We start from the raw sequence: 57,671 nt of genomic DNA, 5'->3' as shown, positions 1-57,671 counted from the left end.
TCATTGGTTTATTTGATACTGGATCTCCAATTTTTATTCAACAGCGAGTTGGTCGCAATCAAAAGCCTTTTAATTTGATTAAGTTTCGGACTATGACTGTAGACACAGAGTCGGTGGCTAGTCACTTGGCAAGCAACGCTTCCATTACAAAGTTTGGTTCTTTGTTACGTAAAACGAAAATTGACGAATTGCCTCAGTTGATAAATGTACTCAAAGGGGAAATGAGTTTAGTTGGACCACGCCCTAATTTGTTTAATCAAGAAGAACTGATTACAGAGCGCCGAGCTTTAGGAATATACGATGTTCTTCCAGGTATTACGGGCCTAGCGCAAGTTCAGAATATTGACATGTCGACGCCTCAGTTACTCGCGAAAACTGACAAAAAAATGGTAGAAACGCTGACATTAAAAAGTTACTTCACGTATATTGTTCAAACTGCTACTGGGAGTGGTAGTGGTGATGCTGTAAAATGATGGTGAATTTTATAACTATTTTTACAGGGGCTTCGAGTGTTCAACCTTGACCTGGTTTGGGGGATGCCTCGACCGTTAAAGCGTTTTGTAAGTGTCGTCGTAGATATTGTTTTCATCTCTTTAGCGCTTTGGGGGGCATTCTATGCTCGTCTTGGTGAAGTAAGCAGCTACTTATCTAACCCTGAATACTGGCATGTACTCCTAGCTAGTTCCTTTATTACAATTGTTTTCTTTATACATTTAGGTTTGTACAGAGCTATCCTGCGTTATATGGGCATGAAAGCCATTGCTACCATTGTGTCTGGTGCTTTAGTTTCAGCGCTTTCGGTTGTACTCTTTTCATACTATTTTCAAGTATTTTTACCGCGTTCAGTACCTATTTTATACACTGCATTTCTTGTCTCGCTTTGTGGTGGTTCTCGCTTGCTTGTGCGATTTTTAGTTTCTGACTTATTGGGCAGTCATAAGATTCCAGTTATTATTTATGGTGCGGGTAAAGCAGGACGTCAGCTACAAAATATTTTGAAGCAGGGTGAAGAATACCGTGTAGTTGCATTCATCGACGACAACCGAAAGCTACACAGAACAATGATTCAGGGCGTCAGTGTGTTTCGACGTAAATATCTTGCGAGGACTATTGAGCAGCACAAAGTAGTAAAGGTTCTTATGGCAATGCCTACAGCCTCAAGCAAAGACAAAAAGTCGGTCATAGAAGCTCTGTCTAAGTTTTCGGTTGAAGTTCTGACCATTCCTAACTTCGCAGATATTGTAAATGGTCGATTGAAAATTGATCACTTAAAAGAAGTCGCCATTGAAGATCTGTTAGGTAGAGATCCCGTAGAGCCGAGCCAAGAATTATTAGATAAAAACATCAAAGATAAAGTTGTTATGGTAACTGGTGCTGGAGGTTCGATTGGCTCTGAGCTTTGTCGTCAGATCATTCAGCAGCAGCCACATAAACTGGTGTTGTTTGAGATCTCAGAGTTTAACTTGTATCAAATCGATAGAGAGTTGTCTGGATTAGTTTCTCAAGCAGGGTTGTCTGTAGAGATAATCCCATTGCTAGGATCAGTGCAAAGAATGAATCGCCTCACTAACGCGATGAAGAGTTTTAATGTTCAAACAGTTTATCACGCTGCGGCATACAAACATGTACCTTTGGTTGAATACAATGTTGTAGAAGGGGTCCGCAATAATATTTTTGGTACGTACTACACGGCTCAAGCCGCAATAAAAGCAGGTGTGGAATCCTTTGTTCTTATCTCGACCGATAAAGCTGTTAGGCCAACCAATGTGATGGGAACCACCAAACGCATGGCGGAATTGGGTTTGCAAGCATTGGCTGAACAAGAAAACCAGAAGGAAAACGGTACCCGCTTTTGTATGGTTCGTTTTGGTAATGTTTTAGGGTCATCTGGTTCAGTTATTCCACTATTTAAAAAGCAGATCGCTAAAGGGGGGCCAGTAACGGTCACGCATCCAGATATTATTCGCTACTTCATGACGATACCAGAAGCCGCTCAATTGGTGATTCAAGCTGGTGCAATGGGTAAAGGTGGGGATGTGTTTGTTTTGGATATGGGGGAGCCCGTAAAAATTGCGCAACTAGCAAAGAACCTGATTCACCTTTCTGGGCTAGAAGTAAAAGATGACTCTAATCCGGACGGAGATATTGAAATTCGATATTCAGGTCTTCGTCCTGGTGAGAAACTGTTTGAAGAGTTATTGATTGGTGACAATGTCAGCCAAACAGAGCACCAGCGTATATTGACGGCTAATGAGAGTTATTTATCAGTAGAAGACTATCAAGTGTTGTTGCAACAAATAGATGATGCTTGCCGCATTACTGCTCACGAGCAGATACGTCAGCTTCTCTTAGATGCCCCCACTGGTTTTGCGCCTACTGATGGCATTGGTGACTTAGTATGGAATGCGAGTCAAACGAGCTCAAAAGGAGCTGAGCATTCAAAAGTCTAGCTAAATAAGCTAGGCTTTTGGTTTGTCTAATTCGCATTGCCACGCAAAGAAATCTCCCCACCAATAAAACTCTCTACCCCATTTTCTGTCTCTAGCAGTACCGCGCCTTGCTCGTTGATGCCTCGGCAAACGCCTGTGATTTCTCGTGGCCCCATAATGAGTTTGATTGGGCGATCTAGAAAATTGTCCAGTCGGTTCCAGCGTTCAACAAAGCTGCGCATGCCTTTTAGTTCATAGTCGGATAGCGCTTGATTTAGAGTATTGATAAGTGATATTGCGAGCTCATTTCGGTTGATGCTATTGGTGTCAGCGACTTCCTTGAGGCTGGCCCAAGGCTGAGTAATCCCCTCTGTTTGCTCAGTCATCATTAAGTTCATACCCATACCAATGACTAAATGAGCTGCAGCGCCTGCTTGACCGGACATTTCCACTAAAATACCCGCCAGTTTTCGGTCTTGATAGTAGAGATCATTTGGCCATTTGAGTTTAACACCTTCAAGACCAAGGTTTTCCAAGGCTTCAACAATAGCGACGCCAACTACCAAGCTCAATCCCATAGCAGCTGCCATTCCTGCATCTAAACGCCAATACATCGACATGTACAAGTTAGCACCAAAAGGGGATACCCACTCGCGTCCGCGTCGTCCTCTACCTTTTTCTTGGTACTCTGCTAAGCAGACAGTGCCAGACTCTAAATTATCGACTTTATCCAATAGATATTGGTTGGTTGAATCAATGACGGGAATCACTTCAACCAGATCGCCAAACTGAGCTCTTAGTACGGTCTCATCAAGAAGCTGCATTGGCTCGGCGAGTTGATAGCCTTTTCCTTGAACTCGATATATGTCAACTCCCCATGCTTGGATTCCCTTTATGTGTTTACTGATTGCCGCGCGCGAGACGCCTAACAACTCCCCAAGCTCTTCACCCGAGTGGAAGCCACCTGTCGCAAGGGTTGATAAAATAGTTAACTTAGCTGAGTGTTCTTTCATGTTAGCCGCCTACAAGTTGAGCTAAATTGGTCTCATGTGTTGCGCCCATAAACCTAACTTCGTGTTCAAGCTCAACACCGAACTTATCAAATACAGAAGTTTTAACCTTCGCAGCGAGCTGTACCACGTCTTCTGCACTCGCGGAATCCGCATTAACTAAAACTAAAGCTTGCTGAGCGTGTACTTGTGCGCCGCCTATTTTAGTGCCTTTTAACCCGCATTGGTCGATAAGCCAGCCCGCGGCGAGCTTCATGCCATGTTCTGCTGGATAGGCAACCATATCTGGGAATCGGTGTTTTAGTAGCTGGTACTGTGCCTGAGAGATAACTGGATTTTTAAAGAAGCTGCCTGCATTTCCCGTAACATTTGGATCGGGCAGTTTTTCCATCCGGACCGCGCAAACAGTGTTATAGATTTGCTCAGCACTAACGTTATTAGCATCAAAGCTTTGCAGTGGCCCGTAACTGATATTAGGTTGCCACTGTTTAGCGAGTTTTAGACCAACAGCCACAATGATGGCTTTTTGGTAGAGTTGATGTTTGAAGATAGAGTCGCGATAGCCAAATTCACACTGCTCTGCAGATATTCGTTGCACTTTAAAGCTATCTAAACAGAGATAATCCACGTACTCGCAGACATCTTTCAGCTCGACGCCGTAAGCGCCAATGTTCTGTATAGGAGCGCTACCCGCACAGCCTGGGATGAGTGCCAAGTTCTCCAAACCGTTATAGCCTTGTTCCACTGTCCATTTCACCAGTGTTGGCCAATCCTCACCGGAGCTGATATGTAGGTGCCAGTGATGCTCACTTTCCTTGGCGCTTATGCCCATTAATTGGTTAACGATGACCACACCATGGAAAGGTTGGGTAAACAGCATATTGCTACCTTTCCCGAGCATGAGTTTGGGTAAGTCTTGCCACTTTTCACTTTGATAAGCGGTAATAATATCGTCAAGTGATTGAGCCTCAATCAAGTAGTCACAAGTCTGAGATATGGAAAAAGTATGGTAGGCCGAGAGATCGGCTTGGGTCTGAATTTGCATCACTATCATCGAGTCATCTAAACTGCGTCTATTCTACCCTAAAAAGACAACAGGCGATAATGAGCACCCTGAGTATAGAAGTGTTGGACCCAATTAAACTTCCGCTAGTGACGAGATTGTATAAACAGCATTATCCATCAGGTAAGGCGAAAAAAGATGAGTTAACGGTAGTTGGGTATCTAAATCAACAGATGGCTGCAGTCGTGCGTTTTAGAACAATTGAGCATTATCGCTTATTAACTGGGATGCTCGTGATTCCAGAGCAAAGAGGGGAAGGGTTTGGTCATCAATTAATGGCTTATTGTCGTGCGGATGTTTTAGGAGAGAACGATTACTGCTTTGCCTATCAACATCTTGAAGGCTTTTACTCTCAACATGGCTTTGTCTCGGTTGAACAAGACGCTTTGCCAAATTCGTTAAAGCAACTATACCTTCGTTACAGCAACAGTGGAAAAAAGCTGATAGCGATGCATTATCAAGCGTGATTTATAGAGCTTTGATGTTCATCAATGACGTCAGAGTTGTACAAAAATCTTTTATGATGCTGTGAGCTAAGGACAATTCTTACCCAGTTAAATCGTAAACTGTCGCGGCAATTCTAGGCAACTTCGACCATATTTTGCTAATATCGCTCTCCACTTTAAGTAAAGGTATTACATCCAACATGATGACCAATAGGAATATATTCGAAAAACTGCCCACTCTTGCGCAAGATCCGGCTCAATTTGAGACGCTCTATGCTGCGCGAGATTTCAGAACTCGTCTTATTGAGGCGATTCAAAAGGCAAGTAAGCGAATCTATCTTGTGGCTCTTTATCTTGAGGATGATGAAGCCGGTCGAGAAATCTTGACGGAGTTATATGAAGCTAAGCAGCGCAACCCTGGTTTAGATATAGCGGTATGTGTTGACTGGCACCGAGCGCAACGTGGTTTGATTGGCGCAGCACCAGGTGAAACCAACGCATCGATGTACAGAGCGTTTTCCGATAAATACGAGCATAAAGTTCCGATTTACGGGGTTCCGGTTCGAGGCCGAGAAGTGTTTGGTGTTCTGCATCTGAAAGGTTTCGTGATTGATGACCAAGTTATCTACAGTGGCGCAAGCCTTAATAACATTTACTTAAATTTCAAAGAGCGTTACCGCTTTGACCGTTACCATGTGTTAGGCAACAAATCGCTAGCAGATAGCATGGTGGAACTGGTGCAAAAAGAGATGATTGCCCACCCAGCTGTGAATGATCTCGCTTGCCCGACAAAACCAGAAACGAAAGAGATTAAAGCTCAGATTCGTCAACTTCGCGGCTCATTGGCGAAAGCGAATTATCAGTTTACGCCAGAGCCTGTATCGGCGGATCAAGTGGCGGTGACGCCGATTGTTGGAGTCGGGAAGAAGCGCAATAAGCTGAATCAAGGTATTAACCAGCTTCTCGCTTTAGCGAAAGATGAAATCTTTATCTGTACGCCTTATTTCAACTTCCCTCGCAGCGTAGCTAAGGAAGTTAAAAAAGCGATTAAACGTGGCGTGAAAGTGACGATTGTAGTTGGTGATAAAACGGCCAACGATTTCTATATCTCACCAGAAGAGGAGTTCAAAACCATTGGTGGTTTGCCTTATCTTTATGAGCGTAACTTACGCCAGTTTGCCAAAGTAAATGAAGCTAACATCGCGAGTAGAAAACTCTCTATTCACCTATGGAAGCATGAAGAAAACAGCTACCATCTAAAAGGTATTTGGGTAGATAAGCGTTATATGCTGATCACCGGCAACAACCTGAACCCGCGTGCATGGAAGTTAGATTTGGAAAATGCGATTCTTATTCAAGATAACTACCATCACCTAACTGAGCAATTTGAAAAGGAAGTAGAGAACATCCTTCAGCATACTCAGTTAATCTGTACCTATAAGCAGCTAGAGAAGTTTGAGAACTACCCTGAGCCGGTACAAAGGTTGATGCGTAAGATTACGCGAGTGAAAGCGGATAGAGTGCTAAAGCAGATTTTGTAGAAGAGACAAAAGTATAAAGCCAGATAGATAAAGGGCAGCGTGATAACGCTGCCCTTTAGTTTTTATAGTTTTATAGGTTGTGGCTAAAGAGCTTATATTCTTGATGCTTGAGTGCATTTTCAGCCGCATTACGCTGTTGGCTAGTCGATATGACTGAGATAGTGTCAGTAAATGTTTCGTTAACATAGTTATTGGTAACGACTGCGTGAGCGTCAAAGAAAGCAGAGATAAAAGTAGATTTAACCTCTTGGCTGTCTCCACTTGATAACAAAGATACTTCTAAATTATCTAGGGATGTTCCCCAAATAGAGTCAATAGTGTTATGAAACTCCATTAAGGGCTGGTTTTGACGTGATTTGGCATAAATGGTTTGGCTTACAGAATTGTTACCTGACGTTGCAACAACGAGAGTGCGCTGATAATCGAGAGTGGTTGGTGCTTGTGTGTTGTAACCGCTTATACAGTCAAGAGCAAAGCCATTACATCCGACGAGCGTTAAACCGGAATTGTTGATAGCAGGTATGCCAAGATCTGTGAGGGTAGTTGATTCATTTAGCTCTGTGCCAATGTCGTTCGGTTGCGTCGAGTAACTAAAGTCCCAGTTGTTATGTTCACCAGTTACGGTGAGGAAATATTCATTGCTGATACCTGAAGCGTAACTGTACTTGCCAGCCGCGCTGTTTGGTAATTCTTGCCACAGCAAAGCTCCGCTGCCTTCTCGATATACATTCAGCTCTGCAGAATCAACGGTAGCATCGCTATTAGGTGTCCAGTCTAATGACGGGTTATCAACATCATTGAGCTCAAGTGGAGCGGCGGCAGAGCCTAAATTGCGAGTTGAGGTAAATTGGTATTTAAGTAACTCCCCAGCGTTACAAGTGGAAGGTGTAATGTCAGAACGGCATAAACGAGCCGCGAGTACTTCTTGGTTTGCAATGCTTTTAAAAGTAATTGGACCATTAGATGCTCCACCTACTTCTTCTGATGTAGAATGGAAAGCAAACCAGCCGTCTTGAGCATCACCATCAGTCGAAATATAGCCACTAAATTCAACTGGTTGGCTAGAGGTAGACTCTTTTAGGCAAGTTCCTGTATAGGTCTCGCCTTTAGCGTTCACAGCGAATGAGGTCGGCAGAAGATCTTTCTCTATAGTTAAGACATCATAGCCAAAAAAAGCGCCTGCGGAATTGGTTGCCACAATACTCACATACCCATCATTAGGGACAAGGCTCTTGTTGAAGCTGAATTTATCCTGACTCCAATTAGTATTGTTATAGCTCTCTAGTAGGGCACCTGTCTGGCTATGAATACTGATCGTCATATTACTGCCAGTAGCGTTTGCTGCGATGATGAACTCAGATGGGCTGTCTAAACTATCTTGGCCATAGATGGCACAGCCGTTTGCTTCTGTTGCATTGGCGTTTTTTAGAGCGACGAAGTTGATTGTATATTTGGCTGGAGTTGAGGGTGAATTGCCACCACTGCTACCGCCACTTCCACCACCACAGCCTACCATGAGAGCTGGTAAGGTTAGTAATAGAGCATTCTTTGCTGCTTTCATCGTCAATTTTTTGTCCTAAGTCATCTAAGTCTGTCAGAATTTAAGCAATTAATGTGCCTGAAGTGCTCAAAAGTTTCATATGTTGAAGATCCTCTGGTAATCCAGTGTTCTATAAATAAAAAGGGTTGATGCCTAAACATCAACCCTTTGTCAGTCAATACTTGATTCTACTGCTCTACGCTACTTGGCCTTTGGCTCCACTGGGATCGTGCATCGGTACGATAGAATAAGTAGTACTGCTTACGAAGCATTTGCCCGCCGTCACGAGTGATTGGCTCCCATGCGATAGTGGCACGGCTAGTACTTGGTTTAATAGTCATTAGATCCATTGGGATTGAGACATAGAAACCTTTGTTGTAGCTACCTTCTCCGTATTCCTCTGCGGTCAAGTCAGTAAATGTGGCATAGGCACCAACTAGAACGCCCGACTTAAACTGTTTGGAAAAGTCGACACGCGCACCTATATCACCACCTAGAAACTTACCGGCACTGACTTTGAACAGAGTATTGTCTAAGAATTGCCACTGCGGCATATAATAGCCACTGACATGACCAGTTGTTCCTTGGCTAAGGACATAAGCTTGGCACTGTGGAATGGGATCATTACAAGTTGACTCGTCATAGAAGAAGTAATCTTCATCATATACGCCAAACCAGGAGTCTGGGTCGCGTTGGCTAATTAAGTTGGCGTCGGCACCCACTGCCCAATTTGCATTGAGCGGTCTATAGAGAACTTCACCACCCACACCTGCAAACATAGACTCTAAGTAACCGCCGTAAGCTTGGGTATAAACAGATTCAGTCGGTTGTTCAAACCAGGTTAACTGTAACCTGTTCAAACGAACTGGGTTGTCATGAACATAAGCTCGGAACATAGTACGCACACGTGGTGTTGCGTAGTTACGTACGTGTGGTGAATATTCGACGTAATTAAACTTATCGTAGTTATCGGTTAGGTTGAAATAGACAGAGCCAGCTAACTCAACGTTATCGGTTAGCCAAAAATTAGATTTAGCGTTAAGACCAATACTGTATAAGTAAAAACTCTCCGGTGCGCCAACACTTTGTTTTAGGACTGGATCTATACCGTAATCCCAGCGTTGTTTGGTAGTTGCTAACTGCACAGTTTCACCAGCGTTAGGTTCTTGAGTTACAAAGGTTTCTGTTACATCGCTATCAATCGATATATGGTTCGCTGCATCCACATATTCACGGCGATCAATCACTGTCTCAGTCAGTGGCATCCCGTTTTGAACTTCAATTACCTTGAAAGTATCAATGGATGCATCACTGCTGTTAGCTAAAATAGCCGCTGTGCGATCTAGTGCTTCGTCTCGATCGCGATATTTAGTTTGCTCGCCTGTTATAACAAGCGTGTCGCCTTGCCTTGCAATCGTATTTTGTTTGTAACCCGCATTGGCTTCGATTTGTGTTGCAACCTTCTGCCAATCGGAGCTCTCTTCTGACGGTCTTAATTGAGCCTTTGGTTTAGGGTTATCTCGCCAAATGGCTTTCATGTCGTTGAAATTAGTGTAGATATTGAACCCTAATGTCAGCGTATCTCCGCGTTGATAACTTAATTTTGCGTCTCCCCAGTCACCTAGGCGATAGTTTACGCCAAAGTTCCAAGGAGTATGCTGAGTCATCGACTTACCACCTCTGGTGACAGGGAAGTCTTGACTGTAGTCGTTGCTGTCGTATTCAATCTTTAAGCGCAGTGGCTCATAAGGTGTTTGGTACTCAATGCCACCAAATAAGGAAGCAGGGCCCTTAAACCAGCGCTCAAAGTCCACACTACCTCCAGTCCCCTTAAAATCACTAGGGCGAGTACAGTATTTATCACTGAATTTACAAAATGGATTAGTGGTATTGCCACTTTGGCCCAAATAACCCCATCCCAAACCAAGAGTGAAATCAAGATTGCCAAAGCGTTTAGTTGTGGCAAGGTATTCGGCGTCAAATAAGCCAGTGCCGCCAAAGTCACGCACACCGATTGAGGCTTCTGGAAGCCAGTAGCTCTCTTCCAGTAGACGCAATTTAAAGTCGATGCCCTTATCAGTATAGAGGTTGTCCCCACTGTACTCTGGGTCATTGCTAAAATAGAGGTCAGGAACGCGAGTGTAACGGATGGTCGTTTCAAACCAGCTCATTAGCTGTAATGACACCATATAATGGTGATAGTCGTCGTTAACGCTAGCGCCGATATTAAACTCCCCTTCTTCAGCCATTCGGGCCGTAGGGGTTTGCATAAGACCAGTGCCGCCGAAGTCAGTCTGGGAGACTTTCCAAGTTGCATCGTTAGCTATACTCGGCGCAGAAACAGCGCTCAAAGTAGAGAGGAGTAAAGTGAGTTTACGGATCTTCATTTTGTACTTCTTCTCATGGTAATCAGCTTAACGATACGTTCTTCTAGCTGTAGGACTGCTTTAGCTTCGGAGTTAAAACCGACGAATACGATTGTACCTGGAGCTAACTGAGTGCCTTGATTATTCCAATAAGCATACCCGGCGCGTACATAATCGCCGTTTGGATAGACCACCCATGCATAGCTAGGATGCGCACTGGAAAGTAGCTTGAGCTTACTGAGGTATGAGCTGAGCGGTGTCGAGGAATCAAACTCCACCCGCTGTGGTGAAAACAACAATCCTTCGAAAGATAAGACTTGGTTGCGCATTGGGCTCACAAACTCAAAGTGCCCTTGAAGCATTGGGTTAGATGGAACATGAGTACGAATCTGATCTAAATCTAACTCGATGAGCTCTCGATAAGCGATATTCCAGCTGTTAATTTGTTCTCTTATTATTCCCGCCGATTCCTTTGGGAGTACCCCTTCAGTAGCTAGAACTTGCAATTCTTTTAATGCGTCTTGTTTGATCTTTTCTGCTTGTTCTTGTTTATCTAAGTTAAACAGTTGGTTTGCAAGAGGATAACGACTAGGTACAGTTTCTGTGTCTTGTTGCGTGATATCGCTCAACACTTGTTCTAGCCTGACAGGCGATTGATATTCTAATGTAATTTGATCCGCAGGAAGATCTACTTTTAATGCAGTTGCGAAAGAGAAAGGCAAGAAAACGGTGCAACTCAAGTAAATAGTAGCGCGAATAAGTTGAGCTCGATTAGCTAACAGTAGTCTCATAGTCGTTTACTCAGCGTAGGGCTTTAAAATTTCGATGTCGATTTGCAAAAGCTCTGGAACCAACCATTGCTTGCTTTTGACTACGTTATCTAGAGAGTCAATCCAGTACTCGTTTTCCGTTGAAATATGGCTATCAGTAAAGGTCACTACCTCTTTGATATGACGAGTTTCTTTCTCCCATAACAAAGACTTTGTGGTTTCTAACCCTACAGGGGAGCTTTCTACCAGAGCTGATGTACCGTAATGGTATCCTGGTTGCCAATCATATTCACTTTGCCATGAGGTGGTTTCATCAGATGGAGAAGCTAAGCTTGTTGAGGAAGAGAGCCCTGCAAGGTTGGCCGTAGGTAAGTGATTCGTTTTTACAATGCGACCATTTTCGGTTGTTATCATGGCGCTGTCAGATGAAAGCCATTTGAGTTGGGTGTTGCCCGTAACTGGGCTGGTTTCCACGAAGGCAAGCACCATAAATATTTGTGGTCCCTGATTGATGCGGGCGTACATGCTCGCATAGGGTAAATTGGCGACATGCTCAGCATCAAGGGTTATGTCATCAAAACCAAAGAGCGCTTCTTGAATTGTAGAGTTTACATCTTGAAAGCGCTGAGAGCAGCCAGCAACCAAGCTGACAATAAGAATTAGAAGGGCATTACGAAAATGAATCATTGGTTCATCCTGACCATGACATAGGCAACAAGAATTAAAAAAACACCCTTAGCAAGGCTAAGGGTGTTTAATCTAACACACTAATGATTAGTTAGTGCCGTCAGTACCGTCAGTACCGTCAGTACCGTCGTTGTCAGATGCAGCTACCGCTACAACCGCAACTGCTACAGTAGCACCAACCGCTACAGCAGTCGTTGTTGCAACACCTGCAGCTGCCGTTGATGCTGCAGCACCGCCAGCAGCTGTACCGCCAGCAGCACCGCCGCTAGCAGCTGTTGCTGTCTCTGTCACTGCGAAAGCATTAGTAGATGCACCAAGTGCAACCAACATTGCTAGAGCAATATTTTTCATGGAATTATCCTTGTAAATTTACTTTTTAAACATCGATGTAAGTGCACGTTCATGCACAATATTTATTCTATTTAATAAATTCTAAAAAGTAAAAACTAAATGTGTGGAACCAAAACGCCAAGAGTCCGGTTTCATTACGGTTTGAAATGAAATACACTAAGACGTCGGGGAAAATAATGTTGATGTATCCATCAATAATAATACGATAAACCATAGATAGAATATTTATAAGTTCTATGGTTGCATAGTGTGGTTTGCGTTAATACCGATGGGCGGTAGCGTGTTTTCGTATGGACATTATAATGAATAAAGTGATCTTGATCGCAATAATTCTGCCAATGATATTGGCTGGTTGTACCACTAAGCCTCGTGAAGTTGAAGCTAGCCTACCTTTGGTTAACTCTCTTTTATTGCCAATAGGTGAAAAGATACCAGAGCAATATCAATCTGAGCTAAACAACCCAAACTTTTCAGACTTAGAGCATAATAAGTACACAATAAAAGTTGGTCCTATCTATTCTTCTGGGTTAGGAAATCAGTGCCGTCAGTTATTTATAGAGGGTGATGGGCAGCAAGGGGAACAAAGAGTGGTTTGTTCCTATACAACAAATGAAGACAATGTGAGCGCTTGGTATCTAGTCCCTAACATTGTTCAATCAGCAACGTCGATTCAGCTATAATTATGAAAAAATTAACTTTTAGGCTAGTGAGTCAAGTATTAGCTAGCTTAGTCGTGGTTATCACACTCCCTTCTCATGCTGTAGCTCTTCCTTCTGAATACCAAGCTGCTGCGTCTCAGTTTTCTACAACGACTTCAACTGACGTAAAAACAACAGCATTAGCGAGCTCGACTTCTCCAAATCAAGTATTGGAAAATGGCGGATATAGCGCAGAGAATCGTAATAATCTTCTTTTACCAGGTGAGACGGATGTAAGGCAACTTTTGCCGTCTAGTGGTGAGGATCTACCACCGCCTTATGGCGCAAATCTATTTGCTGGAGGCTATGAGACAGAGCGCAGTGATGGCCTAAATGATAATTACTTGATCGCAGCTGGCGATAAGATCAATATTTGGCTTTGGGGGGCAGTAAATTACTCAAATGTCGTTACCGTTGATAACCAGGGTAATATATTTATTCCAGAAGTAGGACCAGTAAAAGTTCAGAACCTTCGCGCGAGTGAAGTAAATAAATACGTTACTTCGCAAATTAGAAGAGTGTATACCGAAAATGTAAGTGTTTATGTAAATCTACTTACATCGACACCTATTAGTATATATCTCTCTGGTCCTGTTATTAGACCAGGGCAATATGCTGGTATGGCGTCTGATAGTGTACTTTATTTTCTAAAGCGAGCTGGCGGTATAGATCCTGTGCGTGGTAGTTACCGTGAAATTGTCGTACTTAGACAGAATAAAAAACTAGCGACAATAGATCTATACGACTTTATCCGCAGTGGTGAGATGCCAGATATTAGTTTTAAAGATGGTGATGTGATTCTCGTTAAGCCTCAGAAATCAGCTATTACTGTAGCTGGTGGTGTTAGAAATCCATTTCGATTTGAACTTGAAGAATTAAGTGCTTTAGGAAAAAAACTAACAGACTACTCACGTCCATTAGCCAAAGTTAGCCATGTAGGTGTGATCGGTAATAGAGACAGCGGCCCTTTCTCTCTATATATGCCTTACAGTGATTTCTTGAACTTTTCTCTTCAAGATGGTGATAAAGTAATCTTCAATGATGATTTACATGCTCAAGTTATCGACGTACAGATCAGTGGAAGTTATCTTGGCCCCTCTTATTTCGCTGTAAACAAGCGCACTCGCCTTCACGAGCTCTTGAGCTATATTCCCGTTGATTCCGAATTGGCTAATAATCGAGCTATCTATATTCTTCGTCAAAGTGTTGCTTTAAAGCAGAAAGAGATGATTGAAGAGTCTTTGAATCGTTTAGAAAGAAGTGTATTTACAGCTCCAGCATCATCAGACGGCGAAGCAGCGATCCGTGCTAAAGAAGCGCAAATGGTGATGCAGTTCACTGACCGAGCGCGTAAAGTAGAGCCGCTTGGTAAAGTGATTGTCGCTGATAATGGCAGCATTGCAAACATTCTACTTGAGCAAGGCGATAAAATTGTTATTCCGCATAAGACCGATTTAATCCAAATTGGAGGAGAGGTCTTGATGCCACAAGCTGTGGTGTTTAACCCTAATGCAACGATTGATGATTACATTGCTTGGGCTGGTGGTTTTACCGATAGAGCGGAAGATAGCCGAATTGCGATTGTCCGAGCAAACGGATTGGTAGAGTTTGATAGCAAGCGACCTATTGAGAGCGGCGATCAAATTTTGGTACTGCCGAAAGTTGATAGTAAAACTATGCAAGCAGTTAAAGATATTACCCAAATTATCTACCAAATTGCTGTGGCAGCTAACGTAGTAATCAAGTAGTTATGGCTAAGGTAGAAAGGCGCACTACGTTACAAATATGGGGAGATGTCATTTTTGCCATCTTCCTTCGTGAAATAAGAGGGAAGTTTAACGACAAGTTTGGACTGAGTTGGGCACTAATTAGCCCAATGATAATGATTGTTGTCATGGTGGCAATTCGGGGAGCGCTTAGCGGTACAGAAACGCACGGTATGCCTACCATATTCTTTGTCCTATTTGGTGTGGTATTAGTACAATTCTTCTTGGGTATTGTTGAGAAGTCTTCAAGTTCAATTCAGAAAAACAAACCGTTATATGCATTTAGGCAAGTTCAACCAATAAGTTCATTGATTGCCATATCAGGTTTTGAGTTATTGACTAAATGCTTCTTAGTCGCTTTACTCGGATTGATCGGATATTTTATTCAGATCGAAATTAGTATTGATGACCCACTTGAGATTATTCTCATCTCTATGCGAGTTTGGCTAATAGCAACATCATTGGGTTTGTTGTTCTCTCTTGCGAAATGTTATGTACAAGAAGTAGCAAAGATCCAGCAACTTATAACACGACCGATTTTTTTTATCTCAGGGATTTTTTTTAGCCTTCAAGATATTCCGATGGAGTATTGGAAATATTTGACCTGGAATCCACTGTTACATGCAGTAGAGTTGGCACGTTTCGCGGCATATCCGCAATACGGAAGTGCTGGGGTTAGCTATTTTTACCTAGATATTTGTACTCTGGTTATAACCTTTTTTGCACTGGCTTGCTATCAGATAAGCTGGAAGCAGGCGATAAGTCGTTAAAATATAAAAGCTGCACTGTGCAGCTTGATTTTGGCAGATATTATAGGTTTTATTGAGTGATCCTATTAAGAATATAAGCAATGACAGCACAAACAACAGAACAAAAGTTTCATGCCTTTAAGCGTGAGATAACGCCAGAAGAATTTAATAGTATTGAGTTCCTATGTGCGAAGGCAGAGCAGGTTGAGGCACAAGACCCGGCACTTGCAAAGCGTATTTTGGTTAGGGTTACCAATTTGAGAAATGCCCAAGAAAAGGTAGTACTGGAAAATAAAGGCACTTCTCAATTAGATAACCAGGCTGTTGGTTCTACAGAAAAACAAAAATGCCCTAATGCTATCTCTTGGCTACTGGAGCGTTTAAACCCTTTGTCAGAAATCATAAAAAAACATACATTCGTTTTCTTTGTGGTCCTTCCAACTTTGTTATTCGCCTTTTATCAGTTTTTGTGGGCGACAGAACGCTTTGAAAGCCAAGCTCAAGTCATCGTTCAGCAGCCAGATGGTATGGCCACCATGGATGCATCCATGGCGGTCTTGACAGGGCTTGGTGTTTCCAATACTGGAATTTTGGATACTGAGCTAGTCAAGGCTTACATCTTGTCTAATGATATGCTTAATTACCTTGATGAAACGCTTAAATTGCGAGAGCACTACACCCAAAATAACATTGATTACTTTAGCCGATTGGATCGCGACGCTTCTAAAGAAGATTTTTTAGAATACTATCAAACTCACTTAAACGTTTATATTGATTCCAATTCCAGTATTGTTCATGTATTTAGCCAAGCGTTTGACTCAGATTTTGCTTTTAGGTTGACTCAGACGATAGTCGATCGTGCGGAGTGGTATATTAACTCTATTGGACATCAATTGGCTGAAGCTCAGCTGAGTTTTATTAGAGGGGAACACCAAAATGTTGAGCAGCAACTAGAGCAAGCTCAATCTGCTTTACTCACTTTCCAGCAGCGCTATAACTTACTCGATCCAACTGCAGAAGGCATCGCAATGCAGCAAATAACCTATGGGATTGAAGGCCAAATTTCGGCTAAGGAGGCGGAGCTAAAAGGACTTAAAGGAATCATGACGCTCAAAGCTCCTCAGGTGAAGGCGTTGCAGAACGAGTTAGATGCGTTAAAAGATCAGTTAACCAAGGAGCGGTCTAAACTTTCTGATGAGAGTAACCAACAAATCCCAGTGAGCGAAATACTTGCGAAATATACTGATTTGAAGGTAAAGATGGAGCTAGCTCTCCAAGCCTACACTTCTTCACAAGTTTCATTAGAAAAGTCACGTATTGAAGCGTACCGCCAACTTAAGTACTTAGTAGTCGTAGAGTCTGCTACTAAGCCGGAAGATAGTAAATATCCAGATGTCTACTATAATCTTGCACTTTTTGCTGTGTTAAGTGCGATGATTTACGCTATATCTAGAATTATTCTTTCCACTATCCGAGAGTTGAAGTAACGAATAACTGTGTAGGAACCTGTATATGAGTTTATCTGTTGAGTCGCCAATTAACCCATATGGTCGCAAAGGCATTATTTTGGCTGGAGGTACAGGTACTAGACTATACCCCCTTACTCAAGTTGTAAGTAAACAGTTGATGCCAGTTTATGATAAACCGATGATTTATTATCCTCTGGCTAACTTGATTATGGCTGGGATTCGAGAAATTTGTATTATTACCACTCAAGAAGAGCAGCATCGTTTCAAACGTTTACTCGGTGATGGTTCTCAATGGGGAATCTCGTTAGAGTACGTTACACAGCCATCTCCAGACGGTTTGGCGCAAGCTTTCATTTTAGCAGAAGAGTTTTTGGGTTCATCTCCGGCAGCGCTAATTCTAGGTGATAACTTATTCTACGGGCATGATCTCGTAAAATCTTTCCGTAATGCGAATAGTCAATCAGTGGGTGCTACTGTATTTGGCTATCATGTTGCTAAACCTGCAGCGTATGGGGTTGTGGAATTTGATAGAAGCGGGAAAGTGCTTTCTATTGAAGAGAAGCCCTCGCAGCCTAAGTCTAATTATGCAGTGCCAGGTGTCTATTTTTTTGATAACAAAGTGATTCAGTTTGCAAAAAATGTTAAGCCATCACACCGTGGAGAACTCGAAATTACAGATGTTATTGATCAGTACTTAAAGTCTGGTCAATTAAATGTCGAAGTTATGGGGCGAGGCACGGCTTGGTTAGATACAGGTACATTAGATGATTTGCTAGATGCCGCTATTTTTATCCGTGCGATTGAGCAACGACAAGGCTTAAAAGTGAATAGTCCGGCAGAAGTGGCTTATCGAATGGGATTTATTGGTGAAGAAGAAATTCGTAAGATCGCTGAACCACTGAAAAAATCCGGTTATGGGGGATACCTACTTGGTTTGTTGGATCAACAAGTATTCTAGGAGATAGTTGTTGCCTTTCTCCCTTGTCCCTTGGAGCTTGATGTTATGAAATTTATTGAAACTAAAATCCCGGACGTGAAAATTATTAAACCAACGGTATTTGGTGATGAACGCGGTTTTTTTATGGAGACATTCCGGACTTCACTGTTTAACGAAAACTGTGGTAAGCGCGAGTTTGTACAAGAGAATCACAGTAAATCGAGCCACGGTATTCTTCGTGGTTTGCATTATCAAACCGAGAACACTCAAGGAAAGCTTGTTCGTGTTGTATCGGGTGAAGTATTTGATGTTGCCGTTGATATGCGCCAAAGCTCGGCAACCTTTGGGCAATGGGTAGGAGTTCTACTTTCTGCGGAAAATAAGCGTCAACTCTGGGTACCAGAAGGTTTTGCCCATGGCTTCTATGTCATGTCAGGTGAAGCTGAGTTTATTTATAAGTGCACCGATTACTATAACCCAAGTAGTGAAGTATCTATCCGATGGGATGATTCTGAGATTGCGATTGAATGGCCACTGGTACGTGGATGCGAGCCAATCTTATCGGATAAAGACAAAGCGGGTTTGAGCTTTGTAGAGGCGCCAAAATTTAATGCATAGGCATATTTATATCTCTGTAGTTTCTCATGGCCATAGTGATTGGATTATTAAACTTAAAGCTTTAGAGCGATTGCAATGTTGTGAGTCAATTTCAGTGCTTTGTAGAGATAATTTAGGTGAATCTAGGTTGTCTGAATATTGTGAAGAGTTTGGAATAACGTACATAAAAAATAATAAACCATATGGTTTTGCTAAAAATAATAACTTGAATTATCAAGCAGCACTTGAGATTGGGCTTCAACCCCAAGATTATTTTTTATTATATAATCCAGATATTGACATTAGTAACGAGGCTATTAGTCAATTAGTTTGTGCCTGTGAGAGCGGTTCATTCGAGTTGGCAACTGTGAACTTATTTCTTAATGCTCGACGCAGTTGTTACGATGATAACTTGCGTTTATACCCTGAATTGTCGACCTTTTTTAAAAACTACTTGCTTAAAGATAGAAGCACCGTTGTTGATAAGGAAAATCTTACTAAACTCAGTAATATTGATTATTGGGCGAGTGGAGCATTTTTGTTATTCAAGGCTGAGTTATATCAACAGCTTGAAGGGCTGGATGAAACTTACTATTTGTATTGCGAAGATATAGATATTTGTAAGCGTGCGTTGAAACTAGGGCATCGCATTGAGTTTTTCAGTAGCATTGAAGCTATACATTATCGGCAGTGCAAAAGTCGAAAGTTTCTATCTAGAGAATTTTTCCTTCATGTTGAAAGTATATTGAAATACTCTTTGGCAAAGTGGAACTTACGATCATTTAAAAGTGGCTTAGTTAAATAGTGTGTTTGTCGCAAATTAAATTATATGGTGTGATGGTTTGGTACCATCCAGATCAAGCAACCATTACGTACACGCAACAATTGTCGCAATGGATAAGATTAATAGTTGTAGATAATACTGAACTTGCTATGCAACGTTTTGGACAACAAGATTTGTTGACAGCACATTATATAAATAACGATGGTAATCAAGGTATAGCGCACGCTCTTAATAAAGGAATACAGCATGTTCAAAGTGTTGAGAGTTCTGATACCGTATCGTCATGGTGTGTGTTGTTTGACCAAGATAGTCGCATAGACAAGGGGTTTATTGATCAATTGTCGACAGCGGTACAGCAGACAGATTCTGATGTTGCTGCTATTGCCCCAAGTTATTTTGACCAAAATTTACAACGTAAAGGTGCTGTTATTAAACTGAATAATGGTCGTCTTTATAGAACAATTCCTCAGGGGGAACAAAGGCTTCCTGCTAGCTACGTTATTTCCTCAGGTTGCTGTGTTAACTTATCCGCTTTTTCTATAGTGGGTGAGCACCGAACGGAACTGTTTATTGACTTTGTCGATATAGAATGGGGGTTACGCGCTGAAGCTAAAGGCTTTCGAATTGAGGTGATTCCACAGTTAGAAATGACGCATTACCTAGGTGATAGGCCTATTAGTGTCTTTGGTATTAAGTTTGTTAATCACTCACCATTAAGACACTACTATTATTTTCGAAATGCAATCTGGTTGTGCAAAAAAACTTATGTTCCTCTTGCTTGGAAGAGATGTGAGTTGTTGAAAATGCTCCCACGGTTTGCCGTATATGCATTGTTTAGTGATTGCCGAAGATCTCAGATAAAGCACATGACACAGGGTATTGTTCATGGTTTAGTAGGGATAACAGGTAAACTTTCTAAAGAGATAAAATAGCGTGCGAGTTTTAATAACAGGCAAATGTGGTCAACTGGCATGCGAGCTAGAGAAATCAGTGCCTGAGAATGTAGATATAATCACTTTTGATTCTCTTAAATTAGACATTACTAACCAGGCAATGGTTAATGAAGTACTGATTACACACTCTCCAGATATTGTGATTAATGCTGCTGCTTATACTGCAGTTGATCAAGCTGAAGTAGATAAAGAAGCGGCACATGCGGTAAATGAAAATGGAAGCAAATACTTAGCGTTAGTATGTAAAGAAATTGACGCACAACTCATTCATATATCTACTGACTTCGTGTTTGATGGGACTCAAACTACTCCATATCAGACTCACGATAAGCCTAACCCAATTAACATTTACGGGGAGTCAAAACTACAAGGCGAAACTAAAATCGGCCAGATTTTAGGGGAGCAAGCTATTATCATTCGTACAGCTTGGCTTTACTCTGTTAGTGGTAATAACTTTGTAACAACCATGCTGCGCTTGATGGCTGAGAAAGATCAGCTTAGTATCGTTTATGACCAAGTGGGTACACCAACTTGGGCGAAAGGCTTAGCAGAAATGATCTGGGCCTTAGTTCAGGCACAAGGGACAAGAAACAAGAATCAAGACACACTTTTGTGTGAAAGAGCCTTGAACTTTGAGCCTACAATCCTTCATTGGACTGATGCGGGAGTTGCGTCTTGGTATGATTTTGCAGTTGCAATTCAAGAATTAGCCCTTAAGAAAGGCTTACTTGATAAAGCTATTCCTATTCGTCCGATTCCAGCGAGTAGTTACCCAACATTGGCGAAACGCCCAAATTTCAGTGTAATGGACAAAGTCTCTGCAGAAATGGCAAGTGGTGTTGAAACCAAGCACTGGATGTCACAACTTTCCATAATGATGGATGAACTAAAAATATTAAGATCGAAATAAAAGTTAATAGTGGGCTGCTTCACTTCTTAAAGTAAAGATGCACCTTTTAGCGCATATTATAAATACAAACTATTTTAACTTTTAACTTTTAACTTTTAACTTTTAATTATGACTCAAAAACAACGTAATATATTAGTGACAGGAGGTGCCGGTTTTATTGGTGCTAACTACGTTCACTACTGGCTTAACCAATATCCAAACGACAAAATAGTTGTTTTGGATGCTTTGACTTATGCTGGAAATCGAGACAACTTAACTCCAGTAGATAACCACGATAATTTTACTTTCGTACATGGTGATATTTGCAATAGCCAATTAGTTGAGACCTTGCTGAGTAAATATCGTTTAGACACTATTGTTCATTTTGCTGCAGAGTCTCATGTTGACCGGTCGATTACAGACCCTGATGCTTTCATTGAAACCAACATCTTAGGCACTTATAGCCTACTCAAAGCGGCTAAGAAGGTGTGGATTGATGAGCCTAAATCGGACGGGAAATTACCTTTACCGCATCGCTTTCACCATGTGTCAACCGATGAAGTATATGGAACACTAGAACCCAACGCTCCCGCATTCACTGAAGAAATGGCCTATGCACCGAACTCACCATACTCTGCCTCTAAGGCAGCATCCGATCACTTAGTACGTGCTTATCACCATACTTATGGCCTTGAAGTAACAACATCTAACTGCTCAAATAATTATGGTCCTTATCACTTCCCAGAAAAGCTGATCCCACTGATTATTACCAATATTTTGCATGATAAACCATTGCCAATTTATGGTGACGGGCAACAAGTTCGTGACTGGTTATATGTAGCCGACCACGCTCGCGGTATCGATCTGGTACTGAACAAAGGCCAGTCAGGTGAGAGTTACAATATCGGTGGTCACAATGAATGGACGAATATCGATATTGTCGAAGTCGTCTGCAAACTGATGAATGAGTATTTTATTGACTCTTCTTTACTCTCTACTATTAACTTCCCACTTTCTAGCTCTGAACTAAAAAGAAAGTTTCCTCAGGCAACCTCAGCCGCTGAAGGAAAAAGTGAGTCATTAATCACCTTTGTTACTGATCGAGTAGGCCATGATCGCCGTTACGCGATTGATGCAACTAAGACTAACAATGAACTAGGCTACCAACCGAAAGAGAGCTTTGAAACGGGCATCAAGGCAACGGTTGAATGGTACTTGACTAATAGTACGTGGTGGAGGCCTTTACTATAATGGCATTATATTTCCTCAATAATGAATGTATCCACAGCCATTGGGGATGCACGGAGTCAATGACGCGTCTGTTTGGGTACTCAAACCCAGAGAGTAAACCCATGGCTGAATTATGGATGGGAGCACACCCCTCCGCTTCTTCTTCTATAGACGTAGATGGGGAAAAGGTTCTACTGAAAGACATTATCTCTTCTCAGCCCGAGCTATACTTGGGAGCTGATGCGAGTGCGTGTTTTGAAGAACGACTTCCTTATCTATTTAAAGTGCTTTCTGCACGCACTCCGCTTTCAATCCAGTGTCATCCTGATAAAACCCAAGCGATAGAGGGTTGGAAACGAGAGAATCAGTTAAATATCCCTTTAAACGCGCCGCATAGAACCTATAAAGATAATAACCATAAGCCAGAGTTAGTCTATGCACTAACACCGTACAAGGCCCTCAATGGCTTTCGTCCTATCGCTGAAATTGTAAGCTTGTGGCAAGGCTTAAAGCTGACTGATTCAGGTCTAAGCCAGCAGCTTGATAAGCTAATGGCACTGAATTCTTCTGCTGGGTTAGAGGCGTTTTATCAGTACTTGATGACAATGCGTGAACCTGCAGCATTTGTTCATAAAGTCGTAGAGTCTTGCATTGTTGCGCTAGATAGTACTGCGCTAACCTCTACTCAAAAGGAAGCATACCAGCTGCTGCTTCTTTTAAATGAATACTATGAAGATGATATCGGTGTTTTAAGCGGGTTACTACTGAATTATGTTGTGTTGAAGCCAGGTGAAGCGATGTTCCTGAAGGCGCGTACACTTCATGCTTATTTATCTGGAACGGCATTAGAGCTAATGGCGAACTCTGATAATGTTATCCGTGGTGGATTAACTCCCAAGTTCGTTAATATAGAAGAACTGATGCAAACAGTCAGTTTTGAACCATTACATAGTGAGCAGATTAAATTCCCCTCAGCGGTAAGCGGTCCTTTTGAGGCTTATCAAGTTCCCGCCCGAGACTTTAAATTAACGATTGCTTCGATAGGCTTAGAAGTCGTGGAATATTGCTCTTCTCAAGCTGACATTTTGTTTGTAATTGAGGGGAGTGTTCAGGTAATAGTTTCTGTGGAAGAGACGCTTACACTTCAGTTAGGTGAGAGCTGCTTTGTCCCAGCGTGCACAAATCAATATCAACTGCAGGGAGCAGGTAAAGTCGCCATTGCTTCATGTGGGTTATAATTTAGCTTTGGAAAAATAATAATGATTCAACCAGTAATAATGTCAGGTGGCAGTGGGTCAAGGTTATGGCCACTTTCACGCAAGCAACACCCTAAGCAGTTTCTCGCATTAGTCAGTGATAACACAATGCTTCAAGATACGGTGCTTCGTCTCGATGGATTGGATGTTTCTAACCCAACTATCATCTGTAATGAAGGGCACCGCTTTATCGTTGCAGAGCAGTTGGACGAAATTGGTAAGCTTGGCGGTGAAATTATTCTTGAGCCTCAAGGTCGCAATACCGCTCCTGCGATTGCTTTAGCTGCCTTGAGTGCGATTAGTCAGCAGCAAGATCCATATCTACTAGTATTAGCTGCGGATCATGTAATCAGAGACAATCAAGCCTTCCATCAATCAGTACTGTTGGCACTTGAGTGCGCAAAAGAAGGCAAACTAGTAACCTTTGGCATTGTTCCAGATAAACCAGAAACTGGATATGGCTATATAAAAGCTGGTGATAAGTGTGAAATGTCTGGCTGCTACGAGGTAAATGAGTTTGTCGAGAAACCCAATCTTGCTACTGCAGTGCAATACCTTGAGTCAGGAGACTACTACTGGAACAGTGGTATGTTTTTATTCAAAGCAAGTAGCTACCTTGCAGAATTAGAAAAATACTCACCGGGTATTTTAAAGTCTTGTCAAGCTGCAATCCAAGGTGCCAATAAAGAATCTGACTTTACTCGTTTGGATAACGATGCATTCTTGACTAGCCCGGATGATTCAATTGATTACGCCATCATGGAACAAACTAAATTAGCGGCTATGGTACCGCTAGATGCTGGTTGGAGTGATGTGGGCTCTTGGTCGTCAATTTGGGATGTTTCCGAAAAAGATGAGTTTGGGTGTAGTTTACGTGGCGATGTTAAAACGATTGATGTGCACAATAGTTTAATCGACGCGCGAGATAAAATGGTAGCAGCAATAGGTGTTGAAGATTTAGTCATTGTTGAAACCAGTGATGCAGTCGTTGTTGCCGACCAATCGCGAGTGCAAGACATTAAGCGAGTTGTCGATAATCTAAATGCTGAGAAGCGCAGTGAATCTAAAGAGCATAGAACTATTTACCGACCGTGGGGCCACATAGAACTATTACAAAGCGGTGAGCGATACAAATCTAAACAGGTCACTATAAAGCCTCGCTCTAGCTTATCTTTGCAGAAACATTACCACCGCGCTGAGCATTGGATTGTTGTGTCGGGTACTGCGCGAGTAACATGTGATGAGCAGGTTACAGTAATTACTGAAAATCAGTCGACTTACATTCCGGTTGGGGCAGCACACCGAATAGAAAATCCAGGCAGTATCCCTCTTGTTATGATTGAAGTTCAAACGGGCTCATATATTGGTCTAGATGATATTATTCGTTTAGAAGATCTGTACGGTTTCGAACAAGATAAGTTTTAATTCTTTGGCCATGTGAACTGAATAAAATTGACCTAAAGGGAACAATAATGTCAAAAACTCAATTAGCAACAAACGAAGTTATTGAAAACAGTGGTATCAGCTTTGGTACTAGCGGTGCTCGAGGTTTAGTCGTTGATTTTTCTTCAGACGTTTGCGCGGCGTTTACTCATGCATTCATTTCAGTAATGAAAAGCTCATGGCAGTTCGATACCATTGCCATCGCAATAGATAACCGTCCTAGTAGCTATGCCATGGCAATGGCGTGTGCTGAGGCCGCTAAACAGCGCAATATCTCTGTCGAATATTATGGTGTAGTACCCACTCCGGCTTTAGCATACTCCGCAATGCAACGTAATATTCCATCTATTATGGTAACAGGTAGCCATATTCCTTTTGATCGTAATGGGTTGAAATTTTATCGCCCAGATGGAGAGATCAGTAAACAAGACGAGCAAGCGATTTTATCTGTTAATGCAGCGTTTTCAACAGTAGATGATCTTACAGAGTTGGATACGGATTTAAGTGCTGCAGATGAGTATATTAAAAGGTATACATCAATTTTTGATTCTAATGCTCTAGCTGGTAAACGTATCGGTATTTATGAACACTCGAGTGCCGGCCGTGACTTGTACCATAAAATATTTTCTGCTTTAGGCGCAGAAGTGGTTGCTTTAGAGAGAACAGATACATTTGTCCCCATTGATACCGAAGCCGTGGGTGAAGAAGACAAAGAGAAAGCAAAAGCTTGGTCAAAGCAACACCATTTAGATGCCATTTTCTCAACTGATGGCGACGGAGATCGTCCACTTGTTGCTGATGAAAAAGGAAACTGGTTGCGTGGTGACATCTTAGGCTTGCTGTGCGCGGATGCTTTAGAAGCAGACGCTCTTGCGATCCCTGTTAGTTGTAACACGGCGGTCGAGCTTTCTGCTAAGTTCAATAAAGTTATTCGGACTAAGATTGGCTCACCTTATGTTATTGCCGAGTTTGCTGTGTTGGCACAAGAGTACAATCGTGTCGCTGGCTTTGAAGCAAATGGTGGATTTTTGCTTGGCAGTAGCATTCAAGTTGGAGGGCACGAGCTGAAAGCATTACCAACTCGTGATGCAGTTTTGCCTGCGATTATGGTATTGGCTACCCTGTTTGATGACTCTCTATCTAGCAAAGTTGCGCAACTTCCAGAACGGTTTACCGCGAGTGACCGAGTTCAAAACTTTGCTACTCAGCGCAGTCAACAGATAATATCGGATGGTCTAAGTAACCCGCAGCGGTTGCTTAATCGTTTACAATGGGTTGATGAAGTAGTAGACGCGACAGACAACACCGATGGTTTTAGAATGTCGCTAAAGTCAGGCAATGTCATTCATTTAAGGCCTTCGGGGAACGCTCCTGAATTACGGTGTTATGCTGAGGCTGATACTGAGCCTCGGGCTCAAGAGTACGTCTTAAAAACTCTATCCGCCGTGGAAGCTTTGTCTTACCATAGCGAATAGCATTCAATAAGATAATTAGGATAAATATGGACTCAGTTTTAGTTATTGGCTTTGGTTACAATCAGTGGAATACCAAGGTGAGAGAGTTGTTTGATGTATCAACTCAGGTTCACGTCATTGATTTTGAGCAACCTGTTAAGCAACAACAAATTGCTCACATTACCTCGCAAGTGGATCAGATTATCGTTTTCATTTGTTCGCCAGAAAACTATATCGCGAGCGCGTTGCCAAAACAGCATGGAGACTTGCTTGATAACTTAGAGTCCTTATCCGGTTCATGGAACCAACAAGGGCAACAATTATTACAATTAACCCTACAACATAGACAAAAAACGGTAGTAATAAGTGAAGAGTTGGTGTGTGGTTTTTCAGCTGAGCAGTTCTCCAATTTAAATATAACCTCATCGCCATCGAGTGTGGACCCAGCAGTACTGTTTAGTCGTCATGTATTGGCGACACATACGTTGATCGCGTCTGCTTATTTAGGAGAAGATCACGTTAACCTATGTGATTATGAAGAGCTATTGGCATTGAGCCACCTAAAATCAAACACTGAAAGCTACCGTAATCGATTGTTGGGTGTATTAACTGATGTGTTTGTGCGAAAGACAGATTTGTTAAGCCAGTTAACGAGTTTAAAAGCGGAAAATAATCATAACGCTAATGAATTGAACTCAATTCTGCAAAAAGTAGAGCTGCTGCAGCAAGAACTAGAATGCACGCAAGATGAAAATGAACGACTTACCGCTGAATTAGTGGAAAAAACTCAGCAGTTCAATGCATCTGAGAGCAAAGTAAGTGAACTGTGTAGTGAAAATGAACTAGCTTTACTGCAAGTTCAACAACTACAAGAGGAGTTGGAGCAAACGCATTTGAACAGCAAATCGTTATCTGAAGATAAATTGCAAAAAATCGCTCAGTTGGAAAGTGTTTGTAGTGAACTGTGTAGTGAAAATGAACTAGCTTTACTGCAAGTTCAACAACTACAAGAGGAGTTGGAGCAAACGCATTTGAACAGCAAATCGTTATCTGAAGATAAATTGCAAAAAATCGCTCAGTTGGAAAGTGTTTGTAGTGAACGAAGTAGTGAAAATGAACTAACTTTACTACACATTCAACAACTACAAGAAGAGTTGAAGCAAGCGCATTTAAGCAGTAAATCGCTATCTGAAGATAAATTGAAAAAAATTGCTCAGTTGGAAAATGTGTGTAGTGAACTAAATAGTGAAAATGGACTAGCATTATTACAAATTCGTCAGTTGCAAGAAGAGCTAGAACAAACTCATATCAATGTTAAATCCTTATCAGAAGAAAAATTGCAAAAAATCGCTCAATTAGAAAGCAGTTACAGCGACCTTGATAGTGAGAATGAATTAGTGTTATTGCAAGTTCATCAACTGAAAGAGGAACTGGAACAAACTCAACAGCATGCCAAATCATTATCTGAACAGAAGACGCTACAAATCGCTCAGTTGGAAAGAGACCGTAAGGACTTGAATAATGAACGTGAGTTGACAAATTTTCAGATTGAGCAATTACAAAAAGAGCTAAAACTAGAGCGCTTAAACCTTCAAGACGTCTCTGCTAATAAAGTAGCTTTGCAAGAGTTTACAAAACTACAATCTCAGTTTGATAGCCAACTAGAGGAGCTAAATACCCAGAAGAAACGAGTTGTTCAGCTAGGTACAGAAAAAGATGAGCTCTCTAGTGAACATGAGCTTGCATTGCTACAAATTCACCAATTACAAGATGAGTTAGAGCAAACGCACTTAATGTCGACGAATAAAGTCTCATTAGAAGAGTATTCAAATCTAAAAGCTCAGTGTGATAGTCAACAAGCTGAGTTAGAATCTGAACAACAGAAAGTCACTGTATTGGAAGTAGCTCAAAATGAACTGAGCGGTGAAAATGAGTTGGCGTTATTACAAATACATCAGCTGCAAGAAGAGCTGGAGCATTACTACATAAAGTCAGTAGAAGCGCAATTAGATAATAAACAGTTACAAGTACTGCATTATGACGTGCCACAGACAACGTTGAGTCTGTTAAACATGTTAGATAGACCAATAGCCTAGTTATATGCTTTCTGGTTCTTCTAAAAAGTTAGTGATTCTTGACCCCGGGCTTAAGGGTTTGAGCGGACATCATGTGGCTGTTCTCGATACATTGTCTGCGCTCCGCGATAAGTTATCGATTCAGGTTTGGTGTAACAATACAGCAAGTGAAGGAGTTTTAGATAAAGTAGCTAATCTAGGTTTCACTGCAAAGCTGTTTTTCTCGAGCGAGTTTTATGGTTATTTATTTGAACCTGCGAGTCTTGCCAAATTAGCCCCTCAACTTAACCAGTTGGTTGCTGAGTATTGCCGAGCGTTGGTTGATATTGGTAGTGACAATCAAACGACGATTCTAATGCATACGCTAGACTGGTATCACCTGTGGGCTTTTTCTTTGGCTATGCAACAATATGAGCGAAAACATGGGGTGTTGCTAAGTGAAATCTCATTGATGCTTATGTTTAATCCGCTTGGCGATAGTGGGCAGGATTTGTGCGTAACCCCTATTTATAGTTCAGCATGTCGAAACTTGTTAAAGCACACAAATATTACATTCTACGCCGCTGATTATGAAATTGCCCATGATGTATCATCGCTGTTGGAGCTAGATGAAATACTGCCCATACACCCTTGTGTAGTCACAAGTGTAGATCCACACCAATTACAACAGTTAAAAAGGGAGCAGGGAGATTATCTACTGTTATATTGCGGTGATGCCAAAGCAAACAAGGGGTTTAACGCGCTTCCACAGCTTTTAGCCCAATGTTTGTCGGTAAAAAATAGTTCAACTCAATACGTGATCCATTATACCAATCTCAGTGATGACCCCCAGCTTTCAGAAACAGAAACAGAGTTAGAGTTGTTCGCAGGGCAAGATAGTCGAGTTGTTATCAAAAAGGGGTTTCTTGATGATATAAAGATCAACAAATTGATCGCAAATTGCCGTGCATTAATCTTAAATTACGACTCTCAGGTTTACCAAAATAAAACCTCTGGTATCATTTGGCTTGCTGCAAGATATAACACTCCACTCTTATTAAACACGCAGAGTTGGCTGGAAAGAGAAGCTAAGCGTTTGGGTTTACCACATTGTCAGCTGACAAATGAATCATTAGTCAATATAGGTAGCTCCATAAAGGCGTGTGGCCTGAGCGGAAGAGATAGCCAATATAAACAGCAGTTGTTTGCTTCATTTTCTGATTGGTTGTTAGATAGAGTATTGAAATGAATTAACTAGCCATAGTGAAGGGATTATGCTGGATACAATTACATGTTTATTTGAAAGATCTAATAAACCACAGCTGGGGCATGTGGTTTGGCTAGGTTGCGGCTTGGCGAATGATGCGAACAGCATTTGCGCTTTAAAACCAACTAAATTGGTGTTAGCGGAAGCAATTGAAGAGCTAACAAATAAGCTTGAAAGACGTTTTCAAGGTAGTAATATTGTTGATATAGTTAACTATTGTATCAGTTCAGATGGCAAACCAACGGTCTTTTTTCACACACAGCCGCGTAAATTTTCCAGTTTACAAGAGCCAACAGGTCTCGTTAATTATTACCCTAATACGGTTGTTGATTCGGTGTTTGAGCACCCGACTATATCCGCCAACTCCCTGCTATCTAGCTATGAGCTAAACCCTAACTATTTCAATGTGTTAATTCTGGAACTCAATGGCTATGAGCAAGCCTTAGTTCCCCACATTGAAAAGCAGTACTTACATCAATTTGATGCGATCGTAATAGCGCAAACAATTCACTATGATGTAAGCAATAAAGAACAGCTTGAGCAAGAAATGGATCAATTGGCTTTTCAATTAACCGACAGTGAAGGTTCACATCGCGCTTACCTTAGAAATGATACCCAGTTAAGGGTTCAACTGCTCGAAAATCTGCATCTAGAGTTTCAAGAAAAGCAAAAACATCTTGAGTCTGACAATGAAATACTCTTTATAGAGAAGGGTTCATTGGAAGCGCAGATCGCGCAGCTTCAACAAAACAATCAAGATCTTAATGAAATAAATGAGAACGCTGTAGCTCACATACACCAGTTGCTAAATGATAACGAGCAACTGGAAGCGAAAGAGTCTGAGCTTTTATCTAGCATTGCGTCTTTAGAATCTCGCCTCTCGAACTTAGAATCGAGTAACTCGTCTCTAGAAACTTACAACTCGGATCTAATCAAAGAGAACGCAGATCTTACCAGGGCTAAGAAAACTGTAGAGCAGGAAAGAGAACAGTTAAAAGTAGAAAGTGGCAAGGTTCAAGGGGAAAGGGATAAGGCACAAGGTGAGCGAAATCTAGCTCAGTCGAGAGTTAATGAACTTACGCAGCAATTAGAGCAGCACAAACAGCAATCAGAAGCAGAACAGTCTGAGCTTTTGTCTCGCCTCTCGCAGCTAGAATCGAATAACTCCTCTCTAGAAACTCGCAACTCGGATCTCATCACAGAGAACGCAGAGCTCACCGAAGTTAAGAAACTTGTAGAGCAGGAAAGAGAAAAGTTAAAAGTAGAAAGGGATGAAGCAAAGTCCCAAATTGAGAGTAAAGTAAAGCTGCTAGAGGAAGTGACTAAGCGCGCTGAGAAAGAAGAAGCTGAATTTGTCTCTAGACTTTCAACTCTCGAATCTGAGCTTGAAGAACGCACTAAACAGCGTGACAGCGAGCATAAATGGCATCAAGAGAATAAGAATTGGGCCGAGTCACTAAATAAACAGATTGAGCAATTAAAAACAGATCTAGCTGAAAAATCACGTAGTGCCAGCTTAGGGCAAAAAATGCTCGCCAAAGCCCAGATTGACTTAGATCACCTTCGCGAGTCTTACGCTGACAAAGTGCAATCTGAAAAAGAACTGGTGGAGTTGGTACGCGAGCTTCGTGAAAAACTCACACTTGCCTCAAAGTACTACATCAAGTTGCAGCAAGAGCACCCAGAGCTTATATCCTCGCAAACGCAAGAGATCTGACTATGCCATCAAGCTTTGAATTGTTTAAGGAGCAACTGGACGATGCCATTGGTTTGATTGAAGGCGCCGACGTTGTAGAGCAAACAGAACTAAACCTGCCGACTACGGCAAACGAACTGGTTGATACCCAGTCACTGATTGCACGCTGCGAAAGTGTATGTAATATACACCAGCCTAAAAAGCCGGTTATTCGCATTATTCACCATTTGGCATGTAGTGGTGATAGACTTATTTCTAAATGCATTTCGGCAATGCCAAATGTGTATTTGCTGAGCGAAGTGCATCCATATACGGATTTTGCAATAGGCAAAGACAAGTCAAATTATGCACCTTCAGATATAGCTTCTTTAGCCAGAGATGCGGGAATTCCTAAGCAAAGAGAGCTAGCCCGAAAATTGTTTAAACAGTCTATTGACAGTGTTTATAGGCACCTAGCAAACCAAGGTGGGGACCTGGTTTTGTTGGAAGATATCAAAGTAAGTATTCTGAAAGAGGAATTAATCCACAAGCAGAGTGAATTAATAAAACTTTTGGAACAGGATTATGATATATCATCTATTCTTATAATTCGAAATCCAGCTGATACATATCATGACATTTTTAAAGAGCAAGATAGTAAATCAGGTTTTCCCTCTTTTTCTGAGTATTGCCTTCGTTACAAAAAATATTTAGATCATTACCCTAAAGATAGAGTTTTCTCTGAAGAGAATGTAATACAAGAACCTCAAGCATATTTAAAGTCCATTTGTGAGTTACTGCAGTTGACTTTTAACAGTATGTTTGAGGATATAGTTAATCCAATTGCCATAACGAAGCGAGAAGAAATAAATAGCTTGGTCTATTCAAAAGGTTTACCTAATAATACTGCACTTGAACTAGAAAACCTTAATAAAAGCTTATATCAATTTGGTATTGACTTAATTTCTTCTAAATTGGCTCAGAGCCAAATACCAGGTGTTCAGCTTACATTAGATGCACCTTTAAATATAAATGCTTGTGTCAAAAAGCAACGTAGGCTTGTTATCGTTCTTGCGGGTATGCGCCACTGTGGGTCGACCGCTCTATTTAATATTTTAAGGCTGTTAATTCAAAAAGCAGGCTTTTCATTGTTCTCTTGTTATTCAGAAAGAGAGGAATTTTCAGAGCTTAAAAAGGTTAATTTTGAGGTTGTCTTGATAAAAACTCACGAGTTACGAACTGATATCAGAGAGTTTGCGAATGTCGTTATTACATCCGTTCGCGACCTGAGGGATGCTGTAGCATCGAGTAAACGAAGAGGCTTCCCTATGCTGGAGCGTGTCGGAGGTGTCGTAGAGTATGCTAATTATAATCGTACACTGCATGATGACTGGGCACCTGTTAGCAACTATGAGTTTAACTATGAAAAATTTATGCAATCCCCTTTGGAATCCATAGTAGAAATACAATCAATCTTAGGCTTGCCGAGTGATTTTGCTGAAGAAGTATGTAATGAGGTTATGTCGTTACCCACAGATAAATATGAAACTACACTGCTTAGCCCCTCTCATATTACCGATCCTGAAAGGAAAGAGAGTTACAAAACGACCTTAACTGATGAAGAGTGTAAATTAATTGAAGAACAGCATGGTGAGTGGCTAGCAGAGTATGGTTATCTTGTATGATTGAGCTATATAAAAACCGTCACTTAGGTGAGCGATGTGTAATTATATGCAATGGGCCTTCTTTAAATAGTACAGATTTTTCATTAATTAGAAATGAAATATGTATTGGGTTAAATAAAATATATTTAGGGTTCAGTAAATTTAGAATTTATCCCAAGTATTATGTTTCAGTAAATGAGAAGGTGTTGAGGCAGTCTGAGGTTGAAATTAAAAAAATGACAAGTGTCAAATTTTTAAGTAATAGATGCCCTGATTTATATTCAAATAACGCATTAACTCATGTGATTGATACGGCAACTCCCTATGCACGATTCTGTAGTGATATATCTATGGGGGTGGAAGAGGGTTGGACGGTTACCTACGCAGCATTGCAGATTGCTTACTATTTAGGCTTTAAGGAAGTCATTATTGTCGGCATGGACCACCGTTTTGACTATAAAGGTTTACCAAATGAGTCCAACATATTGAATGGTGATGATAACAACCACTTCACAACCGATTACTTTGGCGGTGGCCAAGAGTGGGATAACCCTGATTTGGTTAACTCAGAAGAGTCCTATCGTATCGCAAGACAGGCGTTTGAAAATGATGGAAGAGAAATTATTGATGCGACTGTAAATGGCGCATGTAATGTATTTAAGAAGAAAAATTTAAAAGACTGCTTTAAGAGTTAAAAATGAAGAAAAATAAGTGCATACCCATGGATATGGAGCTTGGTGAAGGTCCTATATGGAATCGCAATCGTCAAAGTTGGTGTTGGCTTGATATACTTAACAGCACTTTATACGAACTTCCTTTTGGTGAGTCTACCCCAGTATCACATCAGCTTCCAATTATGGTTAGCGCGATGGCTACTATTGAAACTAATGGATTGCTGCTTGCTTCTGAGGGCAGTATTGCTACTTACAACTTGGTATCAAAAGAGTTAGATGAAGTCATCAAATTAGATCTGCCAAGTGACATGCGCACGAATGATGGTGGCATGGGGTTCGATGGACGATTTTGGTTTAGTACGATGCAAAAATCGCCTTCTGAAGCTAAAGGCTCGATTTATTCCGTATCCCCTAATTTTTCTGTAAAAAAACATATTGACGGAATTGTTATTCCTAACACGATGGTTTGGAATAAAAAAATGAGTGGCTTAATGCTAAGCGATTCTTTTCATCAACGGACATACCTATATCCCTATGAAGACGATCAGTTTAAATCTGAAGAACTCAGTAACCCATTCATCGATCTAAAACAGACGAGTTCTACTCCAGATGGAGGCGCGTTGGATTGTAACGGAAATATGTGGGTGGCTTTATGGGGTGGGCATAAAGTAATATGTGTGGATCCATTAGGGAAAATTACCGATGAGATTGATCTACCAGTCCCTCAACCAAGTAGTTGTTGTTTTGGGGGGGAGAATCATCGCCATTTGTTCATTACATCAGCTAAAGAAGGTCTTACAAAAGCGGAATTAGACCAATATCCATTGTCGGGTAGTGTATTTATCGTTGAGCTTGATGTGGAAGGGATTGCTATTCCAGGATTTTTGCCGGAGAAAACATGCTAGCAAGTGTTGTTATTAGAACCTTAAATGAAGAAAGGTATTTAACGGAGTTATTAACTTCTATAAGTAAACAAAAGTGTGAACTTGTTGATTTAGAAATCGTTGTCATTGATTCTGGCTCAACAGATAAAACGCTAGATATTGCCAACCAATTTGGTGCAAGAATTACTTACATCAAGAAAGAAGAATTCACGTTTGGTCGCTCACTCAATATGGGGTGTGAGTTCGCAAGAGGTGATTACTTGGTGTTTGTAAGTGGGCATTGTATCCCTTCATCAGAGCACTGGCTTGATGAACTTTGTAGGCCTTTGGTTGAGAAAAAAGCTCAATATACTTATGGTCGACAAATTGGTCGCGATACGACAAAGTTTTCAGAGCAGTGCCATTTTAATAAATGGTTTCCAGAGTACAATAAAATCCCTCAAGAGGGGTACTTTTGCAACAACGCCAATGCAGCAGTTACTCGAGAAACGTGGCTTAAATATAAGTTTTGTGAAAAACTCACTGGCTTGGAAGATATGCACCTTGCAAAGCAATTGGTTGAAGACAATGGAAAGGTTGCTTATGTAGCAGAAGCTCCAGTTTTTCACATACATGATGAGACATGGAAGCAAGTTAAAACTCGTTATGAACGCGAAGCATATGCATTAAAAGAAATTATGCCTGATGTTCATTTTTCTTTAAGTGATTTTCTTCGCTATTACCTTTCAGGTGTACTGAGCGATAGTGCTACTGCAATCCGAGAAAAATCTTTTTCCCGTAATATTAAGGACATTATTTTGTTTCGCTTTAATCATTATTGGGGGACATATGTCGGAAACCATGAAGTTCGGAAAATATCTAAACAGAAAAAGCTAAATTATTTTTATCCAAAAGACTTAGAAAAAGGTAAGTATAATGAACAAACCAAAAGTAGTAGCTTTACTACCAATGAAAGCAAATAGCTCTCGAGTACCAGGTAAAAACTTTAAAGATTTTTGCGGTAAGCCATTGTTTCGATGGATATTGGACAGTTTATTAGCAGTTGAAGAAATTGATCAGGTTATTATTAACACAGATGCGCGAGAAATTCTTGCGGAAAATGGTTTAGTTGATACTGATAGAATTGTTATCCGCGATAGAAAGAAGGAAATTTGTGGCGATGATGTATCTATGAATATTGTGCTAGCTGATGATGTTGCGAATGTTGATGCAGACATTTATATGATGACACATACCACTAATCCATTGTTATCGTCTTCTACTATTCGTAAAGCAATTACACAATATAAAGAAGCTCTTTCTTCAAATAAAGCCGACTCTTTATTCACGGTTAACAAAATTCAAACGCGCTTCTATACAGAATCTTGTGAACCAATTAATCATGATCCTGACAACCTAATTCCTACACAAGACCTGGAACCTTGGTTTGAAGAGAATTCAAACTTATATTTATTTAATCGTGATAGTTTCAGCTCTACAAATGCTCGGATTGGTAGCAAGCCCACTATGATGGTTTCCCCTGCACTAGAATGTTCTGACATTGATACCCCAGACGATTGGGATCGTGCTGTAGTGATGACTCACTACATGCTAGACAAAGGCTTAGTTCAAGCATAAGGATTAGATCATGAAAAAAGTACTTGTAACGTGCCCACCAATGTTGGGCATGTTTGATGAGTTTGTTGAGCCAGCTAAAGCGTTAGGTATTGAATTAATTGCTGCCAAAACAACGCAGGTATTATCTGAAGAAGAGCTGATGAGCTTATTGCCTAGTTATGACGGATGGATCATTGGCGACGATCCAGCGACAGAGCAAGTGTTCAGGGCTGGAAAATCAGGCCAACTGAAAGCGGCGGTTAAATGGGGGATTGGTGTTGATAACGTTGATTTCTCTGCTTGTGAAAAGCTAGGTATTCCAATTATTAATACACCAAATATGTTTGGTGGAGAAGTCGCAGATGTTGGTATGTCATTAATGCTTGCATTAGCCAGACAAACCCATTTTATTGATCGCGAAATTCGTCAAAACAATGCATGGCCAAAGCCAGCTGGTATGAGTGTGTCAGGCAAACATATTGGTGTTGTTGGTTTTGGTGATATTGGAGAGAGCTTCGTTAAGCGGTTGTCGGGGTTTGATGTTACTGCAACGGTCTATGATCCTGGCGTTGAAGGCAATAAGGGATATGATTTTGTAGAACGACAGCCTTATCCTCAAGGCATCGAGAAGTGTGACGTCTTGGTGTTTACATGCGCGCTAAACCAACATAATAGGCACATGCTAAATGGTGATGTAATTGCAGCTATGAAGCCGGGCTCTATGGTTGTGAATGTTGCCCGTGGCCCATTAATTGATGAAGCTGCGTTAATCTCAGCGTTACAAAGCGGTCATCTCTATGCTGCAGGCTTAGACGTGTTTGAAGAGGAACCATTACCATCGTCATCACCGCTGCGTGATATGCCTCAGTGTATTTTTGGATCACATAATGGTTCCAATACTAAAGAAGGTGTACGTAGAGCGACCTATAAAGCATTAGAGGAGATTGCCAATTTTTTAAAGGCTTAATTTAATAATGAATATAAATAATAAGAAATGGGCGCTAGTTACTGGCGCTCTTGGTGGTATAGGGCACGCTTTAGTCGAGGAGTATTCTCGTGCTGGGTATAGTGTTCTTGCCACAGACGTTAAAGAAGCTAGCGATAGCTTTGTTGGTTTAGGTAATGTTCATTTTCTACAGTTGGACTTGGAAAAAATCGCTCAGAGTGAAGAGTTTTCACAGAGGTTCTATAACCAAGTCCAAGCCGTGACCAATCGAGAATCAATTTCAACGCTGATTAATAACGCGGCCATGCAAATATTGTCTCCATCGAGGAATATCTCTCGGGAGCAATGGCAGGCAAGCTTTAATGTGAATTTGACGGCACCGTTTTTCCTATCTCAGTTGTTCCTAAATGATCTTGAAAAAACGCATGGCTCAATTGTGAATATTAGTAGCATTCATGCAACACAGACCAAGAAAGAGTTTGTGGCCTATGCAACAACGAAAGCCGCATTAAGCTCCATGACGCGCAACATGGTGCTCGATCTAGGCAATAAAGTCCGCATCAATGCGATAGAGCCTGCTGCAATAGCAACTGAAATGTTGAAAGCAGGTTTTGAGGGTAAGGAAGACAAGTACCGTCAGCTAGAGGCTTTTCACCCGATTGGCCGAGTAGGTACACCAGAAGAGGTCGCTAAATTGGCCGTTTTCCTATCTTCAGATGACGCTGGGTTTGTTCAAGGGGCTTGTATTAGTGTAAGTGGTGGAATTAGCGGATGTTTGAGTGATCCGGATTAGTGATATGTTAGATAATAAAAAATTAACGATAAACTCTTTAGTTAGAGCTGGTGAGTATAATAAAGCCATAGCAATGATTGATGAGAAAATTTCTCATGTAGATGCCTCACTACAGCCGGCTTTTTATGAATCATTAGTTTTTTTAAAAAAGTTATGCTTGAAAAAAATTAGTGAAGGCTTAGTTATATCCAAGGTGAATAATAAAAACAATATTATTTTGTTAATTAATCCTTCACATGCACATGATCATGAGTGTTCATTTTGGACAGAGTTTGTAGTTACGGCTAGGGCTGAAGGTTTTGAAGTTGTAGACTTAAATTATAGGAAAGTCGAACCATTTAGTGGAAATGTTACTTTAGTTAATCCTGCTAGATGCCGCGATTTAGCGAATAAGTACAAAAATTATAGTAATGAAAGCCTTCCTTCTTGGTGTAATGAAACAATGATAAATGTTTATGAAGACTGGGAGCACAGACGGTGGGAAATTAAAAAGTATGATCCTAATGTCAAGAAAGGAGTAGCATCAGTTGCTTGCTATATTGAGGATGTTATAAATCAGCTAAACCCGTGCGCGATTATTACTTCCAACAAAATTGATTGGCCTAATCAATGTGGTTACTTGGCGGCAAAAGATAAAGGTATCCCTTACTTTTTCTTCGAGCGCTCACCTCTAGATTCTCATTTGATTGAAAGTGAGGGGATGTTTTCTGAGTCTGATAGAATTAATTCTTTATTTGAAACTTTAGATTGTAACATTGAAAAATTGGTAGATGCTAACTCTCTAATCAGTTCATTAAATAGTAATCCATATGGTTTCCGAGCTGATGAAGCAACAAGAAGTAGTTTTGACGATTGCGTGCCTGGTAAAAAGCTGTTCTTTTTACCATTGGATAATATATTATGGACAGCGTGGGGGATTAAAAATCATAAACAAGGTTATATCGACTACCCTATTTTCAAAGATCCAATTGATGCTTTAACTAAAATAAATAATGAAGTTAAAAATCTAGGTGGATATCTTGTAGTAAAACCTCATCCAAGCTGCAAAGAGTTTAAGGCAATCTCTGAACAGCTATCTGATATTTGTTTTTCTGAAGCTGACTTATCTATACTACTTGACCATTCTGATGTAGTAGTTACTTTTCTCACTAAAGTGTCATATGTTGCTATGGCAAAGAAAAAGCCTGTAGTATCTTTTGGATCCGGTTTGCTCGATGGGCTAGGTATAACATATGAAGTAAATCACCCTGAAGCATTAGGAAGGGTGTTGTCAGATGCTCTGTCGGAAAATAACTTTGATGAAAAGTACAATCGCTTTAAATTTTTCTTACCTCATCTTAATGCGTTTTTCCATGAAACAGGCCGCGATGGATTTTATCATATGTATGGTAAATTTGGTAATGGAAAACAAATCGATACAGAAGGTGTTCAAAAGCTTTTAATTAAAACGAAGCTTCATGACAAAGTTAATGAAACAAATGGTAAGGACATTAATTTTAGTAACAAACCTGCACTCATTTTTGATGTATCTAGATTGACTAATGGAAGGTTGAAATATAGTGGCGTAACTAGATATACTAATGCTCTATTAGAAGAGGTTATACTAGAAGGTAGTTATGATGTTTACTTTGGAGCATTTTTTGCCAATAATGATTTTGGTAAGTCTGCTAGTATAATTCAAGATATAGAGGAAAAGTTTGGTAAGAAAGTTTATCCAATGAAAGAGTTAGTAAAAACTTTCGAAGACAATAAGTATAAATATATTTTGCATACTCCTATCAATCCGGAAATATTGGATCTTGAAACTAAATACGCTAAAAAAGTGATCACTGTACATGACATACTGCACTTGACAGAGAAACACTATAGCGGGTTCAATTCAATAACTGAAAGAATTGTTAATAGTATACTTGATAAGAAACCATCTGTTATCTTTGTTTCCGATTATTCTAGTAATGAATTTACTAGATATACAAATTCCTCTTTGCGTCATTATTGCACGACTCATTTAGGTGTTGATAAGCTCTATCAACCTACTTTCTCCCCAATAAAGGAGGCAGAGAAAGCTTCGAGTAAAAAAGCAAAAATTGTAATGCCTTTCCAAGCCGACCCAAGGAAAGGGTTTGCAAAAATGCTGAGAGTTTGTAATGACCTTGCAGCTCAAGGCGTTGATGCTGAGTTTGTTTCATATGGTTCAAAGAGCAAGAAATTCATGTACATAGAGGCTATTGATAATGAGGTTGACGCTAGTAATTTACATCTTTTTAAATTTATAGAATCGCCAAGTGACTATGACCTAGCTAGACTTTACACAGACTCTACTCTGTTCCTTTATTTATCTGAGTCAGAAGGGTTTGGTTTACCTCCCCTCGAGGCTATGAGATGTGGTTGCCCTGCAATCCTATTGGACAACACTTCTCTTAGCGAGGTGTACGAAGGGTGGCCTTTGAAATTAGAAAGTTCAAAGCAGGAAAGTGTGACACAAACTATTAATGCCATTCTTTCTGACAATGAAAAGTTGAGAACACTAAGAACCCAAGCAATTGAATTTTCATCTAAATATCATTGGAGAATTACAGCCTCTAAAACTGTGAACTTTTATAATAAGACCTTAGATTTATAAATGCTGTCGTTCGTGATGATACGAGTATTTGATGCTCGTATCATCTCCTAGATGAAAATTCGGAATAGAGAAATAGGCTTATGAAAAAATGTGCACTCATTACAGGTGTCACCGGCCAAGATGGTTCATATCTAGCTGAGCTCCTTTTAAGTAAAGGGTATGAAGTGCATGGTATTAAGCGACGTTCGTCTTCTTTCAATACAGAACGAGTGGATCATATTTATCAAGATCCATATGTAGCTAATCCGAAGTTTATTCTCCATTACGGTGATCTGACTGATGCGTCTAACTTAATTCGATTACTCAAAAAGATTCGACCAGATGAAGTATATAACTTGGGCGCTCAATCACACGTAGCAGTGTCGTTTGAGGCGCCGGAATATACAGCCGATGTAGATGCATTGGGCACGCTGCGTTTGCTTGAAGCCATTCGCTTTTTGGGATTAGAGAAAAAGACCAAGTTTTATCAAGCGTCTACTTCTGAGTTGTACGGTTTAGTACAAGAGATCCCGCAAAAAGAGACCACGCCATTCCATCCATGCTCCCCTTATGCAGTCGCGAAAATGTACGCTTACTGGATTACAGTAAACTACCGTGAAGCTTACGGTATGTACGCATGTAACGGTATTCTGTTTAACCACGAGTCTCCACGCCGTGGTGAAACATTCGTTACCCGCAAGATCACTCGCGCTATTGCTAATATCGCTCAGGGTTTAGAGCCGTGCTTGTACCTTGGTAACATGGATGCACTACGTGACTGGGGCCATGCTAAAGACTACGTGCGTATGCAGTGGATGATGCTACAGCAAGATCAAGCGGAAGACTTCGTTATTGCGACTGGCAAGCAAATCTCAGTACGTGAGTTTGTTCGTTTATCAGCTAAAGAAGCAGGCATCACCCTAGAATTCTCAGGTGAAGGCGTAGATGAAATTGCGACCGTTGTTGCTATTGAAGGTACAAATGCTCCAGGGGTAAAGGTTGGTGATGTGATTGTTAAAGTTGATCCGCGCTACTTCCGCCCTGCTGAGGTTGAAACGTTATTGGGTGATCCGACTAAAGCAAAAGAAAAGCTTGGCTGGGTACCTGAGATCACTGTAGAAGAGATGTGTTCTGAAATGGTGGCGTATGACCTTAATAAGGCGAAGCAACACGCACTGTTGAAAGAGCATGGCTTTGATGTATCGGTAGCCAAAGAAAACACACCTAATATCAAGATGTAGTTTTATCACCACAGAGCGCAGGGAGATACAAAGAGTTTTTTTACTATTGTTCTAAAGCTTTATGAGATCAGGGCCCTCTGTGGTAATTAGGTTGAAGTGCCATGAATAGGGATGAGTTGACCGAAAAGCTCATAGATTGTGCTATATAGGTACACTGAAAATTGGAGGCCGGTTTGCTAGAGTCGACTTATGAGCAATGCTTACTGTTTGAATTAGCTCAAGCTAGTATTATAGCATTCTCTCAAGTCGGCTGTACGACTCATACCTATTCATCAAGCCCAAGCCCTAAACTACATGAAGCTACTCGGAATGAATAAAGCGCTCTTGATTAATATTAATGGAAAGCGATTAGTGGATGGTATTAAGCACTCAGTAGTGTAAAAGGTTTCTTTCCCAAAAACTTAAAAAGCTCAGTGTCCACTGTGAGCTCTGTGGTGAAATCAATGAAAAAAATATTTGTAGCCGGCCATCGCGGCATGGTCGGTTCGGCGATTGTTCGCCAATTAGAAAAACGTGGTGATGTCAACGTGATCACCAAAGCTCGCTCAGAATTAGACCTAACCAATCAGCAAGCGGTAGCTGATTTTTTTGCATCAGAAGGTATTGATCAAGTCTATTTAGCGGCAGCTAAAGTGGGTGGGATTCATGCCAATAATACTTACCCAGCAGAATTCATTTATGAAAACTTGATGATTGAAAGCAACATCATCAACTCTGCTTACCAAAATGGCGTGAAAAAGCTATTGTTTTTGGGCTCTTCATGTATTTATCCAAAACTGGCTGAGCAGCCAATGCAAGAAACCGCATTACTAACTGGCACATTGGAAGAAACTAACGAGCCGTATGCGATAGCTAAAATTGCAGGTATCAAGCTATGTGAATCTTACAATCGCCAATATGGTGTTGATTACCGCAGTGTGATGCCAACTAACTTATATGGTCCGCATGATAATTTCCACCCAGAGAACTCGCATGTTATCCCTGCATTGTTACGCCGTTTCCATGAAGCGACTCAGCGAGGTGATGCACAGGTGATTGCATGGGGCAGTGGTACGCCAATGCGTGAGTTTTTGCATGTAGATGATATGGCCGCAGCCTCTATCCATGTAATGGAACTAGACAAAGCCATTTATGATCAAAATACTGAGCCTATGCTAAGCCATATTAATGTGGGTACAGGTATTAATTGTACTATTCGAGAGTTGGTTGAAACCGTCGCAAAGGTAACTGGGTTTAAAGGTGACATAACTTGGGATACAACTAAACCAGATGGTGCCCCTCGTAAGTTAATGAATGTTGATCGCTTAGCCGCTTTAGGTTGGCAGTACTCTTACAGCTTAGAAGATGGCTTACAAGATGCTTACCAATGGTTCTTGGATAATCAAGATAACTTCCGTGGTTAGTTAGAAATAGGCTGTGCCATAGAGCTCATTGGGTATTTTAACAGAGAGCTCCTCTCGGAGCTCTCTGTGGTGAATTAATTGGGTAAATAGAAACCATAACTATGTATTTAGACAAGCAGACTTTTACTACAGTAATCGACTCTACCCCTTTGGTGTCGATTGACTTATTAGTTGAAAACTCTCAAGGCCAAGTTCTGTTAGGGCTTAGAAGCAACCGACCGGCCCAGGGGTTTTGGTTTGTACCTGGTGGCCGCATTCGTAAAAATGAAAAGCTAGATGACGCTTTTGAACGATTATGTAAAGAAGAGTTAGGCATTGAGCTCACTCGAAACCAAGCGGAGCATTTGGGCCCTTTCGAACATTTTTACGATGATTTTGTCTTTGGTGAAGAAGTCTCGACCCATTATGTCGTACTTGGATACAAAGTTGTGGTAGATATTGATATCAGTTCTCTGCCACAAAAACAGCATGGTCAATACCGCTGGTTCGAGAAAGATAGTATGCTGCAAGACGATACCGTACATGTTCATAGCAAATGGTATCTCTAGTATCTTGAGTACAATCTGTATCTAGCATCTAAAAAAGGAATAACAATGAAAAGCGCTAGTAAAAATAAAGAGCGTATTTTGTCAGACATCAAACATTTTCAAGCCATGGTGTCTAATGAGGCTGCACAAATAAAACAAGATATCAATCAGCATATTGTTCGTCGAGAGAACGAAGAAACGGCTGTAGAAGCTCTGATTGATCGTGTATCGGAGCAGTTAGCCAAACTGAATGCTCGTATGCAGATTGTAGAAACCGTGCTTACTTCAGAGCTACATATTCAGCGTGATGTGGCCGACCAAATGATGAACACTGTTGCTGTAGAAGCACCAAAAGCGAAACCTCTTGAACTGCCGAGCCTTCCTAAGCAGGTTATTCTCAATACTCAATCGTTTGCCAGTAACGCCAATATGGGGGATGCAGAATTGACCGACACTGGCCTAAGCTACCGCTGGACAATGTCAGATAAGGTCACTCGATTTAGCGCGTTAGTTTCTCGCGCTCAAAAAATGCAGGTGAAAGTACGTTTAGTCAGTGCCATTCAAGATGAAATAAAGCCACAAATTCAGTTATTGGTTGATGGTAACTCAGTACCAACTCGAATTATGTTTGATGGAACGCTCGATTGTCTCATCGCGGATCTGCCTAAATCAGAGGGCAAAGTAGATGAAACTCTATTAGCAATTCAACTGCCTAACACATACTCGCCTAAAGAGTTAGGTGTCTCTGGAGATGAGCGTAAACTAGGGATCGCTATTAATACGATTGAATTTAGTGAACCCCAGAAAAAGCGCCGTCGTTTCTTCTCTCGTCGCTAATGTTTGAGTAGGTATTAGTTTGAGCGATTATTCAACGTTGTCCTCCCAGCTTAAGCTTGTCTTGCAGTCAGTTTCACCAAAGCGCTTAAAAACGCTTCTGAGGCTTATAAAAAATGAACCTCTCAGTGATGTGGCCCGTCAAGTCCGCGAGTATTTCTCAGTTCAAAAACAGTTAAAGCAGTACTTTGATTCGTCTAGCTCTGTATCGCCTCAACAATACTTTGTTGATAAAGACAATCAAGTGGTCACATTTCCGATCATTGCACCACAATTTGAACAGGTATCTGTATCCATTATTGTGCCTGTTTATAACCAATGGCAGTACACGGCTCAGTGTTTAACTTCAATCATTAAAAGCGTACAAAATGTTAGCTACGAGATCATTCTAGCGGATGACTGCTCGAATGATGAAACATCGCAAGCTGCCGATTACCTTGAGAATATTCAAATTGTTCGCCCGGAACAGAACCAAGGTTTCTTGTTAAATTGTAACCATGCAGCGCAGTATGCGAAAGGAGACTATATCGTTTTGCTTAATAACGATACGGTGGTGCATGAAGGGTGGTTAGAGGCATTAGTCTCTGTTGCCGAGCAGGATAAAAACGTTGCATTGGTGGGTTCTAAGCTAGTTTACCCTGATGGTACCCTACAAGAGGCGGGAGGCATTGTCTGGCGTGACGGTTCGGCTTGGAACTATGGCAATGGTGATAATCCAGCTAAGCCAGAATACAACTACCTAAAGCAAGTTGACTACATTTCTGGTGCAAGCATTTTAATTCGTAAAATATGTTGGCAAGAGTTAGGTGGATTTGATACCCGTTATATTCCAGCTTACTACGAAGATACAGATTTAGCCTTTGAGCTTGCACATAAAGGCTATAAAGTCATTTATCAGCCTAAGTCAGTTGTGACACACTTTGAAGGTAAGAGTCATGGTACGAGTACAACAACTGGCTTGAAAGCTTATCAACGGGTTAACGAAAAGAAATTTCGTCAAAAGTGGCAGGACAAGCTAACGGCTTCTCATATGCCGAACGGTCAGGGTGTCTTTTTGTCTCGAGATAAAAGCCTTGATAAAAGAACCATTCTGATTATTGATCACTATGTTCCATGGTTTGATCAAGATGCCGGCTCTCGTTCTACTTTTATGTATGTACAGTTCTTTGTTGAACAGGGCTATAACGTTAAGTTTGTTGGTGATAACTTCTACCCTCATCAACCTTATACTGAAGTGCTTGAGCAAATGGGGGTTGAAGTGCTTTATGGCAACAATTATGCAAATAATTGGCAAGGTTGGTATTTAGCTAACCATTCATCTATTGATGTGGTCTATCTTCACCGTCCTCATATTGCACCTAAATATCTCGATTTTATTAAGCAGCACAGCTCAGCGAAGGTCATTTATCAATGTCACGACTTGCACCATTGGCGTATGGGCCGTTTTGCTGAACTCAATCAATGTGAAGAAACGAAACGCTCTGCAAGTGAATGGAAAGAGAAAGAGCTCGCTATCTTTGACCAAGTGGATGTTGGCTTGACGTTTTCTCATGATGAAAAGTCTTATCTACAACAGCAACAGATAGGCTGCCAAGTAGAACAAGTTCCCCTATTCTTGTATCCGCGAACTTATCAATATTCGGAACAAAACTCTTTCGAACAACGCCAAGACTTTATGTTTGTGGGTGGCTTTAATCATGCGCCAAATAAAGAAGGCGTACTGTGGTTCTTGAAAGAGGTGTGGCCACATGTGCAGTCTCAATCTCCAAACACCAAGTTTCACATCGTTGGTAGTAAAATGCCAGATTCGATTAAAGCGTTTGAGTCAGAGAATGTTGTTATTCATGGTTTTGTTTCTGATCAAGAGCTAGAGAAACTATATCAGCAAGTACGTGTAAACGTATTACCATTATTGCACGGTGCAGGGGTCAAAGGGAAATTGGTGGAGTCGTTCTATTTTGGAACGCCAGTCGTATCTACTAGTATTGGTCTTGAAGGAGTAAATGCACAAGATCATGGATTAGAAGGGTACAATTGTCCCCATGCTTTTGCAGAGCAGTTGCTTAAACTATTAAGTAGCGATACCGATTGGTTAGCGCAGAAGCAGCAACAGCAAGTGCTGTTTAATCGAGCGTTCCGTACCTCAGAAGTGTCCGCACATCTATTAAATGTATTCTGATTAAATTAAGAGAGTTTTTGTGAGTCAGGTTTTTATTTTTTCTGCATGTTGGAGAACTGGTAGTACACTAGTTCAGCGATTTCTCAATACTTCGGATGAACTCTTGATTTGGGGCGAGCCCAACTTTTTATTGCCATTTCATACCGCCTTTAATAAATCACTCAACCACTTTAAATCGGTTGAGTGGCAGCAAGAGCATGTGAAAAAAGAAGGGTTTCAAAGAGCATGGAGCCCTGTGCTGAACCCAGAAGTCGATAGTTTAATTCAAGGCTATCGTGCATTCTTTGAAACAACCTATGCCAGTGAGTTGATCAAGTTTGGTAAGAGACGCTGGGGGTTTAAGGAAGTTCGTCAAAATGCTTATCAGCATGCAGAAATGATGAAACAGTTGTTTCCCGACTGTAAGATTATCTTTCACTACCGTAATCCTTACGATGTCTATGAGTCGTTGTTAGGCACAGATTTCCATAAAAACTTCGCAGGACCCTTTCAGCCAATTCGCTTTTGGGCCAATAATATGAAAGATTTTTTAGATGCCGAAAAAGTTAAAAAGCTGGATGCATTAGTGCTTGCACATGAAGATTTCGTTAACCCTGAAACGAGTCAGATTAAAATGCAGCAAGTATGCGACTTCGTATCGACACCTTTAACGCCAACGATGATAAATACTGTACAACATAAAGTTGGTGGTACATCGGTTCAAAAGGGATTAGATGCACCTACCTTGGCGAGAATGAATAAAGTCTTACTTGAAGAGCTTGGCCAAGAGGGGCTTGAGAAAGTAATGGCGTTGTTTGGTGGTTTAAAATCGTGAACATTGAGCAATACGCTCTGGTTCAGAAAGGGCGTTTACTCTCACAAGAGATGTTCCCTAAAGAGCCATTCTCAGAGGCTGAACGCTTAAGCAACCTGCTTACCAATAAAATTCGAAGCCGAGAACCTTTCTCCATGGTTCGATTTGGTGATGGAGAGGGGCGTATACTTGCTTACCCACAGCTATTTAATGACAACGTATTACTTAGTGAAGTATTGGCGTATCAGTTTGGACGTAAGGTTGTACCTGCACTAAAAGCGGAATTTGGGAAGCAGTGGTTAGCGAGTTCTGTAAGCTGCCTCTCTGGCTTTTTACATACGGCACTAGATTCTGCCGATGTGTTGGGTGTTCCTAGTCATCTTCATTTTCGTAAGCCCCTATCACGACAAAACATACACCCAAGAGTAGCTAACTCCCGAGTTCTTCAAGTGGTGGATAACTTAAAAAAACAAGAATGCCAGTTATTTGATTTGTTTATTTTTAAGGCGATGCATAAGCAAGGTTTACTGCAGCCCATGCTAAGTGGTTTAGATTTTTTGGGAGTTGTGTCCCATACAAACAATACAGACCAACTTAAACAAGCATTTAACTTAAAGCAGTGTCATCACATTGAAATACCTGGTCATCAAAGCTTTATGAAGTCTGATAAGCTTCATTTTCCTCATGAATACAAACGGGTGCTTACATCGATATCTGTCCCTTATCGTGGAGCTGTTTACATTGTTGCTGGCGGCTATTTGGGTAAATTATATTGCCATGAAATAAAGTCTCAAGGTGGCATTGCGTTGGATATTGGTTCCGTGTTTGACAGCTGGACTGGGCTTGGTAGAAAAGACGCTGTGGTAGATGAGTCAATGAGACTAAATGTGGTTAGCTAAACTAAACTTAACTAGGGATGATAAATGATTAAGAAACGATTCCTTCTTGCCGCGATTACAATTATTCCGAAGCGCATACAGAAAAAAGCTCTAGTGAAAGCTCTTTCTTTTGTTCTGCCCGACACTTCAATATTAAATGGAGTGAAGGGGTTAACACTCAATATTCCTGATCTCAATAAAAGTTGGACTTTTGGCGTAAGTGAAGATGGCTTTAACTCAGCTGTTTCTTCAAGTCTACAAGGTGAACTGGTAGAGCTAACTGCAGACTCTCAAACGTTATTCAAGTGCCAACGTAGGAGCCGTTTGGTTACATCACTGGCAGATGGTTGCTTGGCTATTAGTGCAAGCAATGAGAAAAAACAGCAAATGCTTACCCTCTTAACTTCTATCGAGCAGCATCAGTTAGATGCTTTGGTTAATCGATGTTATTCATTTCTGCATATCAAGCCGCAGCCTTACTTAGATGTAAACACGGTGACTATAGAGGATGTAGAGCATGATGAAGATATTGATTACTTAAGAGATGAAGCTATTAAGCTAGAAGATATTGATCTTAAGTTGGCTTTAAAGGTGATGCGCGTTGCACAGCAAGCTCGTCCTAAAGGTCCTCTAATTAATTCGAAGGTAGCTCAGTATGAGCAGCAACTCGAAGGTTTATCTTGTGAAGCGAAACAATGATCAAATTAGATCGCTTGACTAAGTACTACCCTTCGGGACTTGGGAATCAATATATATTCCAAGATATATCTTTCACCTTTCCTGAAGGGCGCAATGTCGCTTTGCTCGGTTCAAACGGGGCTGGTAAATCGACACTTTTCCGTATATTGGCGGGTAGTGAGTACCCAAATAAAGGAAAAGTAGTCACAGACAAGGCGCTTTCTTGGCCGGTTGCTCTTGCTACAGGTATTCACCCTCAAATGACAGGGCGTGAGAATACCCGCTTTATTGGTCGAGTGAATGGCGTTGCCAACTTAGACGAGTATGAGGAAAAGGTTAAGGCGTTTGCAGAACTTGGCGTTAAGTATGATCTTCCGGTAAAAAATTACTCGAGTGGTATGCGATCTCGCTTAGCATTTGGTTGTTGTGTTGCTATCGATTTTGACGTTTATCTGATTGATGAAGCGACTTCAGTAGGAGATCAAAAGTTTAGGCAAAAGGCCAAAAATGCCTTGTTGGAGAAGAGTAAAACCGCTAGCGTAATCATGGTTAGTCATGACACGAAAGAGATTCGCCAGTTTTGTGATAGTGCAGTTATCTTACACAAAGGTGAGCTGACGTTTTACGATGATCTAGAAGATGCTTTGACTATATATGAGAAGCTTTAGTGGAAAGTTACCAAGATAGCCTCTTTACCTCAACTTTGAACTTTGAACTTTGAACTTTGAACCCTCCTACATTGTACTCGCTTTGTTCGTGCTTACGATAGCGGGTCTGATTAAGTTCCAATCCAAACCTGAAAGAGTGTTTGGTGTTTTATTGTTAGTACTATTTGCTTGTGGCTTTGTTACTAATGAGCAAGTCGTCGCGAGTTTTGCTAATACCGGGGTTCTAACACTTATATTGTTGATGGTGTGCTCACTTGCACTGGAAAAAACTAAGATATTACGCCAAATTGCCAATTATGTGATTCGTCCTAGCTATCTCCATTCTTGGCTAAATTTATTTACCTTTAGTGCGCTTTCTTCCTCGGTACTTAATAATACCGCTGTCGTTTCTGCCATGTTGGCCCCGATACGCTCAAACCTTTACCATGCACCTAGCCGATTGCTTATGCCTCTGTCTTATGCAGCCATTCTAGGCGGTACATTAACGCTTGTTGGCACATCAACGAACCTTATTGTGAACTCAATGGTGGTAGAGTCTGGCTTGCCAGCATTGGGCTTTTTTGACTTTACTTTTATCGGCTCATTTTTAGTCGTGGGGTGTGGTTCTACTCTGTTCATTATAAGCCGTTGGTTGCCTAATCGAGTTGAGCATACCAAAGCAATTGCCGACTACTTTATTGATACTAAAGTAATGGCGGATTCTTCCTTGATCGGTCGCTCTATTGAAGATAATGGACTGAGGAACTTAGAAGCACTATTTCTTGTTGAATTACAAAGGGGGGGGCATCTCATCTCGCCTGTCTCTCCATCCCAAGTCTTACAACAAGGTGATAGGTTGCTTTTTAGTGGCGACATAAAAAAAGTCACCTTGCTCAATCAATTCTCGGGGCTAGAGTTTTTTGCTAACCAAAATGGCTTACCGCTGGATAACCTTTCTGAAGTGATTGTCCGACCTGAAAGTGTTTTGGTAGGTAAAACTCTAAAACGTGCGGGTTTCCGTGCGTTGTTTGACGCGGCAGTGGTTGCTATTAAGCGTGATGGGGAGAGACTTTCGGGTAAGTTAGGCGATGTAGCCTTAAAACCGGGTGATTACTTAGTGTTGGCAGTAGGTGAAGACTTTAAATCTCGACACAATTTAAATAAGAACTTCTTTTTTGTGAGTGGTGTCGAAACCGAACGCACTCTCACTCCAAACAAAGAGTGGTTGGCTGTGTTAGGTTTTGTTACCTCTATTGCGTTGTCTGCTTTGGGTTTAGTTCCACTTTTTAAGAGTTTGTTACTGTTTTTAGGTGTATTACTTTTAACCAATACGTTAAAACCTAATGAGATTTTACAGCGTTTGCCAACTCAGATTTGGCTTATCATCTCATCAGCTTTGTTGTTGTCGTATGCATTAACAAATACTCATGCTACAGAGTTGTTAGATTCGGTGATAGTTCATCACCAACATAGCTTTACTCCTTTGTTGGGGTTGTGTTTGGTTTACCTAGTTACTTGGTGGTTGACGGAGCTCGTCACTAATAATGCGGCGGCAGCTCTGGTGTTCCCTATTGCGATAGGGTTGGCGAGTAGTCTTGGCGTCGATCCAACCGGATTTATTATGGCAGTAGCTTTTGGTGCTAGTGCTAGCTTTGTTAGTCCTTATGGTTATCAAACCAACTTGATGGTTTATAATGCAGGACAATATCGTTTAGCTGATTTTATTAAGTTCGGTTTACCTGTGAGCCTTGTTTTTGGAGTGATTACAGTTAGTAGCATTGCTCTTATCTATGGATACTCTTAATAGATATAGGCATGGAATACTTAGCAAGCCAAACTCTTTGGCCCTAGCGCTTTTCAATCAATGGAATAATTTTGAATGAAGATATCTCAAAAACGTATGACTCACCTGAAACAGTTAGAGGCTGAGTCTATTCATATTATGCGCGAAGTTGCCGCTGAGTTTGATAACCCGGTTATGCTTTACTCGGTAGGTAAAGATTCTTCCGTCATGCTACATCTTGCTAAAAAGGCTTTTGCACCAGGGATTCCTCCATTCCCATTGATGCATGTTGATACGACATGGAAATTCAAGGAAATGATTGCGTTTCGTGATTACATGGCGAAAAAACTGGGTATGGAGTTGATCGTACACCAAAACCCAGAAGGCTTAGAAATGAATATCAGCCCATTTGTTCATGGCAGTTCAGTGCATACAGATATCATGAAAACTCAAGGCTTAAAGCAAGCATTAGATAAGCATGGTTTCGATGCTGCTTTCGGTGGTGCACGTCGTGATGAGGAAAAATCTCGCGCGAAAGAGCGTGTTTACTCATTCCGAGATGGACACCATCGCTGGGATCCAAAAAATCAGCGTCCAGAGCTTTGGAATGTATACAACGGTAAAGTGAACAAAGGAGAGAGCATTCGTGTCTTCCCTCTCTCAAACTGGACAGAGCTTGATATTTGGCAATATATCTATTTAGAAAGTATCGAAATCCCGAGTCTATACCTATCAGCTAAGCGTCCTGTTGTTGAGCGCGATGGCATGCTAATTATGCTTGATGATGAGCGCATGGAGCTTAAAGAGGGCGAAGTGGTTGAAGAAAAAATGGTTCGCTTCCGTACTCTTGGCTGCTACCCATTAACAGGTGCGGTAGAATCTGAAGCCACAACGCTACCAGAGATCATTCAAGAAATGCTTCTAACGACGACTTCAGAGCGTCAAGGCCGTGCCATTGACCACGATAGCGCAGGTTCGATGGAGAAGAAAAAACGCGAAGGTTATTTCTAATGTCTACTCCCTACGAGCGCAAAGACAACGACTCAGTGAGCAATGATGTGGTGTGGCACAACACGACAGTAACGCATCAAGATAGAGTATCACTGAAAGGTCAAACACCAGCTGTGCTTTGGTTTACTGGATTGAGTGGTTCGGGAAAATCGACAGTTGCAAATGCAGTAGAAAGCAAACTACTTAGCTTGGGTAAACACAGTTACCTGCTTGATGGTGATAATGTTCGTCACGGTCTAAATAAAGACCTTGGATTCAGTGATAAAGATAGAGTTGAAAATATTCGCCGCATTGGTGAGGTGGCCAAGCTGTTTGTTGACTCCGGTACTCTGGTATTGACTGCGTTTATTTCACCGTTTGTTTCTGACCGTGAGCAAGCGCGGGCATTAGTGGCGGAAGGCCAGTTTCTTGAGGTGTTTATCGATACTCCTTTAGAGATCTGTGAGCAACGTGATCCAAAGGGGCTGTACAAGAAAGCCCGTGCTGGTGAGATCAAGAACTTTACTGGCATTGATTCGGCCTACGAAGCGCCACTTAAGGCTGAGATCCATGTGGAAACAGCGAATATGTCTATAGAAGAGTGTGCAGAAGCTGTCGTTTATCAGTTACAACAACTTGGGTATATTTAATAATGCATTACGATGTATTCAACGGGGATGCGGATGGCATTATTGCCTTGCTTCAGTTGCGTAAAGCAGAGCCTAAAACGTCAAAGTTAATTACTGGCGTAAAACGTGATATCAAACTGCTTAAGCAAGTCGCGGCCCAATCAGATGTCAGTGGTGTGACGGTATTAGACATCTCAATGGAGAAAAATACCGATGCTCTTTATGAGTTGATTGAACATGATATTCCGGTTTTTTATTGTGATCACCATCGCACAGGTGAAGTTCCGCAAGCAAATAATTTTACTGCTCTGGTCAACTTAGATGCTCAGATTTGTACTAGTTTGCTTATCAATAAACATCTAGCTGGTCGTTATGCAGAGTGGGCTGTGGCTGGTGCTTACGGTGATAACTTATTTGCTAGCGCAGAGGTCCTGGCGGACCAAGTGGGTTTAAATGCAGAGCAACGAGAATTTCTCAAAGAGCTTGGTACGTTAATTAACTATAACGGTTATGGTGCAACGGTTGAGGATTTACATATCCCGCCGGCGGAGCTTTTTGTTCAGTTAATGCAATATGCCTCGCCGTTTGAACTGATCCAAGATCAGGCGTCACCATACTACTTACTAAAACAAGGTTATGAAGCCGACAGTGCGTACTTAGCGGTATTAAATCCACTAGAGAATAGTGATATCGCGGAAGTCTATGAACTGCCATGCGAAGCGTGGGCAAGGCGAATTAGTGGTGTATTCGGGAATGCATTGGCGAATCAATCTCCAGACAAAGCTCATGCTGTTTTAACGCTTAATCAAAACCAGCAAGATTACACAGTGAGTGTTCGCGCACCACTTAATAATCGTACTGGTGCAGATGAAGTGTGTACGCAATTTGCAACCGGTGGTGGTCGAAAAGCAGCTGCAGGTATTAATCAGTTGCCCACTTCCGCTAAACAAGAATTTATTCAAAAGTTAGAGAGTTTCTACTCTTAAATTAATTTGAGGCGTGAGGCTGAGGAAAAGGACGAACTTTACACCTTGGCTCTTATCGCGTAATGAAAGGATTTTATCATGTCTCATTCATCAGATTTAATTGCTGAGGATATCGAAGCATATCTGAAAATGCATGAAAACAAGGACCTTCTTCGTTTCCTTACTTGTGGTAACGTAGATGATGGTAAATCAACACTGATCGGTCGCCTGCTTTATGATAGCAAGTTGATTTATGAAGATCAGATGGCGGCGATTGAAAAAGATTCGCAAAAGTTTAATACCACTGATGAAGCGTTTGATTTAGCTCTATTAGTTGACGGCCTACAATCTGAACGCGAGCAAGGCATCACGATTGATGTCGCTTATCGTTACTTCTCTACAGGTAAACGTAAGTTCATTATTGCGGATACTCCAGGGCACGAGCAATACACCCGCAATATGGTAACTGGCGCTTCAACGTGTGAGTTGGCGATCGTGATGGTGGATGCGCGTTACGGTATTCAAACTCAAACTCGTCGTCATAGCTATATTTGTTCTTTGTTAGGCATCAAGCACATTATTGTTGCAATTAACAAGATGGACCTAATGGATTACAGCCAAGAGGTATACCAGAAGATCAAAGCAGATTACCGTGAAATGGCGAAGAACTTTAATATCGATGATATTCGTTTTGTGCCAATTTCAGCACTGAAAGGGGACAATGTTGTCACGACAAGTGAAAATATGGATTGGTACCCAGGTGCGACTTTGATGAAGCTGCTTGAAACGGTAAAAATAGACCAAGATAAAAATTTTGAGCAGATGCGCTTCCCTGTACAATATGTAAACCGACCTAACCTTGATTTTCGCGGTTTCTGTGGCACTTTGGCCTCTGGGATTGTACAGCTTGGTGATGAAATTTCAGCATTGCCATCAGGTAAGTCGTCTAAAATTAAGACTATTTACACTCATGATGGCGAGCTAGAAATAGCTTATCCAGGTCAAGCGATTACTATTACACTTGAAGATGAGATCGACGTGTCTCGTGGTGATATGCTTGTCCATTCAGGGCATGAGCCTGCAGTAACGAATAAGCTAGAAAGTCACATTGTGTGGATGGATGAAAATCCACTTCGTACACACAAAGAATACACCTTCAAGTTTGCGACGAAATCATGTGCTGGTCGCATCACTGAAGTAGTTCATAAAGTGGATGTGAATACCTTAGAGAAGCATGCTGAACAGAGTGACTCGTTAGACTTAAACGAAATTGCACTGACTTCTATTACACTGAACGATAAAGTCGCCGTAGATGAGTATCAAACTTTACCGCAAACAGGTGCTTTCATTGTGATTGACCGTTATACAAACGTCACCGTCGGTGCGGGTATGGTTTATGCGGTGGGTGATGCGCACGATCATGTCCGTCATTACTCTCAGTCTGAAATTGAGCTGAATGCATATATTCGCAAGCATTACCCTGAATGGGGTTGTGCGGAAATCTAATGTGAAAAGCGGCACACGGTGCCACTTTTCTATTGGAGTGTATTTGATTTATACCGTACCTTTACTCTTGTATCGAACATTCTTTTTTCAACGGGTTTCAAGTTTCATTATATGGACATGATGTTTACGGCTTTTGTTATCTTTGCCACTTCTTTTATCTCTTTGTCCGTATTACGGCCTTTAGCCATTCGGCTAGATCTCGTTGACGTTCCTAATCAAAGAAAATCACACAATGGTCATATCCCTTTAGTTGGAGGTATATCTACTCTGCTAGGGATTTGGATGCTTGAATTGCTAATGCCTGACTTGCTCATGCATCAGTTAGAGTATACGACTTTCTCGACATTGCTTGTTTTTGTCGGTTTGCTCGATGATAAGCTCGATATAAGTGCAACAAAGCGGCTGATCGTTATTGCAGGAGTTGCGGCTTGGTTAGTATTGGCGGAAGGTATTGCACTTACTGGCTTGGGAAACTTAACTGGGAGTGGCGAAATTACGCTTGGATTATGGTCTTTGCCTTTTACCATTGCTGCAGTAATCGGTTGTGTTACAGCGTTTAATATGATGGATGGTATTGATGGACTGCTTGGAGTACTCGCAGCTGTTGCTATCGCTAGCCTAGGCTGTATGTTTTATCTGTCTGGTCATACTAAGGCGAGTATCTTCTGTGTGTTGTTTATTATCGCAATGCTGCCGTATGTCTGTTTTAACTTAGGTTTAAAAGTTAAGTCTCACCTCAAGGTTTTCATGGGTGATGCAGGCAGTTTTTTGGTGGGCTTTACGATTATCTGGTTACTCGTATTTGCGACTCAAGAAATGACAACTAGCCATCAATCGACACGCTCAATGCAGCCTGTTACCGCTTTGTGGATCGTTGCTATTCCTCTCATGGATATGGCGTTGGTGATGTTAAGGCGGATCGTAAAAGGGCGCTCTCCATTTACAGCAGATAGAACGCATATTCACCATGTGCTCATTGCTTACGGTATACCTTCCAAAATTGTGCTACTTGCAGTAAGTGGAATGGCTCTTCTAGTTGCTTTATTCGGTATTTCTTTAGATATCTATCAAGTCGCTGACTCGACATCTTTCATGCTTTTTTTAGCGCTGTTTGTAGGTTACTGTTGCTTTGTACTCCTCATTCAATTTTTGACTAACAGATTCACTCAAGCTGAAAATTGATTGTATTTCTTTGTCTTATTTTTGAGAGTGCTGTTTATTACGTCTACGCCCCAGCTCTTGGTAACCTATTATTTGAAGGTATGTTGATAGAATAATCAAAAACATGTTCTTTGAGGAGGTAATATGAGCTCACCATTAGTTAACCAAACCCTCCCTCCGTTTGATGAGCTAGTTGAACTAGCGCAGCAAAATCCAGAAGCATTTCGTCAATTTAAGCAAGACATGTGTGAAGAGTTGATTTTGTCAGCGTCCAATGAAATGCAAGATAGGCTTTGGGCGCAGCAAAGTCACATCGACCGCGTGGTTGATAGCTGTAAAAATCCTAACCAAGCTAATGTGTTATTGATGAGAGAGCTCGTCTCTCAGATGATCAAGTTTCAGGACATCATTGACTCTGATGGGAGTGAAAACACTCAAAAAAGTGCAGAGATTATTCCTTTTGATTCGTGGAGGTAGTGGGCGTTAGTTGTGCTCATATTTCCTTTATCCCTGTCTTGCTTTCCTCTATCTCTGAACTCGATCACAAATTTTCTTTCCTTGCCCCTTGGGTTTAGTTAATCCGTCCCTCATATAGTTACCACAAGGCTTTGAAAGCCGTTTATCAAATCAAACATGGAAATTTTCAGGAGAGACACCCGATGAATATTCGTCCATTACACGACCGAGTTATCGTTGAGCGCCAAGAAGTTGAATCTAAGTCAGCTGGTGGCATCGTTCTAACTGGTTCTGCTGCAGAGAAATCGACTCGCGGCGTAGTTCTAGCTGTAGGTAAAGGCCGCATTCTAGAAAGCGGTACAGTGCTACCGTTGGACGTAAAAGTTGGCGACACGGTTATCTTCGCTGAAGGTTACGG

At 41.2% G+C, this 57,671-nt stretch carries 52 protein-coding genes and 1 pseudogene (1 of these 53 running past the window's edge); 46 read left to right on the top strand and 7 right to left on the bottom strand.

All coding sequences use genetic code 11. From position 1 onward, the window contains the following. Nucleotides 1-473, top strand: the 3' portion of a protein-coding gene (locus AC4MRV_RS07375; protein WP_491186787.1) for a sugar transferase. The gene continues 76 nt to the left of window position 1, outside the view; 473 of the gene's 549 nt are visible here — the last part of the coding sequence; its start codon lies off the left edge, out of view; it ends in the stop codon at nt 471-473. A 63-nt stretch (nt 474-536) separates the two neighbouring features. Further along, a complete protein-coding gene (locus AC4MRV_RS07370) occupies nt 537-2,450 on the top strand; it encodes a polysaccharide biosynthesis protein (RefSeq protein ID WP_491186856.1) in 1,914 nt (637 codons plus the stop codon). Between the two features lie 26 nt (nt 2,451-2,476). On the opposite strand, the gene birA is transcribed toward AC4MRV_RS07370, so the two are convergent. Both birA and murB read right to left on the bottom strand, forming a co-directional pair. Then, nucleotides 2,477-3,442, bottom strand: coding sequence for a bifunctional biotin--[acetyl-CoA-carboxylase] ligase/biotin operon repressor BirA (gene birA / locus AC4MRV_RS07365; RefSeq protein ID WP_491186786.1), 966 nt, complete (start codon nt 3,440-3,442; stop codon nt 2,477-2,479). A gap of 1 nt (nt 3,443) precedes the next feature. After that, a complete protein-coding gene (gene murB / locus AC4MRV_RS07360) occupies nt 3,444-4,484 on the bottom strand; it encodes a UDP-N-acetylmuramate dehydrogenase (RefSeq protein ID WP_491186855.1) in 1,041 nt (346 codons plus the stop codon). A gap of 59 nt (nt 4,485-4,543) precedes the next feature. Here murB and AC4MRV_RS07355 point away from each other — a divergent pair, with 59 nt between their 5' ends. Next, nucleotides 4,544-4,969, top strand: coding sequence for a GNAT family N-acetyltransferase (locus AC4MRV_RS07355; RefSeq protein ID WP_491186785.1), 426 nt, complete (start codon nt 4,544-4,546; stop codon nt 4,967-4,969). 179 nt (nt 4,970-5,148) lie between these two features. Continuing rightward, on the top strand, nt 5,149-6,489 hold the full coding sequence (gene pssA, locus AC4MRV_RS07350; RefSeq protein WP_491186784.1) for a CDP-diacylglycerol--serine O-phosphatidyltransferase: 1,341 nt from the start codon (nt 5,149-5,151) through the stop codon (nt 6,487-6,489). A gap of 70 nt (nt 6,490-6,559) precedes the next feature. Here the strand turns inward: pssA and AC4MRV_RS07345 are convergent, their stop codons facing one another. The 5 genes from AC4MRV_RS07345 to AC4MRV_RS07325 all read right to left on the bottom strand — a co-directional run bounded on the left by AC4MRV_RS07345 (nt 6,560) and on the right by AC4MRV_RS07325 (nt 12,203). Next, on the bottom strand, nt 6,560-8,050 hold the full coding sequence (locus AC4MRV_RS07345) for a hypothetical protein (RefSeq protein WP_491186783.1): 1,491 nt from the start codon (nt 8,048-8,050) through the stop codon (nt 6,560-6,562). 167 nt (nt 8,051-8,217) lie between these two features. Next, nucleotides 8,218-10,416, bottom strand: a complete 2,199-nt coding sequence (locus AC4MRV_RS07340) for a YjbH domain-containing protein (RefSeq protein ID WP_491186782.1) — start codon at nt 10,414-10,416, stop codon at nt 8,218-8,220. After that, nucleotides 10,413-11,186, bottom strand: a complete 774-nt coding sequence (locus AC4MRV_RS07335; RefSeq protein ID WP_491186781.1) for a capsule biosynthesis GfcC family protein — start codon at nt 11,184-11,186, stop codon at nt 10,413-10,415. The genes AC4MRV_RS07340 and AC4MRV_RS07335 overlap by 4 nt, the downstream gene beginning before the upstream one ends. Before the next feature lie 6 nt (nt 11,187-11,192). Beyond that, on the bottom strand, nt 11,193-11,852 hold the full coding sequence (locus AC4MRV_RS07330; RefSeq protein ID WP_491186780.1) for a YjbF family lipoprotein: 660 nt from the start codon (nt 11,850-11,852) through the stop codon (nt 11,193-11,195). An 87-nt stretch (nt 11,853-11,939) separates the two neighbouring features. Next, on the bottom strand, nt 11,940-12,203 hold the full coding sequence (locus AC4MRV_RS07325; RefSeq protein ID WP_491186779.1) for a hypothetical protein: 264 nt from the start codon (nt 12,201-12,203) through the stop codon (nt 11,940-11,942). Nucleotides 12,204-12,505: 302 nt separating this feature from the next. Here AC4MRV_RS07325 and AC4MRV_RS07320 point away from each other — a divergent pair, with 302 nt between their 5' ends. From AC4MRV_RS07320 to AC4MRV_RS07115, 42 genes and pseudogenes are all read left to right on the top strand, one after another. Beyond that, the gene (locus AC4MRV_RS07320) at nt 12,506-12,883 is read left to right on the top strand and encodes a hypothetical protein (protein ID WP_491186778.1); all 378 of its coding nucleotides are present in this window, start codon (nt 12,506-12,508) and stop codon (nt 12,881-12,883) included. Between the two features lie 2 nt (nt 12,884-12,885). Beyond that, nucleotides 12,886-14,649: a polysaccharide biosynthesis/export family protein gene (locus tag AC4MRV_RS07315; RefSeq protein WP_491186777.1), complete on the top strand. Its 1,764-nt coding sequence runs from the start codon at nt 12,886-12,888 to the stop codon at nt 14,647-14,649. A 2-nt stretch (nt 14,650-14,651) separates the two neighbouring features. Beyond that, the gene (locus tag AC4MRV_RS07310) at nt 14,652-15,437 is read left to right on the top strand and encodes an ABC transporter permease (RefSeq protein WP_491186776.1); all 786 of its coding nucleotides are present in this window, start codon (nt 14,652-14,654) and stop codon (nt 15,435-15,437) included. Nucleotides 15,438-15,517: 80 nt separating this feature from the next. Further along, nucleotides 15,518-16,903 (top strand): KpsE/RkpR family capsule polysaccharide export protein, encoded by a 1,386-nt coding sequence (locus AC4MRV_RS07305; protein ID WP_491186775.1) that lies wholly within the window; start codon nt 15,518-15,520, stop codon nt 16,901-16,903. A gap of 25 nt (nt 16,904-16,928) precedes the next feature. Further along, the gene (gene rfbA / locus AC4MRV_RS07300) at nt 16,929-17,843 is read left to right on the top strand and encodes a glucose-1-phosphate thymidylyltransferase RfbA (protein ID WP_491186774.1); all 915 of its coding nucleotides are present in this window, start codon (nt 16,929-16,931) and stop codon (nt 17,841-17,843) included. A gap of 45 nt (nt 17,844-17,888) precedes the next feature. Further along, nucleotides 17,889-18,440: a dTDP-4-dehydrorhamnose 3,5-epimerase gene (rfbC, locus tag AC4MRV_RS07295; protein WP_491186773.1), complete on the top strand. Its 552-nt coding sequence runs from the start codon at nt 17,889-17,891 to the stop codon at nt 18,438-18,440. Next, nucleotides 18,433-19,224, top strand: a complete 792-nt coding sequence (locus AC4MRV_RS07290; protein ID WP_491186772.1) for a glycosyltransferase family protein — start codon at nt 18,433-18,435, stop codon at nt 19,222-19,224. Before rfbC ends, AC4MRV_RS07290 begins: the two co-directional genes overlap by 8 nt. A gap of 5 nt (nt 19,225-19,229) precedes the next feature. Beyond that, nucleotides 19,230-20,135, top strand: coding sequence for a glycosyltransferase family 2 protein (locus AC4MRV_RS07285; RefSeq protein ID WP_491186771.1), 906 nt, complete (start codon nt 19,230-19,232; stop codon nt 20,133-20,135). 1 nt (nt 20,136) lies between these two features. Then, nucleotides 20,137-21,066, top strand: a complete 930-nt coding sequence (gene rfbD, locus AC4MRV_RS07280; protein ID WP_491186770.1) for a dTDP-4-dehydrorhamnose reductase — start codon at nt 20,137-20,139, stop codon at nt 21,064-21,066. Between the two features lie 108 nt (nt 21,067-21,174). Beyond that, entirely contained in the window at nt 21,175-22,296 is a 1,122-nt protein-coding gene (gene rfbB / locus AC4MRV_RS07275; RefSeq protein ID WP_491186769.1) for a dTDP-glucose 4,6-dehydratase, read from the top strand. Continuing rightward, nucleotides 22,296-23,513 (top strand): mannose-6-phosphate isomerase, class I, encoded by a 1,218-nt coding sequence (gene manA, locus AC4MRV_RS07270; protein WP_491186768.1) that lies wholly within the window; start codon nt 22,296-22,298, stop codon nt 23,511-23,513. Before rfbB ends, manA begins: the two co-directional genes overlap by 1 nt. 21 nt (nt 23,514-23,534) lie before the next feature. Continuing rightward, the gene (locus AC4MRV_RS07265; RefSeq protein ID WP_491186767.1) at nt 23,535-24,956 is read left to right on the top strand and encodes a mannose-1-phosphate guanylyltransferase/mannose-6-phosphate isomerase; all 1,422 of its coding nucleotides are present in this window, start codon (nt 23,535-23,537) and stop codon (nt 24,954-24,956) included. A gap of 47 nt (nt 24,957-25,003) precedes the next feature. Further along, nucleotides 25,004-26,449, top strand: coding sequence for a phosphomannomutase (locus AC4MRV_RS07260; RefSeq protein ID WP_491186766.1), 1,446 nt, complete (start codon nt 25,004-25,006; stop codon nt 26,447-26,449). Between the two features lie 26 nt (nt 26,450-26,475). After that, nucleotides 26,476-28,524, top strand: a complete 2,049-nt coding sequence (locus AC4MRV_RS07255) for a hypothetical protein (RefSeq protein ID WP_491186765.1) — start codon at nt 26,476-26,478, stop codon at nt 28,522-28,524. A gap of 4 nt (nt 28,525-28,528) precedes the next feature. Continuing rightward, nucleotides 28,529-29,731, top strand: coding sequence for a hypothetical protein (locus AC4MRV_RS07250; RefSeq protein WP_491186764.1), 1,203 nt, complete (start codon nt 28,529-28,531; stop codon nt 29,729-29,731). Nucleotides 29,732-29,756: 25 nt separating this feature from the next. After that, entirely contained in the window at nt 29,757-31,466 is a 1,710-nt protein-coding gene (locus AC4MRV_RS07245) for a hypothetical protein (RefSeq protein ID WP_491186763.1), read from the top strand. 2 nt (nt 31,467-31,468) lie between these two features. Next, nucleotides 31,469-33,109, top strand: a complete 1,641-nt coding sequence (locus tag AC4MRV_RS07240) for a hypothetical protein (RefSeq protein ID WP_491186762.1) — start codon at nt 31,469-31,471, stop codon at nt 33,107-33,109. Then, the gene (locus AC4MRV_RS07235; RefSeq protein ID WP_491186761.1) at nt 33,106-33,783 is read left to right on the top strand and encodes a 6-hydroxymethylpterin diphosphokinase MptE-like protein; all 678 of its coding nucleotides are present in this window, start codon (nt 33,106-33,108) and stop codon (nt 33,781-33,783) included. The genes AC4MRV_RS07240 and AC4MRV_RS07235 overlap by 4 nt, the downstream gene beginning before the upstream one ends. A gap of 2 nt (nt 33,784-33,785) precedes the next feature. Further along, entirely contained in the window at nt 33,786-34,667 is an 882-nt protein-coding gene (locus AC4MRV_RS07230; protein ID WP_491186760.1) for an SMP-30/gluconolactonase/LRE family protein, read from the top strand. Beyond that, nucleotides 34,661-35,608, top strand: a complete 948-nt coding sequence (locus tag AC4MRV_RS07225; RefSeq protein ID WP_491186759.1) for a glycosyltransferase family 2 protein — start codon at nt 34,661-34,663, stop codon at nt 35,606-35,608. The genes AC4MRV_RS07230 and AC4MRV_RS07225 overlap by 7 nt, the downstream gene beginning before the upstream one ends. Next, complete coding sequence (locus AC4MRV_RS07220; protein ID WP_491186758.1) at nt 35,562-36,263, top strand: acylneuraminate cytidylyltransferase family protein; 702 nt, start codon at nt 35,562-35,564, stop codon at nt 36,261-36,263. Before AC4MRV_RS07225 ends, AC4MRV_RS07220 begins: the two co-directional genes overlap by 47 nt. Before the next feature lie 10 nt (nt 36,264-36,273). Then, the gene (locus AC4MRV_RS07215) at nt 36,274-37,209 is read left to right on the top strand and encodes a phosphoglycerate dehydrogenase (RefSeq protein WP_491186757.1); all 936 of its coding nucleotides are present in this window, start codon (nt 36,274-36,276) and stop codon (nt 37,207-37,209) included. Between the two features lie 7 nt (nt 37,210-37,216). Continuing rightward, nucleotides 37,217-37,981: an SDR family NAD(P)-dependent oxidoreductase gene (locus AC4MRV_RS07210; protein ID WP_491186756.1), complete on the top strand. Its 765-nt coding sequence runs from the start codon at nt 37,217-37,219 to the stop codon at nt 37,979-37,981. 4 nt (nt 37,982-37,985) lie between these two features. Continuing rightward, a complete protein-coding gene (locus AC4MRV_RS07205) occupies nt 37,986-40,604 on the top strand; it encodes a glycosyltransferase (protein WP_491186755.1) in 2,619 nt (872 codons plus the stop codon). A gap of 80 nt (nt 40,605-40,684) precedes the next feature. Continuing rightward, nucleotides 40,685-41,824: a GDP-mannose 4,6-dehydratase gene (gmd, locus tag AC4MRV_RS07200; protein ID WP_491186754.1), complete on the top strand. Its 1,140-nt coding sequence runs from the start codon at nt 40,685-40,687 to the stop codon at nt 41,822-41,824. A gap of 252 nt (nt 41,825-42,076) precedes the next feature. Then, nucleotides 42,077-42,205, top strand: a pseudogene (locus AC4MRV_RS07195) (GxxExxY protein); the annotation flags it as partial. Between the two features lie 62 nt (nt 42,206-42,267). Further along, the gene (gene fcl / locus AC4MRV_RS07190; RefSeq protein WP_491186753.1) at nt 42,268-43,227 is read left to right on the top strand and encodes a GDP-L-fucose synthase; all 960 of its coding nucleotides are present in this window, start codon (nt 42,268-42,270) and stop codon (nt 43,225-43,227) included. 101 nt (nt 43,228-43,328) lie between these two features. Next, entirely contained in the window at nt 43,329-43,775 is a 447-nt protein-coding gene (locus AC4MRV_RS07185; protein ID WP_491186752.1) for a GDP-mannose mannosyl hydrolase, read from the top strand. A gap of 45 nt (nt 43,776-43,820) precedes the next feature. Next, complete coding sequence (locus AC4MRV_RS07180) at nt 43,821-44,591, top strand: hypothetical protein (protein WP_491186751.1); 771 nt, start codon at nt 43,821-43,823, stop codon at nt 44,589-44,591. 130 nt (nt 44,592-44,721) lie between these two features. Next, entirely contained in the window at nt 44,722-46,767 is a 2,046-nt protein-coding gene (locus AC4MRV_RS07175) for a glycosyltransferase (RefSeq protein ID WP_491186750.1), read from the top strand. Nucleotides 46,768-46,786: 19 nt separating this feature from the next. After that, nucleotides 46,787-47,581 (top strand): sulfotransferase, encoded by a 795-nt coding sequence (locus AC4MRV_RS07170; RefSeq protein ID WP_491186749.1) that lies wholly within the window; start codon nt 46,787-46,789, stop codon nt 47,579-47,581. Then, on the top strand, nt 47,578-48,459 hold the full coding sequence (locus tag AC4MRV_RS07165) for a GT-D fold domain-containing protein (RefSeq protein ID WP_491186748.1): 882 nt from the start codon (nt 47,578-47,580) through the stop codon (nt 48,457-48,459). Before AC4MRV_RS07170 ends, AC4MRV_RS07165 begins: the two co-directional genes overlap by 4 nt. Nucleotides 48,460-48,483: 24 nt before the next feature. Then, nucleotides 48,484-49,137 (top strand): hypothetical protein, encoded by a 654-nt coding sequence (locus AC4MRV_RS07160; protein ID WP_491186747.1) that lies wholly within the window; start codon nt 48,484-48,486, stop codon nt 49,135-49,137. Continuing rightward, complete coding sequence (locus AC4MRV_RS07155; protein WP_491186746.1) at nt 49,134-49,784, top strand: ABC transporter ATP-binding protein; 651 nt, start codon at nt 49,134-49,136, stop codon at nt 49,782-49,784. The genes AC4MRV_RS07160 and AC4MRV_RS07155 overlap by 4 nt, the downstream gene beginning before the upstream one ends. 49 nt (nt 49,785-49,833) lie before the next feature. Then, complete coding sequence (locus AC4MRV_RS07150; protein WP_491186745.1) at nt 49,834-51,567, top strand: SLC13 family permease; 1,734 nt, start codon at nt 49,834-49,836, stop codon at nt 51,565-51,567. A gap of 81 nt (nt 51,568-51,648) precedes the next feature. Further along, nucleotides 51,649-52,557 (top strand): sulfate adenylyltransferase subunit CysD, encoded by a 909-nt coding sequence (cysD, locus tag AC4MRV_RS07145; RefSeq protein ID WP_491186854.1) that lies wholly within the window; start codon nt 51,649-51,651, stop codon nt 52,555-52,557. Then, nucleotides 52,557-53,186: an adenylyl-sulfate kinase gene (gene cysC, locus AC4MRV_RS07140; protein WP_491186744.1), complete on the top strand. Its 630-nt coding sequence runs from the start codon at nt 52,557-52,559 to the stop codon at nt 53,184-53,186. The genes cysD and cysC overlap by 1 nt, the downstream gene beginning before the upstream one ends. Before the next feature lie 2 nt (nt 53,187-53,188). Next, entirely contained in the window at nt 53,189-54,151 is a 963-nt protein-coding gene (locus AC4MRV_RS07135; protein WP_491186743.1) for a DHH family phosphoesterase, read from the top strand. Between the two features lie 78 nt (nt 54,152-54,229). Next, nucleotides 54,230-55,636, top strand: coding sequence for a sulfate adenylyltransferase subunit CysN (gene cysN, locus AC4MRV_RS07130; RefSeq protein WP_491186742.1), 1,407 nt, complete (start codon nt 54,230-54,232; stop codon nt 55,634-55,636). Between the two features lie 111 nt (nt 55,637-55,747). Further along, nucleotides 55,748-56,818 (top strand): UDP-N-acetylglucosamine--undecaprenyl-phosphate N-acetylglucosaminephosphotransferase, encoded by a 1,071-nt coding sequence (gene wecA / locus AC4MRV_RS07125; protein WP_491186741.1) that lies wholly within the window; start codon nt 55,748-55,750, stop codon nt 56,816-56,818. Nucleotides 56,819-56,941: 123 nt separating this feature from the next. Continuing rightward, nucleotides 56,942-57,274, top strand: a complete 333-nt coding sequence (locus AC4MRV_RS07120; protein WP_491186740.1) for a DUF3135 domain-containing protein — start codon at nt 56,942-56,944, stop codon at nt 57,272-57,274. Between the two features lie 182 nt (nt 57,275-57,456). Continuing rightward, nucleotides 57,457-57,671 (top strand): co-chaperone GroES (locus tag AC4MRV_RS07115; protein WP_491186739.1); only part of this gene is annotated, 215 nt, incomplete at its 3' end.

It is taken from the genome of Vibrio sp., assembly GCF_984391705.1.
The sequence above is the reverse complement of the archived record's forward strand: the minus strand, read 5'-3'. Positions and strand labels throughout refer to the sequence as shown.

What these genes read in the sequence shown, in the direction of transcription:
- AC4MRV_RS07370 (WP_491186856.1), top strand. Translation starts at nt 537, where the DNA reads ATGCCTCGACCGTTAAAGCGTTTTGTAAGTGTCGTCGTAGATATTGTT.
- birA (WP_491186786.1), bottom strand. Translation starts at nt 3,442, where the DNA reads ATGAAAGAACACTCAGCTAAGTTAACTATTTTATCAACCCTTGCGACA.
- murB (WP_491186855.1), bottom strand. Translation starts at nt 4,484, where the DNA reads ATGCAAATTCAGACCCAAGCCGATCTCTCGGCCTACCATACTTTTTCC.
- AC4MRV_RS07355 (WP_491186785.1), top strand. Translation starts at nt 4,544, where the DNA reads ATGAGCACCCTGAGTATAGAAGTGTTGGACCCAATTAAACTTCCGCTA.
- pssA (WP_491186784.1), top strand. Translation starts at nt 5,149, where the DNA reads ATGATGACCAATAGGAATATATTCGAAAAACTGCCCACTCTTGCGCAA.
- AC4MRV_RS07345 (WP_491186783.1), bottom strand. Translation starts at nt 8,050, where the DNA reads ATGAAAGCAGCAAAGAATGCTCTATTACTAACCTTACCAGCTCTCATG.
- AC4MRV_RS07340 (WP_491186782.1), bottom strand. Translation starts at nt 10,416, where the DNA reads ATGAAGATCCGTAAACTCACTTTACTCCTCTCTACTTTGAGCGCTGTT.
- AC4MRV_RS07335 (WP_491186781.1), bottom strand. Translation starts at nt 11,186, where the DNA reads ATGAGACTACTGTTAGCTAATCGAGCTCAACTTATTCGCGCTACTATT.
- AC4MRV_RS07330 (WP_491186780.1), bottom strand. Translation starts at nt 11,852, where the DNA reads ATGATTCATTTTCGTAATGCCCTTCTAATTCTTATTGTCAGCTTGGTT.
- AC4MRV_RS07325 (WP_491186779.1), bottom strand. Translation starts at nt 12,203, where the DNA reads ATGAAAAATATTGCTCTAGCAATGTTGGTTGCACTTGGTGCATCTACT.
- AC4MRV_RS07320 (WP_491186778.1), top strand. Translation starts at nt 12,506, where the DNA reads ATGAATAAAGTGATCTTGATCGCAATAATTCTGCCAATGATATTGGCT.
- AC4MRV_RS07315 (WP_491186777.1), top strand. Translation starts at nt 12,886, where the DNA reads ATGAAAAAATTAACTTTTAGGCTAGTGAGTCAAGTATTAGCTAGCTTA.
- AC4MRV_RS07310 (WP_491186776.1), top strand. Translation starts at nt 14,652, where the DNA reads ATGGCTAAGGTAGAAAGGCGCACTACGTTACAAATATGGGGAGATGTC.
- AC4MRV_RS07305 (WP_491186775.1), top strand. Translation starts at nt 15,518, where the DNA reads ATGACAGCACAAACAACAGAACAAAAGTTTCATGCCTTTAAGCGTGAG.
- rfbA (WP_491186774.1), top strand. Translation starts at nt 16,929, where the DNA reads ATGAGTTTATCTGTTGAGTCGCCAATTAACCCATATGGTCGCAAAGGC.
- rfbC (WP_491186773.1), top strand. Translation starts at nt 17,889, where the DNA reads ATGAAATTTATTGAAACTAAAATCCCGGACGTGAAAATTATTAAACCA.
- AC4MRV_RS07290 (WP_491186772.1), top strand. Translation starts at nt 18,433, where the DNA reads ATGCATAGGCATATTTATATCTCTGTAGTTTCTCATGGCCATAGTGAT.
- rfbB (WP_491186769.1), top strand. Translation starts at nt 21,175, where the DNA reads ATGACTCAAAAACAACGTAATATATTAGTGACAGGAGGTGCCGGTTTT.
- manA (WP_491186768.1), top strand. Translation starts at nt 22,296, where the DNA reads ATGGCATTATATTTCCTCAATAATGAATGTATCCACAGCCATTGGGGA.
- AC4MRV_RS07265 (WP_491186767.1), top strand. Translation starts at nt 23,535, where the DNA reads ATGATTCAACCAGTAATAATGTCAGGTGGCAGTGGGTCAAGGTTATGG.
- AC4MRV_RS07260 (WP_491186766.1), top strand. Translation starts at nt 25,004, where the DNA reads ATGTCAAAAACTCAATTAGCAACAAACGAAGTTATTGAAAACAGTGGT.
- AC4MRV_RS07255 (WP_491186765.1), top strand. Translation starts at nt 26,476, where the DNA reads ATGGACTCAGTTTTAGTTATTGGCTTTGGTTACAATCAGTGGAATACC.
- AC4MRV_RS07250 (WP_491186764.1), top strand. Translation starts at nt 28,529, where the DNA reads ATGCTTTCTGGTTCTTCTAAAAAGTTAGTGATTCTTGACCCCGGGCTT.
- AC4MRV_RS07245 (WP_491186763.1), top strand. Translation starts at nt 29,757, where the DNA reads ATGCTGGATACAATTACATGTTTATTTGAAAGATCTAATAAACCACAG.
- AC4MRV_RS07240 (WP_491186762.1), top strand. Translation starts at nt 31,469, where the DNA reads ATGCCATCAAGCTTTGAATTGTTTAAGGAGCAACTGGACGATGCCATT.
- AC4MRV_RS07235 (WP_491186761.1), top strand. Translation starts at nt 33,106, where the DNA reads ATGATTGAGCTATATAAAAACCGTCACTTAGGTGAGCGATGTGTAATT.
- AC4MRV_RS07230 (WP_491186760.1), top strand. Translation starts at nt 33,786, where the DNA reads ATGAAGAAAAATAAGTGCATACCCATGGATATGGAGCTTGGTGAAGGT.
- AC4MRV_RS07225 (WP_491186759.1), top strand. Translation starts at nt 34,661, where the DNA reads ATGCTAGCAAGTGTTGTTATTAGAACCTTAAATGAAGAAAGGTATTTA.
- AC4MRV_RS07220 (WP_491186758.1), top strand. Translation starts at nt 35,562, where the DNA reads ATGAACAAACCAAAAGTAGTAGCTTTACTACCAATGAAAGCAAATAGC.
- AC4MRV_RS07215 (WP_491186757.1), top strand. Translation starts at nt 36,274, where the DNA reads ATGAAAAAAGTACTTGTAACGTGCCCACCAATGTTGGGCATGTTTGAT.
- AC4MRV_RS07210 (WP_491186756.1), top strand. Translation starts at nt 37,217, where the DNA reads ATGAATATAAATAATAAGAAATGGGCGCTAGTTACTGGCGCTCTTGGT.
- AC4MRV_RS07205 (WP_491186755.1), top strand. Translation starts at nt 37,986, where the DNA reads ATGTTAGATAATAAAAAATTAACGATAAACTCTTTAGTTAGAGCTGGT.
- gmd (WP_491186754.1), top strand. Translation starts at nt 40,685, where the DNA reads ATGAAAAAATGTGCACTCATTACAGGTGTCACCGGCCAAGATGGTTCA.
- fcl (WP_491186753.1), top strand. Translation starts at nt 42,268, where the DNA reads ATGAAAAAAATATTTGTAGCCGGCCATCGCGGCATGGTCGGTTCGGCG.
- AC4MRV_RS07185 (WP_491186752.1), top strand. Translation starts at nt 43,329, where the DNA reads ATGTATTTAGACAAGCAGACTTTTACTACAGTAATCGACTCTACCCCT.
- AC4MRV_RS07180 (WP_491186751.1), top strand. Translation starts at nt 43,821, where the DNA reads ATGAAAAGCGCTAGTAAAAATAAAGAGCGTATTTTGTCAGACATCAAA.
- AC4MRV_RS07160 (WP_491186747.1), top strand. Translation starts at nt 48,484, where the DNA reads ATGATTAAGAAACGATTCCTTCTTGCCGCGATTACAATTATTCCGAAG.
- AC4MRV_RS07155 (WP_491186746.1), top strand. Translation starts at nt 49,134, where the DNA reads ATGATCAAATTAGATCGCTTGACTAAGTACTACCCTTCGGGACTTGGG.
- cysC (WP_491186744.1), top strand. Translation starts at nt 52,557, where the DNA reads ATGTCTACTCCCTACGAGCGCAAAGACAACGACTCAGTGAGCAATGAT.
- AC4MRV_RS07135 (WP_491186743.1), top strand. Translation starts at nt 53,189, where the DNA reads ATGCATTACGATGTATTCAACGGGGATGCGGATGGCATTATTGCCTTG.
- cysN (WP_491186742.1), top strand. Translation starts at nt 54,230, where the DNA reads ATGTCTCATTCATCAGATTTAATTGCTGAGGATATCGAAGCATATCTG.
- wecA (WP_491186741.1), top strand. Translation starts at nt 55,748, where the DNA reads ATGGACATGATGTTTACGGCTTTTGTTATCTTTGCCACTTCTTTTATC.
- AC4MRV_RS07120 (WP_491186740.1), top strand. Translation starts at nt 56,942, where the DNA reads ATGAGCTCACCATTAGTTAACCAAACCCTCCCTCCGTTTGATGAGCTA.